We start from the raw sequence: 57,671 nt of genomic DNA, 5'->3' as shown, positions 1-57,671 counted from the left end.
CAAAACGGCGGCAGCATTTTCTTTATCGCCGACCACTATAATGCAGACCGCAATAAAAACCGCTGGGACGGTTCCGAGTCGTTCAACGGCTATCGCCGCGGCGCCTGGGATAATCCAGCAAAAGGAATGAATGCGGAGGAAGCGGCTTCTCCGGCTATGAAAGATGTCAAAAGCTCCGACTGGCTGGGAACTAATTTTGGCGTACGGTTCAGATATAACGCGCTAGGTGATATTACAGCCAATAATATCGTATCAGAAGAACAAGCTTTTGGTATTACCAAAGGGGTTAAGGGCGTAGCTATGCACGCGGGTGCTACCATGGCTATTTTGGACCCGAAAAAAGCAAAAGGGATCGTGTATTTGCCGAACACCAGCACCAAATGGGCGAATGCCGTAGACCAAGGCGTGTATAATGGCGGCGGTATTGCGGAAGGACCGTTTGTCTCTGTTTCCAAAGTTGGAGCAGGTAAAGCAGCTTTCATTGGGGACTCTTCTCCGGTAGAAGATGCGACTCCAAAGTATAAACGTGAAGAGACAGGAGCAACAAAAACAACGTACGACGGCTTTAAAGAAGTAGATGACGGCGTATTGCTCGTTAATCTCGTAAACTGGCTGTCGACCAAAGAAAGCTATACATCCTTTGATCAAGTTGACGGCTTGCAGCTTGACCAGCCAACACAGCTGCTTGCGATTGAAAATCCGCAAACAAGCACAGAGCCTCAATCAGAGCCATGGGCGGCCCCTTCGGCAGGCTACAAATGGTACGATCCGACAACATATAAGGCAGGTTCTTATGGCTATACCGGTGGATCGACAGGAGGAGGAAATCCTGGCGGCGGAACGACGGATCCAGGTGCAGGCGCAGGAATTACGATGACGCATCTGGCTACGCTGACAGCAGGCCAAACCTTCCAAGTGACAGTTAAGGCTACAAGCTTGACTCCTAACAGTACCGTTACCCTCCAACTCGGAACTTATGTAACCGGGGGAACACAAGTGGGTAGAGTACAGAAGGATGATGGAACATGGCCGACCGACTATAACTACCATTCCTTTAACGTAACCGCAGATGCTAAAGGTGAAGCAACGAAGGTGCTGACCGTACAGATCAATTCGACTGCACCGGCCGGATCAGCGAAGATGAGGCTGAGAAAAGATAAAAGCACCGTTTATCAAGAGGACAACGTAACGATTCAATAAACCAGATCAAAAGACGTCTTATCCAGTACTACTGGGTAAGGCGTTTTGTTATTGTGCTTTGGATGACAAACTAAAGCTCATCATTCCCCGAAAAAGGAACGATGAGCTTATTTTACTTAATTTCGTAGCTTAAGCTTCAGTAACACCGGCCATTTTGCTGTTTTCGGAGTACACGCTGCCGCTGTCAGCTGCTGCTGAAGGCTCAGGGAGGCCGAATTGCTTCTCGCTCTTCGCAATGACAACGGTTGCCACACTGTTACCGATCAGATTCGTAATGGCTCTTGCTTCTGACATAAAGCGGTCAACGCCAAGCAATAACGCCATGCCTTCGATTGGAATGACATTGCCGGGAATAGCAGACAATGTAGCTGCCAAAGTAATGAAGCCAGATCCGGTTACACCAGCCGCACCTTTGGAGGTGAGCATCAGAATACCTAATACCGTCAATATTTGAACCCAAGTCAGCTCGATACCGTAAGCTTGTGCAATGAATAAAGCAGCCATAGACAAGTAGATTGACGTACCGTCCAAGTTGAAGGAATATCCGGTAGGTACAACAAGACCGACTACGGATTTGGAGCAGCCGTATTTTTCCAGGCGCTGCATTAAACGAGGAAGCGCCGATTCGGACGACGAAGTACCAAGTACAAGCAGGATCTCTTCTTTAATAAATTTTAACAAATTGAAAATGCTGAAGCCGTATATTTTTGCAATGGTGCCGAGTATGATAACAACGAACAGGAACATCGTAATGTACACAGAGCCCATCATTTTACCTAATGAGAATAGGGAACCAATGCCGAATTTACCGATAGTATAAGCCATCGCGCCGCCAGCAGCGAATGGGGAGAAGCGCATGATAATACCGACGAGACGGAAGAAAACATCATTTACCTTTTCAAAGAATACGGTTACAGTTTTGGCCTTGTCTCCCAATCCAGCCATAGCTAAACCAAATAATACTGAAAAGAACAGGACAGGAAGCATTTCACCTTTGGCTAAAGCTCCGACAGCGCTATCAGGAATGACACTGACAATGAAATCCATAAATCCGTGAGGTGTCTCTGCCGCTTGCTTCGCATACTTGGCGACATCCGCCGCATTTTTGCCTACGTTGCTGATATCCATTCCGGACCCCGGCTTGATAAGGTACATAACAGCGATACCGATAGCCATTGCAAACGTTGTCACAAGCTCGAAATAAATGAGCGCTTTGCCCCCCGATACGACCGATTTTCTTCATATCGCCCATATTGGCAAACCCGATGACGATGGTGAAGAAGACGATTGGAGCGATGATCATTTTGATCAGCTTGACGAAGATATCACCAAGTACTTTAAGTTGAACCCCGAAAGCCGGAAAAAATTGACCGATCAAAATCCCGATGACGATCGCGATCAACACTTGTACGGTCAGATTTTTAAAGTTGATTTTCATAGTACCCCTCTTTTCTGTTCTTAAGTGTGAATAACCCACTCATTATTAAAGATTCAGGCTGCTTAACAGGCTGGTGCTTCCGCTGTGTACCTTTGATTCCTTTCGTTAGTTTGTTCTTGTAGGCCTTATGATATCGCTTACAAAACAAAATGTGAATCATTTGACCATATTGGTACTTTTGGTCATTTTGGTCATACTACATGCATATGATATTAGTAATTGACATACCCTATGGGGGTATATTATAATCGAATTGAGAGGAGCGATCAGTATGCAAACTATAACGCTAAAAGTGGAAGGAATGTCTTGCAACCACTGTGTAAACTCTATAGAAGGCGCATTGAAAGAAATCGGAGCCAGTGGTAATGTCAGCCTGCCGAATAAATCGGTTACGATATCCTTTGATGAGAAGAAGCTGAGCGAAGCGGCGATAAAAGACGCTATTGAAGATCAAGGGTATGACGTTGTTAAATAACGATTTTTATAAAAAACGCAGGTTTGGGGGATAGCTCCTGAACCTGTGTTTTTTTGTTTCGGCGCAAGATATTTTGACTTTACAAATAAAAGCATTTGCGCTATGTTTGTAGTATCATCTCATTATTTAAAACTGAGTTTCATTAGATGAAATTATATGAGGGGTAGTGAGTAGATGGATATTAAAGAACAAGTGAAGGCTCAATTTGGAGCGAATGCTGCTAAGTATGTGGATAGTCCGCGTCATGCATCCGGTAATGACTTGAATATTTTGATGGAATGGGTGAAGTCGGAGCAGGCAGGGAAGGCGCTCGATATTGCAACCGGTGGAGGGCATTGTGCTCTTGCTGTAGCGGCTCATGTGCGTGAGGTGACAACACTGGATATGACTCCCGAGATGCTTCAAGAGGCGGAATCGTTTCTGACCGGAAAAGGCTGCACTAACGTAAATTATGTACAGGGTGACGCTGAAAATCTGCCTTTTGGGGATGAAGAATTCGATCTGGTCGTCTGCCGTATAGCGGCGCATCATTTCCCAGATGTGGAAAGGTTCATCGAGGAATCTTCACGTGTATTGAAAACCGGAGGCTGCTTCATTTTGATGGATAACATAGCACCCGAATCGGATATTCTCGATGCCCTTTATAATGATGTGGAAAAACGAAGAGACCCAAGCCACTTCCGTGCCTGGAAAAAGACGGAGTGGATGAGCAGGGTTGAATTAGCCGGTTTGCGTGTAGAGCAGCTGCTGCAAACAGGAAAGCCATTTGAGTTCGAGTCGTGGTGCACTCGCATGAATGTTCCCGTGCAGGTAAAGCAGCAGCTTGAGGCTGATATGCTCGGTTGGTCCGAAGAGAACCGAAAGCAGCTTAAGGTGCGGACAGAGAACGGCAAGCTGGTGGGCTTTGAAGGTAGCTTCATGATGCTTAAATCGAGAAAGGCTTAGATGACGGTTGTATAAGATTTGTCGAGTATTGCAAGAATAATACAACCTTCTCTTTTAACGTGAAGAGATCACATATTTATTGACAGGGCGGCCGACTCCGTATTGTAAATCAAGACGGACTTTGCCGCTCTTTTCCAAATATTCGAGATATCTACGAGCTGTTACGCGAGCAATACCAACTCCTTCGGCCACTTCTTCCGCAGAGAGAGGGCGAGACTGCTGAATGAGAAATTGAGCAATTTGCCTCATCGTAACGACTTGCAGTCCCTTGGGCAATTCCTCTGCTGCTGATTGCCAAGCTTCATTGTGAGGAGCAGACACACCAGATGCTGTGTTAGAAGCCTCAGTACCCTGCTGCTTTGACCGATGAAGCATACGGTCAAGCTCGCTCTGAGAGACGGGGCCGCTGTTCTCGAGAGCCAGCTTCATGCTACGGTAATGCTCCAAGGCTTGGCGAACCCGTTCAAATTTAAACGGTTTCATGATATAGTCTACGGCACCGTATTGAAGCATTCTTTGGATTGTTTTTTGGTCGTTGGCTGCGCTAATGACCATCACGTCTACTGGCAGCTGCTCCTGCCGGATTTGGGTCAGCGTTTCGATGCCGTCCTGCTGAGGCATGAAGATGTCCATGATGGCCAAATCCGGCTTCAGCTCCCGAATCCGTTCCATCCCTTCCACACCCGAGCCGGCTACTCCTACTACCGTGAAGCCATCGACCTGCTCCACGAATTGCCGGTTCACCTCTTGCACCATAAGGTCATCTTCGATTAACAGCACTTGAATCATTTTTTTCATTTGTTCATCTCCTAAGAGTTTTTCGAAGAAAAACTCACTTCGCTCGACAATCTGAGTTTCGAAGAAAAACTCACTTCATAAGCATAAGCTAAGAGTTTTCCTCAGGAAAACTCGGTTCTTTTTTTACCGGAGTCATAGGAAAAGAGATAAGGAAGCTCGTGCCCTCGCCAGGCACGGAATCGATATGGATCGTACCGCCGCCTTTTTGGACAATCCCCGCAATAAGATACAGACCGATGCCGCGGCCGCTCACGCCCTTCGTTGTGAAGCCTTGCTTGAATATGCTATCCCGGATGGCTGGGTCTATGCCTACTCCATTATCTTCAACAAGGATGGAAAGCACCTCGTTATCTTGCTCGATGCTGACAAAAATTCGCTTCTCCGAACGCTGCAGATGCTGCAGGGCATCAAAAGCATTTTCCAGCAAATTACCGACCAATATAACAAAATCATGATGATCCAACAGCTCGGGAAAATACTCCAGATGACTCTGCCGGTCAATCTCCACAATGATTCCGAGCTCGTTGCCGCGGCTGATTTTGCCAAGAAGCAGACCGGTCAGACTATCATTTTTGAACGTTTGGCTCAAGAAGCGGGTCAGCTCTTCCTTTTGCTCCGTAATTTCGAATAAATAGTTCAGCGCTTTTTCTTTGTTCCCAAGTTGAATTAATCCACCGATTGTGTGCAGTTTGTTCATATATTCATGATTTTGTACCCGCAGTGCGTCGACGAAAGCCCTAACGCCAGTGAGCTCTTCAGCAATGCGGGTGACCTCCGTGCGATCCTGAAAGATGGCTACGGCGCCAACCGTCTGTTCATTGACTTTAATGGGAACCCGGTTGCTCATAATGAGCGTAGTTCCGAAGAGCAGTTCCTGATGGTAAATGGGGTGGTTCAGCTCTAAAATTTCCGGTAGTCTCGTATCAGGCAGCACTTCTCGTATAGGCTTTCCTATGACGTCTCCCTCGATTTTCATAATGCTTTTCGCCTTATCATTGAAAATCGTGATAAGCTCGTCCTTGTCAATGGCTATTACCCCTTCGTGCATTGCGTGGAATGTTGCGGTCCGTTCCACTAGAATACGGGCGATTTCATGGGGCTCAAGCTCGAACATTTGCTTCTTAATATGCTGGGCAAGCTTCCATGACCACCAGATGCCGGACATAAGCGACAGCAGGACGATGACATAGGCTTGTCCGCTTAGGTTTAGCAGCACCTGCCCGATACTTGGCATAATCTGCCCGACCAGCACAACGCCGACCTGCACATGGTCGGCGTTCATCACCGGCACGAAAGCGCGCAGCGCCGTGCCAAGCTCTCCCTTTGCCTTGGACACATACGTGTGCTCGGCAAAGGCAGATCCTTCATCGGCACTCATCGAGACCGTGCCGATCTTGGCTTGAACCGGATGCGACAGCCGTACCCGGTTCATATCCATGACGACGACGTAGGTCACGTCGTTAATGATGCGAATGCGCTCTGCAGCCTCTTGAATGACACCGAGATTATCGCCGCTTGTTACTTCGGGCAGCTGCGCTACGGTTCGTGCCGTAACAAGGAGCCGTCGGCTTATTTCGGTCTCATTTAAGCTAATAATAGTACCTACGAGAATCGTACCGCCGATCATCAGCGAGAACAGCACAATACAGGATGAGAGAATGGCGATTTTGCCATTGATCTTTAGACGATGCAGCATGACGGCGTGAGGCTCCTCCCGACAATGTATACATTACATCATACAATACGAAGGAGGGTTAGATAAACCCGAGGTTTTGTTTCTGTCATTTCCGGTTTCCGGTCTTACCCGATTATTTGCTACCCTGCTGGCCGCCTGAGCTTCCTCCAGCTTTTCCCTCGCTCTTCCCATCAGATTCCCCTTCTTCTTGTGATGAACTGGATTTTTGGCTCGATTGCTGCAGCTTTTTAAGCTGCTCTTTATCTGCCTTTCTAAGCTTCTCTGCTTCTTCGTATTCATGCTGCTTGATTTGCTTATACATATTCATTTGTTCCTTGAGAGCAGAGTCTACCGAATTTTGCTGCTGTGTGCTCTGGGCTTTCTGATTTTTATTGCCAGAACTGCTCTGCTTTTTATTCCCGCAAGCGGATAGCTGGAGAATGATCATCAAGCAGAGCAGGAGAGATAGACTGTTTTTTAGTGCATGGAGAGTAGGCTTTTTCAAATAAAACACCCCTTTCGTTTACTTATTATGTAGGGTGTCCTAAACTTGGAAGTTCATTTATAGCCAAAATATTTTGATTTTTTGTATACATTTGAATACAATAAGAATAGAAACTGTATTTATGACGCTCATCAGGAGGGGTAACAACGTTATGGCGGAAACTTACCGCAAATCCAAAATTGAACATTATCTTGATCGATTGCTCGTTCGCAAGCAGGCGCTGATACGGCAGCTGGAGCTCAATGAGCTGGAGCAGTGCAAGGAATTTATCCGCGGGCAGCTGTCGGCAACGGACATGATTATTTGGGAGCTTGCGGTAGAGTTCGATTTGACCGACCAACTTATCGAAGGGGGAAAAGGGAATGTCAGCGAACGTTGCGCAAAAAAATCAGTCGGAGCCCACACTTCCACAGCACTCCAGGATCACTCGACTCAAACTAATTAGAAGAACCTTTTTCATGCTGCTGGGGGCAGCGTTAGTATCGGTAGGACTAGAAATATTTTTAGTGCCGAATAATATTATTGATGGCGGTGTCGTCGGGATATCCATTATTTTGTCCCATCTAACCGGACTTCCGCTCGGAATCTTTTTACTGCTTGTAAACTTGCCGTTTCTATTTCTCGGCTATAAGCAAATAGGTAAAACCTTTGCCATTTCCACCCTAATTAGTGTTTTAATCATGTCCATTGGGACATCGTTACTGCATCCGGTGCCACCCCTTACCATCGATCCATTGCTAGCCGCGGTGTTCGGAGGTATTATCGTTGGTATGGGAGTCGGGATGGTTATTCGTTCAGGCGGCTCACTTGACGGTACGGAAATTGTAGCTATTCTGCTTAACAAAAAATCCCCGTTTTCCGTTGGCGAAGTTGTTATGTTCTTCAACCTCTTTATTCTCGGAAGCGCAGGCTTCGTATTCGGCTGGGACCACGCTATGTACTCATTAATCGCTTATTACATCGCATATAAAATGATTGACATTACGATTGAAGGCTTTGACGAATCCAAATCGGTTTGGATTATCAGTGACAACTACAAAGCTATCGGAGATGCACTGCTCAGCCGTTTGGGCCGGGGAGTCACCTATTTGAACGGTGAAGGCGGGTTTTCCGGTGGTGAAAAGCGGGTTATATTTTGTATCATCACCCGTTTGGAGGAAGCTAAACTGAAATCGATTGTCGAGGATCACGACCCGAATGCGTTCTTGGCTATCGGCAATATTCATGACGTCAAGGGCGGCCGGTTTAAGAAAAAAGATATTCACTAGGCAGGAGCATCGGTCGCAACGTATTTTTCCGGAAAGCAGGAGTTCGCATCATGAAATCATATTTGGGTATCGCGCTGATGGTTATAGTAGGGATGGCTGCGGCGCTGTTGATAGGGTTTCATCCTATGCTATCGCAAGCTCCCACAAGCTATGATGATGAACAGGAAGGCTTCGATACGCAGATTGTGATCAAATTCAGTCATGTTGTAGCTGAGAATACTCCCAAAGGTTTAGCGGCTCAAGAGTTTGCGCGGCTGGTGAAAGAAAAGACGAATGATCGTGTGAAGGTGGAGGTTTATCCAAACGGGGTGCTTTATTCAGAGGTTGATGAAATTGATGCGCTGCAGCAGGGCAGTGTGCAGATGATCGCACCTTCTTTTCCCAATTTGTCGGAATTGGTTCCGTCTTGGATGGCCTTGGACTTACCGTTTGCTTTTCCTACGAATGAAGCGGTCCAGGAGGCGTTTGAGGGACCTATCGGTTCGACCTTGTTCGGGCAGTTGGAACGGGTTAATATGGTCGGCATGGCTTATTGGGGCAACGGGTTTAAACAGATCACGAGCAATAAAGGACCGATCATTCATCCGATCGACCTTAAGGGACAGCATTTTCGGACGATGCGCAGCAAGCTGTTGGACGCCGAATTTCGTTTGTTTGACATGCGGACGACAGAGATGCCGTTTAATCAGGTGTACCGAAGCTATGAGAACGGCACTGTGGATGGTGGCGAAAATTCGATCTCCAATATTTATACGAAGAAGTTTTATCAGGTTCAAAAGTATATGACCATTAGCAACCATGGTTATCTAGGGTATGCGGTCCTCATGAATCGGACGTTCTGGAAGAAGCTTCCGTACGATGTTCAGCTGCAAATTCAGGAAGCTATGAAGGCTACGACTCAGTGGGCCAATCAGAATGCCATTCTTATGAACCAAAAGCAGCTCGAGGACATCAAGAACGAATCGCGTATACAAATTTATACTCTGACGCCGGCGGAGCGCAAAGAGTGGTTGGATGCATGGGCCCCGATCTATTCCCAGTATGAATCCTACATCGGGACAGATATTATCAAGATGATTCGGCAGCTGCAGCAAAAGTATGGTTCGTGAAGTCGAGAAGGCTTTTAGTTTGATTAGGTTGATAAACGTCAGTCACATAGTGACTGGCGGTTTTTATATTCTATTGAAACTGTTCTGCTGCCACGGCTGTCAGAATATAAACTCGTTCAATGCTTGGCCTTCTTCTCCATTGGGTAAAGTTATAGAAATAGGAAGGGGAGGTGGACAAGCATGAACGAATTCGAAAAGGACGCTGACGGTGCGAAACAAAAGGGGAATCGCGACCATCCCGAACAATACCCGACGGAGAAGGAAAGTATATTTGATAAGTTCAAGAGTGAGCAAACGGTCGATCCCATACCCGTAGAGGATTTAAAGCAGCAAGTCCAGGAAGAGTCGGATAAAGAAGATACGAAGCACAGGTCATCGAGTGAGAATAAGTATAAGTAGCAAGTATTAGACAATAAGTGGGGCTGGTGAAAACCAGTCTCTTTTGTTTGTGCTTGATAATCTTTTGTCTACCATCCGTAATCTTCCCTTTACATAAGCTTTCCTTATGGATGTTATAAGCAGTTCTTGGTTGTATAATACGAACTTATGCGATATAGTACAACTAATTCTATATGAAAATACGTATTATTAAGGAAAGAACAGGGAGAGAGCGAATGCGCAGGTTAGAGGGGAAACGCATAGCCATAACCGGGCCGAGAAAGGCTGCGGAAATGAGCGTTATAGTAGAGAAGATGGGAGGCATTCCGCTCGTTCGTCCGGCGCAAGGTACAGTAGCGCTAGAGCAGGAGAAGGTAGAGGTACAGCTGAAGCGATTGCTTCAAGATGGCTGTGACTGGATTATTTTCACCACTGGAGTGGGGGCGGAATTGCTCTATCAATCAGCTGAGAAGATGGGTGCAGCGGAAGCGTTTGTTGAGTTCTTGCAGCAGAAGAATATCGCAGCTCGTGGCTACAAAACGGTAAAATATTTAAAAACGCTAGGCCTTACGCCGCGGGCCAGAGATGACGACGGTACGACGGACGGGATTGTCAGAGCGCTGCAGCCTTATGATTTGCGAGGACAGCGCGTCGCGCTTCAGCTTTATGGGGACCACGCGCCTCGGCTGGTTAAGTGGTTGGAGGCACAAGGTGCCGAATACTATGAAATACTACCTTATTTGCATGTGCCGCCAGAGCTAGATGTAGTGGATAAGCTGCTGAGTGAAATTGTACAGGGGGAAGTGGACGCAGTAACGTTCACAAGCACTCCGCAGGTACGCTTTCTGATGCGTTACGCCCGTGAGAAAGGCCTTGAGGATTCCATATTGGAAGCATTCAACGATCGTACTGTTGCTGTAGCTGTCGGGAAAGTAACAGCAGAGGCGCTCCGTGATGAAGGTGTAGAGCGGGTCGTCGCTCCCGAGGAAGAACGCATGGGCAGTATGATGGTTACTTTAGCACAATATTACGATCAGCCATAGTATTACGGCGTTTGGTTTGGTCAAAGCTATAGGGTATGGTATACTTTTCCTGAAAAGTTACCATATCTTTTTTTGCATTCTACCGCTAACGCGGTCGTTTATCCTCGTTTTGTAGCAGTGATAAGCGATTTCTTTTTTTGGAGGCCTAATGAATACCATGTCTGTAGTGCAGCTCCGCGATGTAACCAAACGAATAGGTTCGAAGACGATAGTCGATCATTTATCATTCGATGTTTTGCCAGGGGAAGTGTTTGGCTTTCTTGGACCTAATGGCGCTGGTAAAACAACGACCATTCGGATGATTGTCGGCCTGATGTCCCTTTCCGAAGGGGAAGTGCTAGTCAAAGGCCTGAGCATCAGAAAGCAGTTTGAAGAGGCTATGATGCATATAGGCGCCATTGTGGAAAATCCCGAATTTTATAAGTTTATGAGCGGTTATCAGAACTTGCAGCATTTTGCCCGCATGATCCCCGGGATTACAGAAGAAAGGCTGCAGGAAGTCATCTCACTGGTCAAGCTAGAGCATCGCATCAACGATAAAGTGAAAACCTATTCCCTTGGGATGAGGCAGCGATTGGGTGTGGCGCAAGCGATACTTCACCGTCCTTCCGTATTAATACTGGATGAACCGACGAATGGTTTAGATCCTGAAGGTATTCGAGAGCTTAGGGATTATTTGCGCCAGCTTTCGCAGCAGGAAGGCATCGCCGTTATTGTTTCAAGCCATCTGTTATCTGAAATGGAGCTGATGTGCGACCGGGTTGCTATTATCCAGAACGGAAAGCTATTGGACGTCCGATCGTTCAAGGATGCACAATCTGGACCTGGATTTCTGGAGGTCGTTCTGGAGGTGGATCGCGTGAATGCAGCGGCTGAAGCGACTGCCAGGCTATTCGGAGAGGTACAGATTCAGCGGAATGCGGCTAAAGCTCATGATACGGACAGCAAAGCGTTAAGCGGGGAGGAGTCACTCCCTGTGCAGGAGATCGGGACTTTGACGGTCCATTTGGACACGAGAGAGGATATTGCCAAGCTGAATGAGCATTTGGTTGCCTCCGGTATCCGTGTTTACGGAATCCGCACTCAGAACAAATCTCTCGAAGAACAGTTCTTGGAGGTTACAAGGGGGAATCAAATTGTCTAACTTTTTGAGTCTCGTTCAGAACGAGCAGATGAAAATATACAATCGGGTGCGCACATGGATTATGCTGGGGATCATTCTGATTTCTGCATTATCGATGGCGCTTATGTTGAAGTATGTCATTAAAGCCGGAATGACTCACGTATTTTCTTTTATGGCAATGTCGACGAGTATGAGCTGGCTAGTCTTTTTGTTCTCCGTTATTGTGGCGGGAGACATCGTCGCCTCCGAATTTACATGGGGAACGATCAAGCTGCTGCTTATCCGGCCAGCGACAAGGAGTAAGATATTAGCGGCCAAGTACGTGTCTGTGCTGCTCGTATTGACGGCATTCATGCTGTTTTTGCTGATTATTTCTTATTTTATAGGTTTGTTGTTCTTCGGTTTGAGTGGAGCGGTATCTGGTGCGGAATCGTTCCCGAGTATATTGCAATCCTACGGAATCAAGTGGATTGATCTATTGATGTATGTGACGCTGGCCTTCATGATCTCGGCTGCATTCCGCAGCAGCTCGCTCGCTATCGGATTATCGATCTGCTTAATGTTTACAGCGAATACAATCGTGCTTGTCCTTGCCCAGTTTAAATATACATGGGTCAAATATTTTTTGTTCGCCAACACGGATCTGTCGCCTTACCTGCTTGGAGGCAACCCTCCGATTGCAGGCATGACGTTAGGCTTCTCCGTCACTATGCTAGTTCTATACTGGATCTTGTTTTATGTCGTGTCATGGCTCTTGTTTACGAAAAGAGACGTGGCAGGCTGATTTAAAGCAATAAATGAATCAAAGACAGTCATGGCAAATAGCGCCCCCATAAAGTGCGCTCTGCCAGGCTGTTTTTTTGTGCATACATGTCGTTCCTGCTCTGAGGAAAAGAAAGGCTCCCCTGTTCCCACAAGCTGCTGCAAAAGCGATTTTTTTTCAATGTCATTTTTCTTGTTTTTTTTCTCTACTTATATAGTAAGATCTTCTTGAGGAGTACTGCCTTGTTCGTTTAATAGAGCATTCACTCTTTGCTCCAGCAATAAAGGATCGATCGGTTTGGTCAGATAGTCCTTGGCACCAAGCTTCATTCCTTTAAGAACCGTATCCTTACGAGCATCTCCAGTCAGAAGCAGGACAGGGATGGACTGTGTATCCGGATTGGATTTTAATTTGGTTAATGCGTCAAGCCCGTCCATTCCCGGCATATTAATATCCAGTAAAATTAAATCATAGTTAGTGATCCGCGATAGGATGGATAAAAATTCGTTGGCTGTTGAATAGGAAGTTACCTCGTATCGATCTTCGAAAATTTGTTTCACCAACAGGCAGAACGGGGAGCTGTCGTCAACTAATGCGATTTGTTTTGTCATCTATCGTTGTCACTTCCTTATATATATTGAGGAGCTGATGGTATTGTCGAACCCTGATCATGAAAGAATGCAGCGTATATTGTCCAAAACCAAAGAACTGTTCCTTCAGGATGCCTTTTCAAGAACCGAGGCATTGAAGACGGATATGGCCTTATGGGAACAAAAAGCGATGCTGCATCAAGAGCTCGGAGACCGTGTATACGTCTATGCCCATTCGCTAAAAGGACTAGCCTATACGGTAGGCTGCCACGAAGTGCATCGTATCAGTGAGCTGGTGGACTCCTATAGTATACAGCATAGCGGGGCCTGGACTGAACAGTTAATTGAAGAGTTACTGGTCCAGGTGAAGGAGCTGTTCATTGAATTGGAAAGCGAGTGGCGGAACAGGGGCGTGGTGACTGAGGGCACTGCATGATTCTGGACAAAGTCATTTGGGTGTCGGTGCTTACTCTTATCATTCATGCGGTGGAAACTTTGTCCTACAGCATTCGGCTGGCAGGGGTCCGGACAGGCAAGCTGGCGGTCGCCTTATCTTTAACGGGAATGATCGTGCTGCTGTCACGAACCTCCAATCTTGTTCAAGGCCCTATGATGGGGGGGGTTATCGATCAGGCCAAGCGAGATCCGGGCATCTCTCTGGAAGGTCAGATGCACATTATGATAGCCGGAGCCTCACTTGGTACCCTTCTTGCCATTCTCTTATTTCCTACAGCGGTTCGAATAGCGGTCAAGCTGATTGCACGGCTCGAAGTTACGGGTTCATTACCCCGCCTTGTGCTTGATTCCGTCTCCATCCGCAGCCTCAAGTACGCCGGAAGCCAGTTCAAGCTGCCGACTTGGGCCATGATTTCGCGTCTTCGCGTCGGCGGCGTACCTAAGCGGCTGTTGCTGCTGAATATGTTTGTAACCGGATTTTATACTGTCGGGGTTTTATCGGCTTTGTACGCTTCGTTCCTTACACCTGGACATAGCACGGCTGCTTCCATGTCGTCCGGCCTGGTTAACGGGGTTGCCACTATTTTGATGACCTTATTGGTCGATCCACAGGTAGCTCTGCTTACCGATAGGGCAATGAGTGGCAAGGCGAGCATGGCTTCAATCAACAAAATGTATGGTTGGCTTATGTTTTCACGGTTCTGTGGAACATGGCTTGCCCAACTGCTGCTCGTTCCCTGTACGATGCTCATTCAGTGGATGGTCCCGCTGTTTTCTTGACTAAGTCGTAAGTCCTAGCATGCGCTGATCCTGATCTTCAGGAGAGGCGTATTTTTTAACCTTCTTTGGGAAAAATGAGCAGAGATTATTGAGGAAATATATAGATTCATTTCGAAAAAAGGAATATCGGCTTTCATGTCGAATGTATCGAATGTTAGTCATTTTATACTAGAGGAGAAACGCCTATCCCATGATTGAATTTCAAAATGTTTCCAAAGTTTATCCCAATGGTACCGTAGGTTTAAAGAACATTAACCTAAAAATCCAACCGGGTGATTTCGTTGTTATTGTAGGTTTGTCAGGAGCTGGGAAATCGACGTTGTTGCGTTCTATGAACCGCTTGCATGAAATTACCGACGGTCAAATTTTGATAGACGGCAAGTCGATTACGGCAGCCCGTGGAGCGGAGCTTCGTCGTATGCGTCGTGATATCGGGATGATCTTTCAAAGTTTTAACCTTGTCAAACGGGTTTCCGTATTGCGCAATGTGCTCTCAGGGCGGGTAGGGTACCATTCCACCCTAAGAACCATTCTGGGTATGTTTCCAAAAGAAGACATTGAACTCTCACTCAAAGCCTTGGAACGGGTAAATATCCGTGAAAAAGCGTATGCCCGTGCGGATGAGCTTTCCGGTGGACAGCAGCAGCGTGTATCGATTGCCCGTGCGTTGGCACAAGAAGCCAAAATTATTTTGGCTGACGAACCGGTTGCTTCTCTTGACCCACTGACGACCCGTCAAGTTATGGATGACTTAAGACGGATTAATCAGGAGCTCGGCATTACCACTATTGTTAACCTTCACTTTATTGACTTGGCGAGAGAGTATGCAACTCGAATTATCGGCTTACGTGCAGGGGAAGTCGTTTTTGACGGCCCGGTTGAGGAAGCTACTGATGAGAAATTCTCAGAAATCTACGGCCGCGCGATCAAGAAAGACGAGCTGCTGGGGGTGGAAGGCTGATGACGTCATCCGGACGCGGCAAACAGCTTCAAAAGCCTTCGTCTTTGAAGCCTGCCCTTTCTGTCATTTTCGTCCTGCTGCTTTTGTTTGGAAGTGCAATTAGAACGGATGCTTCTCTCGTAGAGCTTATCGAAGGGTTCCCTGAGATGGGCAAGCTGTTTCAGGATATGTACCCGCCGAATTGGAGCTACTTAAGCACGGTGGTAGATCCTATGCTCGAAACGATCCGAATGGCTATCATCGGAACGGTGGTAGGTTCGATTCTGTCCATTCCCGTTTCATTTTTGGCTGCTCGTAATGTGACTCAAATCCCCGTGTTGAGTGCGCTGTCTCGGTTTATTTTGAACCTGGTGCGTACGATTCCTGACCTTATGTATGCAGGCGTATTCGCTGCAATTGTAGGCTATGGGATGCTGGCGGGAACGATTGCCCTTGCCTTTTTCTCTTTCGGGCTCGTGTCCAAGCTGACTTATGAATCGATTGAATCCATTGATCCTGGTCCGCTGGAAGCTATGACGGCTGTCGGCGCGAATAAGCTGCAATGGATTAACTTTGGGGTTATTCCGCAAGTCATGGCTCAATTTGCCGCTTACGTTTTGTATACTTTCGAAGTCAATGTGCGTGCCGCTGCTATCTTGGGTTTTGTCGGGGCAGGCGGTATCGGGCTGATTCTGCAAAGAACATTGGACCGTCTCCGTTATGATCAGGCGGCAACGATCATTTTGGTTACGCTAGTGGTCGTGCTTGTCATTGATTATATAAGTACTAAGTTACGGGAGAAACTGTTATGATGAATACGGAAAAAAAGAACATTGGCGCTCGAATTCGTCTTTGGTCCGTTTGGATCGTTGTCATTATTATTTTGGTTTGGGCATTCAAGGGAATTGAGTTTACGGGGATTAAGGAAACGGCTGGTCAAGTATCGAGGGCGATCTTCAGAGGCATATTCCACCCGGATTGGGGCTATGTGTATTTACCTGAAGGAGAGGACTTGCTCCGTGGTCTGCTAGATACAGTAGCTATTGCTATCTTGGGTACCTTCATTTCAGCAGTGCTCTGTATTCCTTTTGCTTTCTGGGCAGCGACTGCCAAAGGCAAATCGCGCTGGGCAACCGGCACCGGGAAATTTATGCTTAGCTTAATTCGTACGTTTCCTGAAGTTGTTATGGCCATCATCTTTATTAAAGCTGTAGGCCCGGGTTCTTACGCCGGTGCGCTCGCACTAGGGGTCCATTCTATCGGGATGCTCGGTAAGCTGTATTCGGAAGCTATCGAGAATCTGGACAAAGGACCGCAAGAAGCTCTTGTAGCTTGTGGAGCCAACAAGCTTCAGACTTTGTGGTTTGCTGTCATTCCACAGGTGCTTCCAGACTTTTTCTCCTTTGCCTTGTACCGGTTCGAAATTAATATTCGTTCCGCAGCCATCTTGGGGGTTATCGGTGCGGGGGGTATCGGTACGCCGCTTATCTTCGCATTGGAAGCTCGCAGTTGGTCGCGGGTAGGTATTATCCTGCTAGGCGTTATTGTTATGGTTACCGTGATCGATATTATTTCCGGCTATATCCGCAGAAAACTGGTGTAACAGCAGGTTGAATAATAGAAAACAAAGGAGTTAAGTGCTACAAAGCGCTTAACTCCTTTGTTTTTTTCGTCTATTCTTCAGCAGATGGATGGGCAAGTAGAGGCCTCATGACCTTTAACTGTATGAGGATAAACCTCTATCGAGGTCTCTCAAAGATGAGCGACTTTAAAGTTTTGCTTGAGCAAAACTTGCTTCGTAAGCGGGGAAGGTTTATTCGCCAATCCGAATGTTGTTCATACGCGCTTTAGCGCTGTAAAGAACTTAAACATTCTGATGTGGTAAAAAAAGAGGTGTCCCGCAGCCATGTTCATGGCTTTGGGGACACCCTTGTTTGCTGGATTACTTACCGCCCATTTGCTTGTTAGCATCACGAACGACATCGAATTTCTTATCGTCGGAAACTGTGTAACCGCGGTGGGAGTATACTTCATAAATGATTTGTTGACCTTGTGGATCTTTACCGATAGCGATGAAAGCATCAGCAATCTTTTTGCGCCATTCCGGATCCATATCATTACGAACGCTGATAGTATCGTTTGGAATTGGAGCTGTGAAGAACAATACGCGTGTTTTGGAGAATACATCTGGAATATCCTTCATAACCGTTGTACGAGCATCTTGGAAAATAGCTGCTGCATCAACTTCGTTGTTCAGAACAGCCAGAACGCCTTTATCGTGACCTTTTACTACAATACCTTTTACATCTTTATCAGGGTCGATCTTGTTTTTCTTAAGCTCAAGACCTGGGTAGATGTAACCAGCGGAGGAAGTAACGTCCTGCCAAGCTACTTTTTTATCTTTCAAATCTGCAATTGTTTTGATCGGAGAATCGTTTTTCACGATAATCATCGATTTGTAGGAATCAACAAGCTTGGATTTGTCTTCTTGACCCGTAGCATCGTCAACGCCATAACGTTGTGCTTGAAGCAGTAAATCAGCTGCTTTCTTCTCGTCATGAGCTAACACGTAGCCAGTTGGAGGAAGAAAACCGATATCTACTTTTTTGGATGCCATAGCTTCGATAATTGTGTTGTAGTTAGTGGAGATCGAAACTTTAACCGGAATACCGAGCTTGTCTCCCAGCAATTTTTCAAGCGGCTTAGCTTTTGCTTCCAATGTTTCAGCACTTTGGGAAGGAACGAACTGTACAGTTAGTTCTTTAGGAACATAACCTTTAGCTGGTGTTTCTTGTTTCCCTTTGTCTGCTGGTGCTGGTGTTGCTGGTGAAGCTTCTTTCTTAGCACAGCCTGCCGCGATACCTGCGGATAGCAGAAGTGATAAGCTAATTGCTGCTACTCTTTTAAACATTTTTTTTGACCTCCCGTTAATTATGGAATTGAATCCATCATCTACTATAGCATAATATGCCCAGATCTACAGTAAAAAAATTGTTAAGAAAGTACCGTTCGAGCCAAAAAATTGTTAAAATAGGTCGTAATGAAATGAAGTCCCACGCTATGGACAAAGTGAAAACACTTCCATCTTTTAAAAGTAGGGATTTTTTGATATTTACCCTTATTTTTACAATTGAATAAGGCATGATAATAGGAAAAAACTAGATAAACGGAGTTGATTGTATCCCATGTCAAACGAACAAACCTGCATAGTAACTATTTTGGAAACAAGTGATCTTCACGGGGCTTTGCTCCCTATTCAATACGCCAACAATCAGCCTACTTCATTCGGCTTGGCGAAGATTGCCTCATTGATTGAGAAGGAGCGTAAGAGCGGAGGGCATGTCATTTACATAGACAATGGGGACTTGATTCAAGGAACACCGCTTGCCTATCACCATGCCAAGCTGAACGGAGATGCTCCTAATCCGATGATTAGCTGTATGAATGCTATTGGCTGCGATGCCGCGGTTATGGGAAATCATGAGTTTAATTACGGTCTTGAGCTGCTTCAAAAGGCAGTTAGTGAGTCGAAATTTCCTTGGTTGAGCGCAAATATTGTTAATGCTAAGAGTGGTGAACCCTTTTTCGGAAAGCCATACCGGATTATTGAACTTCCTGAGGGCGTTCGTATTGCGGTATTAGGGATTACTACCCATTACATTCCAAATTGGGAAAAGCCAGAGCATATTGCAGGCCTGCACTTTGAGGATGCACTCGAAGCTGCCGATAAATGGGTGGCGAGAATTCGTCATGAAGAACAACCCGATGTCATGGTCGTTTCCTATCATGGTGGGTTCGAACGGAATATGGCAACAGGGGAACCGACAGAGCCTCTTACGGGGGAGAATGAGGGCTATGCCATTTGTCAAAATGTCAAAGGTATTGACGTTCTGCTGACCGGACATCAGCATCGCACGATTGCGGATTGCAAAATCAACGGAGTGACGGTTGTTCAGCCTGGAAGCCAAGGAACGAATTTGGGCAAGGTACAAATTCATTTGGTTAAGCGGGATGGGCAATGGGTCATTACAGATGCTTTATCGGAGCTGCTGTCACCTGAAGGTGTAGAGGCGAATACTACTTTGTTGGAGCTTGTCGCACCTCATGAAGAGCTGACACAAGAATGGCTGGACCGTCCTATCGGCAAGCTGCTTGGCGACATGAGAGTGACCGACCACATGGGTGTGCGCATCAAAGAGCATCCGCTCATCGAGTTTATTAATAAAGTGCAAATAGATTTATCCGGTGCCCCAATCTCCAATACGGCCTTGTTCGATAATATAGCTCCAGGCTTCCCGCCGGATATCACGATGCGAGACATCGTTTCGAACTATATTTATCCGAATACGCTTCAGGTGATTAGAATTAGCGGCCAAGATATTAAGGATGCGCTTGAACGCTCGGCTTCTTATTTTGACTTGTACGATGGGGAGTCAGTCAAGGTGAATCCTGCTTTCAGCGACCCTAAGCCGCAGCATTATAACTATGACATGTGGGAAGGTATTGAGTATAAGCTGAACATTTCTCGTCCTGAAGGACAACGAGTCGTCCTGCTGCAATATCAAGGGCAACCTCTTGATTTGGCTGCTGAATATGATGTCGTTATGAACAATTATCGCGCGGGCGGTGGCGGCAACTATACGATGTTCCAAGGTAAGACGGTGGTACGTGATATTCCGACCGATATGGCTGAACTGCTCGCCACCTATATCATGGAAAGAGGAACGATCGAAGCTTCTTTAAATTCGAACTGGGAAGTTATCTGGGATTAATGGTAAATCGCTAGTCCTTCACCTGTATCCATAACGGGAAGGGTTAGATCTAAAAGGAAAGGAGACGGTTCGATGTTGATTCGCAAGCTATCGCCGGCCGATGCTGAGCCGTATCGAGATATAAGGCTAAGGTCGCTTAAGGAGCACCCGGATGCTTTCTTGGCTGCTTATGAGCTGGAAAGCGGACAGCCGTTGGAAACCTTTCAAAACAAGCTTCAAGCAACCGATACTAAGTTTACACTCGGCTGCTTCACGGATACGGAAGAGCTAGCTGGCGTAGTGACCTTCATTAGGGAAACCAACCCGAAAATCGCACATAAAGCGAATATATATGCCATGTATGTCGCCCCGGAATACCGTAAGCAGAAAGTGGGGTACGCTCTAATAACCGAACTGTTGCAAGCGGCTAAATCATGCGTCGGCTTGGAACGAATCCATCTGACTGTTATCTCCAGCAATATAGGAGCGAAGAGGCTTTATGAATCGGTTGGATTCATAAGCTATGCAACAGAGCGTGATGCGGTAAAGGTAGATGGTGTCTATTTGGATGAAGACTTCATGTCAATTCAGATATAACTTGCTAAACTGCTGAATTAGAGCCTCTTGGTATTCATTGTTGTTTGGGGGCTCCAAATAAATCCAGCATAATGGGTAGGGACTGTAGAGAAGAATCGAGTTCACAGTGGAATACAACGGATTCCACAAAGTGATGTCGAGCGCTCTTCAGTCTCTATTTCAATTTAACGCTTTACTTGATTAATGCATTAGTGTATTATCGAATTATGGTAATGAAGTAATAGGTGAGGAGAGATTAAGTATGAGTCAATTAATTCAAGTTAAAGCACGCAAGGCATTGGACAATATGATGCCTTATTCTCCCGGCAAACCGATTTGGGAGGTGCAAAAAGAGCTTGGGATCGAAAAAGTCGTCAAGCTAGCTTCCAATGAAAATCCACTTGGCGCATCTCCCAAGGCAGTAGAAGCGTTAGTTGCTTATTTACCGGAAATTCATCGCTATCCGGATGCGAGCACAAAAGGACTCAATGAAGTCATTGCTTCAGCGCTCCAGCTTACTCCAGATCAGCTTATAGTAACGAATGGTGCTGATGAGCTGATTAAACTGGTTGCAGAAGCTTTTTTGGAGGAGGGAGACGAAGTTGTCGTACCGCATCCATCCTTCAGCGAATATGAGTTCGGAGCTCACCTGATGGGAGCTGTTCCTGTAGCGGTCCCGCTGGATGAAAGCTATCAATACCATGTGGATGACCTGCTTGTGGCTGTAACAGAGCGTACCAAAATGGTATTCTTGTGTTCCCCGAACAATCCTACAGGCACGTATTTGCCAAAGACGGAATTAAAGCATCTGCTCGATGCTTTGCCCAAAAAGGTTCTGGTGATGTACGACGCTGCCTACAGCCACTATGTATCTGCCGAGGATTATACAGATGGCTTCGAATTTGTGAGGGGAGGGTATCCAATCATCGTTTTGCAAACCTTCTCTAAAATTTACGGTCTTGCTGGTATTCGTGTCGGCTTCGGCGCGGCGCCATCTCCTTTGATCAGCAGTATTTTGCAGGTTAAAGAGCCTTTCAATGTAAACTCGTTGGCCCAAGAAGCTGCGAAAGCTGCTATTACGGATACGGAGCATGTTGAGGCATCCCAACGTGTGAATGCTCTGGGGCGTGAACAATTGTACGAAGCTTTCCGCAGACTAGGGCTATCCTATACGGAAAGTATGACTAATTTTATTCTTGTGAAGCTTGGACCTGATGCCAAAGAGGTTTATACCCGCCTTATGGAGAACGGGGTTATCGTCCGTTACGGGGGAACCTGGGGAATGCCTGAGCATATCCGGGTTACGGTAGGAACAAGCGAAGAAAATGAGTTTTTTATCGAGAAGCTGACTTTGGTGTTATCGTAATAGCTTGAACAGACGTTCTGAGAAAATATAGTATTAGATTGGATAAAGGGTAATCCATTTGATTTTTGAATGAAAATACGGGAAACTCTGGTAAATAAGTGTTAGACTCACCTATGAAATAAAACAGCATCAGCCATGGACTGAAAAATAAAGTCCTAGACTGATGCTGTTTTATTGAACTCCCTCAGTACGATTCAGCTTTCTCACAAATGCTCGCTTATTCGCAATTCAAAAGAGAAGTGTTTCATCTAAAATATGATACCGATAATTATGGCAGATAAAACGCTTACAAGCGTGGCGCCATATAACAGCTTTAATCCAAATCGAGCAACAATATTCCCTTGTTTTTCATTCAATCCTTTCACTGCACCCACGATTGTACCAATGGACCCAAAGTTAGCAAATGAGATTAGAAAAACGGAGACAATGGCTGTAGTACGCCCACTTAAACCGCCTTGAATTTTAACAAAGTCAAGCATAGCAACAAATTCATTCGCAACAAGCTTTGTCGCCATGATACTACCTGCATTAACAGCTTCATGCCATGGTACACCGATAAGAAAGGCAATTGGTGCAAAGACATACCCTAGAACTCCTTGAAACGAGATACCGAATATGCCATTGAAGACCCCGTTAATTAAAGCAATTATCCCAACAAAACCAACTAACATTACCCCAACTACTATGGCTACTTTAAAGCCATCCATAATATATTCGCCCAGCATTTCAAAAAACGTTTGTTTGTCCTCTTCCTGAACATCAATAATATCTTCTTCAGATTTAACTTCATACGGATTAATGATGGATGAAATGATAAAGCCGCCAAATAGGTTTAATATTAATGCAGCCACTACATACCTAGGTTCTAGCATCGTCATATATGAACCAACAATTGACATGGATACCGTCGACATTGCAGACGCACATAATGTATACAAGCGATGCTTTGGCAATAATCCAAGTTGGTTTTTCACCGAAATAAATACTTCATTTTGTCCTACAATTGCTGCTGCAACCGCATTATAAGATTCCAATTTCCCCATGCCATTTACTTTACTTAGTACCAAACCAATATACTTTATAATGAACGGCAGTATTTTGTAATGTTGCAAAATCCCTATTAATGCTGACATAAAAACAATTGGCATCAAAACATAAAGGAAAAATGTATGGGCCCCTTCATTTGCAATCCCACCAAAAACAAAGTCAGTACCTTCATTGGCATATTGAAGTAATTTCGCAAAACTATCGGCAAAACCTTTAATTAAGAATTCGCCTATACTTGTTTTTAGTATAAGCAGTCCAAAAAAAATCTGAATAGCAATCATTACAATGATCGGACGATATTTAATCTTTTTCTTATTGTTACTCGCAAGCCATGCCAGTAATAGTACAATAATCAGACCGGCAACAGAAATTAAATAATGCATCTCTATCCCTCCAAATTATCGGTTAGTTTTCTTGGAATCCTCATACCGAAATACATCTATCCACATTAATCCTTGTTCCAAGATAATCGCCAACAGACTTCCGCAAATTAACCCATTATTTAAAATGGCTATCATGATCGGAGATAAATGGATCGTGGCTGATGGTGGGATAACATTAAACCCACACCCACTAGAAGGGAAACTCCACTAACGACATAAGTTCGTTCTTCACGAATAACCTTCTTCAATTCCTTCAGGGAAGTCCGACCATCTTCACAAAAATGACGAATGTAACGGAATAGCCTATAGGAGCCGGAATCTTTGCTCCCGAAATAGGTACTGAGCCAATCGCCCCTAAACAACCACCAATAAAATGCGTAATCCCAGAAGTAAGCCCAGCGCGCAAATAACGGTTATTATCCATTTGTTTCTGTTCCATAATGGTTTCCATCAACCGAATTGATGCAATAGTGTTGGTTATTAATAACAGTGTTAATAAAAACGCAGTAGTGATTGTCCCACCATCAAATCTCGGTCTTCCAAAAGGGAATATTTCCGGCAACTTAAATAGAGTATCCACTTGTGAAGTCACCTGCATATTGCCACAAATTTTAAATAACAGACAACCTATCAATATACTAACTATTACTGAAAATTGGCGAAGTAAAACAAAACGGCTAGCCCCTAACTAAAAATCACAATCACACTAAGCAAAAACACTTTAACATCTAATAAAGTGTGGCTTGATGTGATCCCCATCATCCCTTTCATAAAGGAACCGCTTAATTGAATGATCAATAAGAGCAAATATATAAAAGTGATGGTTGGTGTAAATAGACGGGCTATTTTATCCATTAGCTTGAATGCTGAAATTAGGATAAATAAAACATCACTAATGATCATTCCTCCACTTAAAGCTTGTAAGGCAGCGATATTAGAGAGTACAATACCCCCACTAAACTCGCGTAAATGGTAAAAATACTCCACCATAACCCTGCCGGACCTTCATGAATAGGGAATTTATGACCAATCAGGCCTTGTAACAATCCAGCTATCCCTAAAGTAAATATTGTGCTCTGGATGAGTCCAGAAGTCTCAATGGGTGTTAAGTTATATAAATAATTAGCCATCAATGACTGTGTTAAGAGCTATTTCGACCATTTCATAAAAGGATTGTTCACTTTCTTTATGAGTTAAGTGTTCCTGTGTTAACAATTGACTGCCTACTGTCAAAATCGATAGTGCTTTTACATCATATTTAGCGGCTAAAGTATATAGGGCTGTGCTTTCCATTTCTACCGCTAATACACCGAAATCCATAAACTTGTGAAGTCGATCTAAGTTTTCACGGTAGAATTCATCAGAATTATAGATATTGCCAACAAAGATATTCAAATTTTTACCTTGTGCTTGTTGATATGCTTTCATTAACAATGTGAAATCTGCCGTAGGTGCATAATTACAGCCATAGAAGATCTTCTCCGTCAAATTACTATCTGAAGACACTGCTTGGGCTAATATAATATCGCGGATATTAATTTCTTCCTGCATCGCGCCACAAGTACCGATGCGAATCAATCTCTTGACTTCATAATCGACAATCAGTTCCGTTGCATAGATACTCATCGTTGGATTTCCCATCCCTGTCCCCTGAACCGACACCGGCACACCCTTGTATAATCCAGTATACCCATACATGCCTCTTACTTCGTTATAACAATAGGCTTCATCTAAAAAGTGTTCTGCTACAAATTTTGCACGCAAAGGATCTCCTGGAAGCAAAACACGGTCCGCTATTTCTCCTTTTTTTGCGCCTAAATGCCTACTCATATCTCTTCCTCCAACTTTTAATGTTAAACTCAGGCTTACAGAAATCGCTTCCATCTTCGTCATGAAAATCAATTCCGAAACTACCTTGAGCATAAGGTTTTTTGTCATAACTAACTAGACCAAAAACTTACGTAGGATACGGAAAATAATTGGTCAAATTATAAAAGCAATTCTTGACGAATATTGTCTATATCTCTTTTAGATGGGATCGTAGAGATAATAACAACAGGCACTGTGTCTAATACAACCGGGATATTACTAATGACAAGATCAATATTATGTTGCTGCATCATTTCGTCGGTTAGCCCTTTCATTATGGAAGTATTAATGATCAACTGATCCCCAATTTCCTTCTTTATCAAATCAGCTATGTAATGACGGATTGAAAATTCTTCCCCGATTACTAAGAAAGCCCTCTTCCTTTTATAACGTAAACTTGAACGAACAATTAAGGTTAGCTTTGTTAAATGAAAATTATTATACAAGACGGAAGGGTAAGCTTTATTCCACGTTTGCATGCAGGTTTGCAATTCTTGATAAATCTGCTGGCACTCCTTTTGAACATATGCCGTTAAATTACTTTTTGAAATCATCATCCATTCAGGAATTGCATTATCGATTAATAGCTTGTCAAAGAACCCGTATATCTCCAATATAAATCGTTCTTCCTTACCCAAGTTGGGGTATACCTTTGCCAATAGCGTTAGAAGCAGATTACCCATTTGGAATTCTTCTTTATTTTTGTGTAATTCGATTTCTTTAATCGGTGTTATTTCTGATCCTTCATAATAATGATATTGGCTGAGACTAACCAGTGATTGCATAAAGAATATTTCACTTTTGGAAAATTCAATGGAGAGCTTTTCTTCAAGACTCTTCGCAAGGGTTTTCACTGGTAAATAAAAAAAACCCTTTCCCCAAGGGTAACTATTTTCGTTGATTTTTACACATTTTCCTTTAGCAACTCTTTCTATAACAATTGCCAACAAAAAGGATAATCTCCTTTTGGAATTGATAAAATAAACAATATTTTTCTCATTCTCTATATTTGTGATTAACTGATTTATATAAGTAAAATCGACATTCTCAAAGGGCCATCCTGTAAACTCATACGCATCACAATATAACTTCCAATAAAAATATCGAATATTCATTTCATTCCCTTTGATCATAGGTGTAGAATAAGTAATGCTTAACTTATACGCTTTTAGATCATTATTATTTAAGTGCACAATCAGTTTCTTCAAAGACGAGGTACTCATAAACATGGCTCCGGAAAGCTCCTCCACGGACAGTCGACCAACATTCGTAAACAATAAATTCATCAGCCTATAAAAGATGGTTTGTCTGAACATAGAAGAAATCACTTCACTAATCGTCTTACTTCGCCCATCACGTCGAAGAAATATTCCCTTTCCTCTAGAAACTTCAATGGTTACAGTAGGTGGTAATTGCTTGCTGATTTCCTCAACCATCTTACGTATTGTTTTATCTGAGATACCTAAACTTTTTTCAACTTCGGATAAAGTGAACCATCTTTGTTCCATATCAAGCAGCGTTAATAGTTGGCTAGCTAATTTAAATCCCTTATCCATTTTCCCACCCTATTTCAATTTAATTTGAATGTTTATAGTATGCCCTTTTTGACGTGCTTTTACAGTGATTCGAACAAGCCTCGAACAAAAAGTCGATTCCCCAGAAGGAAGAGTAGGCTTTTTGATCTGTTTGAATACTATTATCCATAATTTCGTTCTACTTATGATAAGGTTCCCCGCATCATAAGTAGAACGAAATTAAAGGCACTCAGTTGAGTGCCTTCTTTGCATAGCTTTATATGTTACTGCTTGCTACCGTCTAGCATCGAAGCTCTATTTTCTGGCTCGAGCCGCCCGTAGTCCATGTTATCCAAGATTTAAACGGCAAGGTTTGGCCAATGGCTTATTAACAAGAAAGCCATTATTCCCGTTAAACTCAGTTGCGGCTGTTAAGGTGGGGCTTCTCTCTTACAAGCTCTGTTCGGTCACTCCCGTTACCGGATCGAAGGTCAGCATCTTGGTCCCGATCTTATCGATGAAGAATCGATCATGGCTTACCGTAATGACCGCGCCGGGAAAATGAATCAGAGCTTGCTCCATAACCTGTATGCTCGTGAGGTCCAGATGGTTGGTCGGCTCGTCCAAGATAATAACAGCCGCACCCGAGAGAAGACACTTAGCCAGCGCCACCCGAGCTTTCTGCCCGCCAGAAAGATTGCCGATCGCCTTGCTCAGATCCGCCTCCGAGAATTGCAGCATAGCTAGGAATTTGTTCACCTTTTTGCGCGGAGCATCCAGTCCCAATCCATACGTATTCACCGCGTGGCTGACGGTATCCTTAGGATCAAGTTCCTCCCACATCCGGTTGAAATAGGCGTAGTTAACTCCCTTCTCCCAGACAACCTCCCCGGAATCCGGCTTCTCCTGCCCGGTAAGCACCTTAATGAGCGTGGACTTCCCGCTTCCGTTCGGTCCCACGATGACCAAGCGATCTTCCTTCTGAATATCAAAGCTAACGTTCTCGAAGATCTGCCTGCCCTCGTATGTCTGCCCGATCTTCTTCACTTCGCATAGCTTGTCGGGAAAGCGCAACCTCTCGTAGATGTCGGTAATCAGTACGTTAACTGGATGAGGCTCTATCCGCTTCTTGTTATCCGCCAGCTTCCGCGAGAGACGGTCTTTGGAACCAGAATTCTGGTTCTTGCGATCGTCGATCGCCTCGGATTCCATGAGAAGCAGCTCTTCCTCCCACTCAAACTGGCGGTCCAGCTCCTTCTTGCGCATCTTCTTCTTACGGACGTAATCTGTGTAGTTGCCTTCGTATTCCTGAAAATGATAGTTCTCGATCTCGATCGTGCGCGTGACGACCTTGTCGATAAATTGCCGGTCATGCGACACCAGAATCATGGCTCCCTTGAATCGGTACAGCCACTGCTCCAGCCATGCGATCCCTTCCATATCCAAGTAATTCGTAGGCTCGTCGAGCAGAACGACATCGGGCAGCTCGATTAGCATCTTGGCGAGCGCCGCGCGGTTACGCCATCCCCCAGACAACTCATCAATTGGCTGATTGCGAGATCTGTCATTGAACCCTAGCTTCGTAAGCACCGTATTAATCTCGACGGAAACGTTCCAGCCATCGAGATGATCCATCTGTTCGAATAACTCCGCTTGCCTTGCTAGCAGCGCATTCATCTCTCTATCGTCGGTAACCACACCAAGTTTATCTCCGACCTCTTGCAACTCTCGTTCAATAAGGGCAACCTGCTTGAAGCATGCTTCTAGTTCTTGTTGAACGGACAAGCCTCCGCTGAGTTCCGAGAATTGCGAGAAATACCCGATTCTCACCTGAGGATCTATTTCTACTCTGCCGGACGTCGGCTCTTCCTTACCCATGATGAGCTTAAATACCGTCGACTTGCCGGCGCCGTTCCGTCCGATTAAGCCGATACGTTCCCCTTGCATAATTCGAAAATAAATGTCGCGAAAGATCATGGACTCTTCATACTTCTTCGTGACGTTCTCCAACCGTATTACGCTCATGGTTATCACCCTTCTGCTTCCAACACTCTAACGTGATTATACCACCCTCGCCTCACGGATACTTCCCCCCTAAGTGAACCACTTACCACGGCAAGAGCTATCAAGAAATCAATGCAGTAAATAGACACTGAGATTCTATCCATCAGTGTCTTTTTTGTTGGTACTTTTCCACCAACATCATGAGAGGGTTGTAATTTAAAGCAACTTAATCAGCGCTTCTAGCTCATCAACTAATACTTTTGCAAGTTCAAAATCAGTATCTTTTAAAGCCAATTCTATTTTCATTTCAACTGATTTTTTCCTTTGTTCCGTTTCTAAATAGTCTTTATCAAAATGACTAGCATAAATCATCTGTCTAAATTTTCGCATACTCATTTTTCTAATCGTCTTATCGTCAATGATTAATACATAGTCCATACCATTTACAACAGAATAGAAATCATGAGATATCATGAGAATCGCACCTTTATAGTCTTCAATGGCTTTTTCCAGCGCAATTTGTGTATAGGTGTCTAAATGACTTGTCGGTTCATCAAGAAGCAATACGTTTGCTTTACTGACAGAAACTTTAGCCAATTGAAGCATATTTTTTTCTCCACCAGATAAAGATTCTATCTTTTGATTAACGATTTCTCCTTCAAAGCCATAGTTTGAAATATACGATCTAACCTCATCATAAGTGTTAAACCCAGCATCGATGAATTCTTCTAATATTGTATTAGAATCATTTAGCATTTCACCTTGAAGCTGTGATAAATAAGCCACTTTAGCATCCGCATTTATTTTAATTGAATCATGATTATTGTTAAAGATTTCTCGAAGTAAAGTCGTTTTTCCGGTACCGTTTGGACCAATAATGGCCACTTTATCCGTAGATTTTATTTCAAAGTTAACATTGTCTAAAAGCAACTCATCAAAGGCAACACTATAATTACTGACATGTATAACAGTGGTATCTTCAATTTCATTATCCATACCGAAACTGATAGTCGGCTGCTTAATATCAACAAATGGCGCTTTAATTCTACGTGCTTCCAATCTCTCTTGAAAACTAACTCTAGCTTTTAACGCTCTACCTCTAGAGGCTTCTGCATTATAAGTTGCAATAGTTCTTAGATTATTGATGATTTTCTCGTTTCTCTCAATTTCTTCTTCCTCAGCGACTGTGAGTTCTTGTAACTCAATTTTTGTCTGTAGTAATGAGAAATTATAATCAATATATCGCCCATCAAACTCTTGGATCTCCATGTTTTCGAGGTGTATAATTTTGTTAAAGCAATGATTCAATAAATATCGGTTGTGCGTAACAACTAGCAATATGCCTTTGTGAGCGTTAATAAGATTTTTAAGTGCATTTAGATTTTCAAAGTCTAAAAATACATCTGGTTCGTCCATAATCATTAAGTCTGGGCTATTAAGCATTTCCTTCATCACTTGAATGAGTTTGAATTCCCCACCACTCAGATCGGATACCCTAACATCTTTTAGCCTCATGAGGTTTGCTAGATTTAGTTTCTTATTAATGTTACTTTCAAAATCTCCCCCACCCATTGCATCAAAAACATCTAAAGCTAATTGATACTTTTCTAGGAGAGGATCAATGTCTGATGATGTTTCCATTTCAGCACAAATAGATTGTATCTCATTTTGTACCTTAATAAATTCTTCTCCGATATATTCAAAAACAGTTGTTTCTTTAGTTCTGTCTAGTTGAGAGAACTGACTTACATACCCAATTTTGCAGGCTGGGTCTATCTCTAACTTGCCCTCGAACAAATATCTTTCTAGATCCATCAGTATATCTATCAGTGTACTTTTACCACTGCCACTTGTTCCAATAAAAGCGCAATGTTGTGCCTCTTCAAGCGTAAATGAAATGTTTGTATATAGTACTTTTTGCGGAAATGAGAAGGATAAGTTTTCAATTTTTATCATAGTGTTACCTTTCTTATAACTAAAATGGTGACTATTATTGGATGTATTGAAGAGCATAGATTATAAGTTTACCGTCATTAGAGTAACACTGTTGACATCCAATCTCAATCTATTTGTATCCTGTCCCTTGGGGGGTCAAAGTTCCTTAATCAAATAATGATAAGGCGAGAATACCTCCTGACGAATAGCCTAACTTTTCCACTTCATTACTTCACAAAATAGAACCAGCTTATCACATATATTTTACTACGCCTTGCTCTAACCAAATTTCGCCTTATTTGTGATACGGTTCCCAGCATATGATCTTAAACTATGCTGTCCGCTAAGTGAACACCATTGACAGTAACTGTCAGTAATGATGCTTATAATAAAATATAAATCTTGAGTCTTTAAGGAGGAAAATCAATGTCTACTTTCAAAATGGAGCATAAAAACCCGGAGGGTTTATTCGTATCAAAAGCATTTAGTCAAGCGATTACCATAAGTGGAAAGGCAAAAACAATTTATATAGGAGGACAAAATGCTACTAATTCAGCAGGTGAGCTGATTGGGGCTGGTGACTTGGAATTGCAAACAAAGCAGGTGCTTAATAATATCGCAACTAATTTAGCTTCTGAAAATGCAAGTTTCGCCAATCTGGTTAAACTCAATATCTACTTAGTTAGCGGGAGTGACCCGCGAATTGGTTACAAAGCATTTCAAGAGGTGGCTGGTATATTAGAAAATCCACCTCTGGTCACCGTTCTATTTGTTTCGGAATTTGCGCGTCCATCTTGCCTTCTTGAAATAGATGGAATTGCTGTCATTGAAGATAAGGACTAAAACTTCACCGACCGGCCGGAAATATAACCATATGTATACACTGCTAGTGTTTATAACACAGGTAGGTCCTTAAAGTGCGCAAAAGTTTTGTATTGGCTAATAGAGGGGCAGCCGCCTAATAGAAGCGGCCAATAATTCCGGTGAGCATCAAAGGCAGTCAGAATCATTGGATGACCCGCCCGTTCAATGAAAGAGAAGAACTGCAGCGCTGCAAGCTCTTTCTCTATTGTATCGTTAGCTTAATAGTTTTTTTGAAGGACTATCTCATTTAAATAACTTGACCGCTCAAGACTCTATTTCTTTTGATAGGGGAATCTAAAATTGTATTAGTAATGAGTTCATAGGTTTTAATGATCTTTTACTCTAATTCTTATTTTTTCATTGAACAGCAGGTGAACCGTGTGGCTGTAACACTGCAATGAAGAAGTAACTTTATTCCGTTGAAGTATTCAAGTATTCCTTCTAATATAGTATGATTTAAACAGGAATCCATTTATTTGAAAATGATGCGATGATCATAGAGGGGGAACTAACGAATGAGTATGCTGTTATGGCCGAACGGAACACCCAATGCTTTGGGAGAAGAGCTGGAAGACAAGCCGACGCTCGTTCCTTATCTTGTTGAAGGAAGAGAGCCTACTGCTGCGGTTATTGTGTGTCCCGGCGGTGGCTATGCCAGAAGGGCAAATCATGAGGGAGAGCCGGTAGCGCAGTGGTTGAACTCGCTCGGAATCTCCGCGTTTGTTGTGCATTATCGAGTTGCTCCTTACCGTCATCCTAACCCGCTTATGGATGCGCAGAGAGCGATCCGTACAGTTAGAAGCAGAGCTAGTGAGTGGAATATCGATCCGAATCGAGTAGGGATCTTGGGCTTCTCAGCAGGAGGCCATGTGGCAGGGGCTGCAGGGACGCACTATGATGGAGGTCGTCCAGATGCTGAGGATCTGATTGAACGTGAAAGCAGTCGTCCGGATTTGCTTGTTCTGTGCTATGCGGTAATCAGCTTCGTTACCTATGCTCATAGAGGTTCTTTGAACAATTTACTGGGAGAGTCGCCGGACCCGTCCTTAGTAGAGCTTATGTCTCACGAATTGCAGGTGACGGAAGACACGCCTCCGACCTTTTTGTGGCATACGGCAGATGACGCCTCCGTTCCGGTTGAAAATAGCCTGTTGTTCGCTTCGGCGCTCAGCCGCAACCGCGTTCCGTTCGAGCTTCATGTCTTCGAAAGCGGCCGGCATGGCCTGGGGCTGGCTGCAGAGCAGCACGGAGTCAGAGCATGGACGGATGTATGCGCAGCATGGCTTCAGCAGCGCGGATTTTAAATGAATGACCGCGAGTCCAAGAGCGGGTTCATGCAGGAGGCTGCGGCTGGTTATGAGAAACCGTGTGCCGGAGATCACGACAACATATTAGCCCGCTATGAGCTATATCCACTTGGAGAACAGGCTGTTGTGATCCGTTGGGATGGGGAGATCAGCGAAGCTATGCTGGAGGTTGTGGCAGCAACGGTCCGCTGTTTGGAGCAAGATATCTGCCAAGCGGTTGTCGAGTTTGTCAGAGCTTATCGAACAGTGACAGTGTATTATGATCCTGTGGATATGTATCTAAACGGTTCTACTTACATCCATAAAGGTAGGGCTTTTTCATTGCTATCTGGCGTGCAAGTGAGAAGCATGGAAGGCATGGCGACGAAGGAGCTCAGGGAAGAAGATTCTCCCTATGCCATGATATGCTCGTGGATACGAGGCCGTCTAAAGGGATTGCAGAATTCTTTACGCTTCAGGAATGCAGTGGAGCATCTGGAAATGCGTATCGTACCGGTATGTTTCGACTTGGAGTTTGGTCCTGATCTGTCTGAGCTCGCAAGCAAGGCGAAATTATCGGTGCAAGAGGTGGTTGGGCTTATTTGTTCTGCAACCTATCTTGTACATATGGTTGGATTTACGAACGGCTTTCCTTACATGGGCGGCTTTCCCGACTGTCTGGCGATGCCGAGGCGTAGTCAACCGAGACTTCTTGTGCCTGAAGGTACGGTAGCCGTTGCCGGAACGCAAGCAGGGATTTATCCGATAGCCTCTCCTGGCGGCTGGCAGCAGATCGGACGAACGCCGCTCAACCTACTTGTCGGCAACGAGCGCGGCATGGCTGCGCTCGAAATGACCCTCACTGGCGCGACGCTCGAGTTCCGCGAGGACGCGCTCGTGGCTCTTTGCGGCGCGGCTATGGACGCCCGCGCCGAAGACGGGCCGCCGCTGCCAGGCTGGCGGCCGGTGCTTGTGCGCAGCGGCACCGTGCTGCGCCTTGGTCGCGCGCTGCGCGGGGCGCGCGCGTGCCTTGCCGTGGCGGGCGGCATCGCCGTGCCCGCCGTGCTGGGCAGCCGCAGCACGCACGTGCCGTCGCGGCTCGGCGGCTTCGCCGGGCGTGCGCTGCAGCCGGGGGATCGGCTGCAGGCTGGCGCGCCCACGGCGGCCGCCCTCGCGCTCGAGGCCCGCTTGGCCGCGGCTGCGCCCGGGACGCCGATCGCCCCCGCTGCGTGGGCGATCGCGCCAAGCGCACGTCCGCCGTATGCGGAGCAGCCGGTGGTCCGCGTAACCCGCGGGCGTGAGGCGGAAGCGATGACAGGCGAGAGCCTGCATCACTTCCTCACCACGCCCTACAGCGTAACCCTCCAGTCGGACCGCATGGGCTACCGACTGGAAGGCGAGCGGCTCGAGGAAACCGAGCCGCAAGAAATGATCTCAGAAGCCGTGACGATAGGCACGGTTCAAGTACCTCCCGGCGGCCAGCCGATCGTGCTGATGGCCGATGCCCAGACAACGGGCGGCTACCCGCGCATCGCCCAAGTCGCAGCTGTCGATTTACCTCTGCTTGCACAGCTGAAGCCGGGAGGAGCCGTCCGCTTCCGTGAAATATCGCTACAGGAGGCACAAGCGCTGTACGTACAGCAGCAGCTTCTCTTGAAGCAGTTGGAGAAGATGGTGCGGATAAGATCTGCCGAATCAAGGTAAAGGCTATATTTAGCTCATCGGCTATGATAATATAGGAATTAATTATGGCCCACCCCAAGACAGTGCAAAGTTGCCATTACATAGGAGAAATTCATTATAACCATTCTTTCGCTTGAGACAGCCTTGCAAATATGAGTAAATAGTATTGTAGCAGGCCAGCTAACACTCAAAGGAAGGAGTGATCGAAGCGATGATTACAAAACCTGAGGTGGTCTCTGCGTAAGCAGAGGCTCCATAACAAAGGGGAGGCCTACAAGCCTCCCTCTATTTTTCCAAAATAGCGAATAGACATGAAGAGCTTGAATAAGTTATAATCAATTAGGAAGTAAATGGAATCATGAAAATAAACGAGAGGAGTGGCGTTCGATGTCTGAATTCACAACAACTAATAAAGGGTTTTGGCTGAATTGAATAAGCATTTTCCCATCACCGTCACCTGACGTCATTGACATGAACCATGACATATAATATGGCTCCCAGGCACGATACGGCAGATCGTGTTTTTTTGTTTTCATGTATTGACCCTGACGTTTACAACAACTCGGCAAATGCTTACAAAGTAAGGTTTGCAGAGCAAAACTCTGTAGATGCTTACGATGTAAGTTGTGCAGAGCAAAACTCTTAGGAGGTGTAAAGATGAAAATGCTTATCTCTTTCACGGCGGCGCTTGCAACTAAAGCACGGAAGGAGGATTTCATCAATGGGGTACAAAAACGGAAAAGATATTCTTCCCCCTAGTCTGCTGAAACAACTGCAGGACTACATCCAGGGCGAGATTATCTATATCCCGAAAAAAGAACAGACGCGCGCGGGCTGGGGAGAAAACAACGGAACACGTCTTACGATCCAGCGGCGTAACCATGAAATATACCGGCTCTATGAAAACGGTTCTACCGTACTTGAGCTCATCCAAAAATACCATCTGTCCGAAGACAGCATACGCAAAATTATCGTTAAAACCCGCGTTGCCGTTGCCCGTCAGCTCTAGCTGAACAGGGCGCGGCTGCACAAAGGGTTCCATATATACGAAAAAAAGCCGGTAGGAATTCCTAAGGCTTTTTTTCATTCCAGCAATTGAAAGCCCCGCTGTACGCCTTATCGGCATTCGCATTTTTTCGACGAAAAGGAGAGGAATACCTATGCAAGAAATCATTATTGATCTGAATTGCGATATGGGAGAAAGCTTCGGCGCATACCGATTAGGTATGGATGAAATGCTGCTGCCCTTCATTACATCGGCGAATATTGCTTGCGGATTTCATGCAGGCGATGCGGCAGTTATGCGAAGAACAGTTCGAGCTTGCAAGTCGCATAACGTCGCCATCGGAGCACATCCCGGACTGCCGGACTTAAGCGGTTTTGGCCGTCGAGCGATGCAAATTACGCCCGATGAAGCCTATGAAATGGTCATCTATCAAATCGGCGCATTAATGGGTTTTGTCCAATCAGAAGGTACGACGCTTCGTCATGTTAAGCCTCATGGTGCTTTATACAATATGGCAGCCTCCAATCGGGAACTGGCTGAGGCGATTGCCGAGGCGGTGTATCGCGTCGATTCAGAGCTCATTTTATTCGGGCTTGCAGGCAGCGAGCTTACTCAAGCGGGGCTTCGCAGAGGGCTGCTCGTTGCAGAGGAAGCCTTCGCCGATCGTAATTACCGTATGGATGGAACATTAACCCCGCGTTCCGAGGCTAATGCGGTCCTGAACGATTCGGTTGAGGCGGCGGAGCAAGCAGCTCTTTTGGTAAAGGATGGAATCGCATGGACAAGTGACGGGGGCAGTATCCGTATAACAGCCGACACACTGTGCATTCACGGAGACAGCCCTCATGCCCTGGAGTTTGCTAAGGCGATAAGGCACCGATTGGAGCGGGAAGGTGTGGACGTCAAAGCGCCGGATCTTAGACCATTTTCAAGCCGCTGATTAAAATGATGGCGGCCATAATCGTCCGCAGCGGTTTAGCCGGCAGTTTAGCCGATAAGCCGCTGCCCAGAAGAACACCCGGTACGGAACCGGCAAGGAGATTGAAAGCCAGGTGATAATCGATATTCCCGAAACCAGCGTGCATAATGCCCGCTGCAGATACTAACAGAAAGGCATGCGCTATATCCGTTCCGACCAGCTCAGCTGCACCCATACGGAAGAAAAACATCATGGCAAGTGCGAACAGGGACCCTGACCCGATGGATGTCAACCCGACGATGAATCCGAGCGCGATTCCGATTGCGATCGTCATTCCGCGCTTTTCTTCTTCGGATTTCTCCTGCCAGCGGTTTGTATTCAGGCGTCCGATCCATTGCTTAGCAATGCTGAGAATAGCGACTACGATAAGAACGATGCCTAATGTATGCTTGATGATGGTATCTTGAATGATGTGCAGAGGCGGATACAGCTCAAGCAGAAGTATAGCTATCACGGCACTTGGAATACTTCCGAAGGCTAGGTATTTGGTAACTTTGAAATTGATCGTTTTTTGACGGTAGTGCTGAATACTTCCGAACAGCTTAGTAATCGAGTTATAGAACAAATCGGTCGCTACGGCAACCGTGGGTTGAATCCCCAATAATACAAGAAGTGGCGTTAATAGTGCCGCTCCCCCTACACCTGTCAAACCGACCAAAAGGCCAACGAACAGCCCCATTAATGCAATACTCCAGTCCATGATTTCCACCCCATGCATTCGTATGCTTTGAAAGTTATTAGCTTTATTATAATTCCAAGTAAGATTATCGGCAATATGTGATTTTTGAAAAAAGGAATTTTTTTCTTTCGTAAGCTAACTTACTATATGAGGGCGAATATCCCTAGGTGAATGGTACGCATACAAAAAAACGCCAGCTCTCCTGAGGAAAGCGGCGTTAAATCAATAGAACTATAGGCAGAGCATATTATTGTTCCGACTGACCGGACGCTTTGCGCAATTCATTGGCAAGACGGTGGAATTCGTCCTGCGCTTCTTCGGAGTCCGTGCAGCTGTAGGCAGCGGATAAGAACAAAATGATTTTGTTCGCGTCTTCTTGACTTAGCATCGGATCATCTCCTTCTTTGCAGGTTAACTTTTATGAATATAATATAATACAGGGTATGCGGCAGGTTATGAACGGAAACGGCTAATGGACAAGATGATGAATCAGCTTAAGCGTTCTTTTTAGGTATGAGAGAATATATAGCGTATTGGATGTGAAATGGCTGTGATTCAGGTGTTTGTTTATGGAACGCTGCTTGAAGGCGAGGCTAACCATACTGTGGCAGCTCCTTATGTCCTACAGCTGGAAGCGGGATGTGTTAGAGGGACACTGTATGATTATGGGGCTTACCCTGCTTTGGTGCTGAAAGGAGACAGTATCGTTGAAGGGGAATGGCTGCAAGTAACGGAGGAAGGTCTTCTTCAGATGGATTTGTTAGAGGATTACAATGGACCTGGACAGCATAATGATTACGAAAGAGTGTGGATATGCGACGCTCTACGGCCGGAAAAAGAGGGTTGGGTCTATGTATGGGACGATGGGAGGGGGTGTCCACTTATTCCGGGCGGTTCATGGCGCACCCATCGTCAAAAAGCGAAATAGACTTTATGTTTTTCTAGAATTAAAACTCCGGCTCCAGTCATCTGCTTCTGATTTGCTAATGATTTCGGCAATTCGGACAACGACCGCTTTTGCCTCTTCTTCTCCCATCGTTTCCTTCAACTGATCGTACGTTAAATTGTTATGAAGCAATTTGCGTGTGACATTGGTTTCGGTGTACCAAGCTTCGGTTACGGCAAAAAGTCCCTCTTTGGTCAGCCACACCTCGTGGTAACAGCGATCCTCCTCATTGTGAAGCTTCATTGTCATGTAGTATGCTGAAATAGGAATTCGTGGATCGGATATGCGTTGGTTAAAGACAGAGCCGGAAGATATCGGTTGGCCAAAGGAGACGTATCTAGTCAGTTTTTTTATTAATAAATCAACATGATCCAATGACTATCTCTCCTTTCAATAGTTCTAAAATCCCAATAATTCTAAATTTTTTATAAAATATTGATGTTTCCTTATTGTAACATAGTTCCAATGGGGGGTTAAACTAATTTTTAAGTGTGAGCGTGTAGGAGTTTGTATTTTTACACCGAATCGCGTTGGAAAATGATATAATGATAAACAAATTGTTGAGGGAATAGAGGAGAAACTGGATGTCCAATTACCGTATTTTATTAGCGGATGATGAATTAGCGCTTCGTTTTTTATTAACGGAGACTTTAGCTGATGAAGGCTACGAAATTACGGAAGCCGAGGATGGAAAAGAAGCGTTAATCCATATACAGAGCACGCGTTATGACCTAATCATTCTCGATTACATGATGCCGGAGCTTACAGGTGTAGAAGTATGCGAGTGGCTGCGTACTCAAAACAATCCAAATCAAGAGACTCCAGTTATCCTATTGACAGCCAAAGCTTTGGAGAAAGACCGCGAACGGGCGAAAAAGGCTGGGGTGAGCACCTATATCGTGAAGCCATTCAGTCCGCTTCAATTGGTGGATATAGTGAAGCAATTGATTGAGGGTGGGCAGTAACGTGCTACATATTATTTATTTTGAAATGACTGGAAGTGAAAGGTTTGCGTCAATTATCGCCTGAGGAACGCTTGCAAAAGGAAGCAAGACTGATGAAGGAAGGGCGTAAGCGTTATGTGAGTGAGCTCCGTAAACAGCTGAAGGAGCTGCATGATTATTGTGAGGTCAACGAGTCCGGGCGAACGCTCGAGACAGCCAAACATATTTATAGAATGGTTCATACTATCAAAGGCAGTGCGCCCATATTCGAATTTATACGTATTGGACTGGTTGCTGAGAAGCTTGTCCATGTATGGGAGTGGACACAAGTCTCGGAAAATGGAGGGGATGCTGAGCGTATCGCGACGCAATTCCAACAATCTGTACAGGCTGGGGCACAGTGGAAGCAGCAGCTGTTAATGGAGTTCGATCTTTATTGTCAGGAGATGGACCTGGACGAACAGCAGGAGCAGTTCGGGAAGCTTTCGCTTGCACCATCCGGTGGGAGATTGCTCATAATTGACGATGATGAGGCTCTTCGTTCCTATCTGGTGCGGCGATTAAAGCTGGAAGGCTATGAGGTAGATCATGCTGCTGATGTAGGATCAGCTCAGAAGCTTCTTCGGGAGCATAATTATGATCTGATTACTTTGGATTTAATGATGCATCCGCAGTCCGGTTACGAATTGTTCGAATTCGTCAAAGAAGATCCAACCTTAAAATGGGTACCTCTGGTTGTGTTGTCAGGTAGAGATGATATTCATGATAAGGTACGCTGTTTTTATTTGGGCGCGGATGATTTTGTCACTAAGCCATTTCAGTATGAGGAATTGAGTGCACGTATCTACAGTCTGCTTAAACGGACCAAAAACTTCGAACAGATGGCGTTCCGGGATCCTCTGACCGGCATTTATAATCGTCGGTTTTTCGATCATCAAATTCATGTGGAGCTTCAGCGCATAAGCCGTTATCCGGCACCGATCTCGCTTGTTTTCATCGATATTGACCGCTTCAAATCTATTAACGATACGCATGGACATCACGTAGGTGATTTGGTGCTGCAAGGGTTGGCTCATGTACTGCAAAAAAATCTTCGATCAACCGACTTGATTGCCCGTTTTGGGGGAGAAGAGTTTGTTGTCGTGCTTCCGGGCAGTACGGCGCAGGATGCGCAAAAATCGATAGAATTTATTCTGCAGCAGATTCGTTCGGAGCCTGTTGCTCAGAATGAGGGACAAGCCTTCCACATTACTTTCTCCGCGGGTGTATCCGCATGGTGTGAAGGGATGACGATTGAGGAGTGGATTCAACGGTCTGATGATGCGATGTATGCTGCCAAGCAGGGCGGAAGAGATCGTGTGATGATTTACGTCGATGAAATGGGGGATTCGAGTGGCTCCTTATCTGAAGGAGCCGATGAGCACCAGCGTCTGACCGTACTCATCGCCGATGACGACCGGATACTCCGATCTATTCTGGTATCCAAGCTGCAGCATCTTCCTGTTACCTTCCTTGAAGCATCGGACGGGGAAGAAGCTTACAGCATTCTTACGCAACAGTCTGTTGATTTGTGTATTTTGGACGGTGTTATGCCGCGTTTGGGTGGGTTCGAACTGCTGGAAAAATTCGAGCAGGAAGGTTCAAAGCCAATGGATTTGTCCATATTGATGCTATCGGGACGAAACCGAGAGGATGAACCAGCGAAAGGCCATGCGGTAGGTATTGATGTGTTCATGCACAAGCCGTTTTCGATGGTGGAGCTTGAAATGAAAGTGAAGCAGCTGCTTGAAATTCAATAAGAATAATATCAATATGAATAATATCAATATGAAAAGCCCCTTGCTTCCGCTGTGGAAGAAGGGGCTCATTTCTTATTACAGGTCGTCCCAGTTCATGTTGGACGATTTGCTGTAGTTGGTCACTTTCTGCTCGAAGAAGTCCGTTTTTATGCCGTTCATGTTACTGAACGTTTCAACCCATTTCATCGGATGGTCTACAACTTCTGGGAACAAAATTTCGAGACCAAGGTTTCTCAAGCGCTCATTGGATAAGTACTTGATGTATTGATCAATGATTTCGTTGCTGAGGCCGTTAATGTTGTTGTTAGTAATATATTGGCCCCATTCGATTTCATGCTGAACAGCGGTTCTCATCATTTGGCGCAGCTCTTCGACGAGCTCGTCGGTGAAAACTTCCGGATTTTCCTTGCGGATTTCCCGGAAAATATTTTGGAACAACGCCAGATGGGTAAGCTCATCGCGTTGAATGTACTTAATTTCGGATACAGTGCCTAGCATTTTACCTTGACGTCCGAGTGCGTAGAAGAAGCTGAAGCCGCTATAGAAGTAAATGCCTTCCAAAATATAGTTGGCCATAATGGTTTTCATCAGGTTCGGCGTAGACGGTTCCTCGATAAAGTTTTCATACAAGTCGGTGATGAACCGGTTGCGGCGCAATAAGTGCTTGTCTTCACGCCATTGGTTGTAAATATCGTCACGCGCTTCGGCTGAAACCACGCTATCCAGAATGTACGAATAGCTCTGGCTGTGAACGGCTTCTTGGAACGTTTGTACCGTTAGGCACAGATTAACCTCGGATGCCGTAATGTATTCGTTAATGTTAGGCAGGTTCGCTGTTTGCAGTGAGTCTAGGAAAATAAGGAAGCTGATGATTTTATCATAGCTTTGGCGCTCCTGCGGCGACAAGAATTTGTAGTCTTTAGCGTCTTGAGCCAAAGGAATTTCTTCTGGAATCCAGAAATTGTTCATCATCGTACGATACATTTTCGTAGCCCAATCGTACTTTACATTGTTAAGCTCAATCAGGTTCGTCGTATTACCACCGATCATGCGGCGTTTACCCCAGTCACGATCACCGTGCTCGTTAAACAATTTTTTCTTCTGTAATTGGTCCAAAGAAGAGCTACCCCCTAAATCCCCCTGCAAGGGGGACCCCATGGGGCTCTGCCCCCTGGACCCCCTCGGCTATGGGAGTTACTTTTTGTTGGTTTTGAGCGCGTCCGTACCCCTGCAACCGGCTCTGGCTTGTTAGCCATTAGCCGGTTGCAGGGGTACACGCTTTACGTTGGTGCGATGGTTCGTTTGGTGCTAGGTTGGTGGAACTGGGCGCTTACGTAAGTGCTTGCTCATTCGCTGGCGCTAATGAACAGGGCACCTACACGCTTAACGTCTTGAAGGTTCAGGCAGGAGGGAAGGGCGAGGCAGTTCGCTACGCTGCTGCCAAACACGGAACCCAAAAGCGGAACCTCAAAACCGAAAGCCGAGGCAGTTCGTTTCGCTACTGCCAAACCTCAGAGCCAAAACCAAGTAGTAATCTAGACAATGCTTATAATGCTTACAATATTATGCCATTATGCCGAGCAGCTTACGCAATCTTCCACTTCAAGGCTTTTATTACGAACGTAGTAAACAGTTTTCAAGCCGTTTTCCCAAGCGGCCATGTACAGCTCCAGGAATTCTTTCGCAGAAAGCTCAGGAGTGATGTATAGGTTGAACGATTGCGCTTGATCAATATGACGTTGACGAACGCCAGCGGCTTTAACGCTCCAATGTTGGTCAATACGGTGAGCTTCTTTATAGAACCACATCGTTTCGGCGTTCAAATTAGGAGCGGTTTGCGGGATAACCGCGTTTTTCTTCTCTTCCACGAAGAACTTATTGAAGATCGGGTCGATACCTGCGGTAGAACCAGCGATCAACGAAGTGGAAGCGGTTGGAGCGATAGCGAACATCCAAGCGTTACGTACGCCATTCTTAGCAACCTGTTCTTTCAATTCGAGCCATTCCGGGCTGTTATAGCCGCGGTCTTCGAAGTAAGCGCCGGTTTGCCATTCGCTGCCTTCAAATACTTTGTAGGCGCCTTTTTCCTTGGCGATTTCCATTGAAGCTTTGATCGCGTAGAAGTTCATCCACTCGTACACTTCATCGGCTTTTGCAAGATGCTCATCGGATTCCCATTGGATTTTCAGCTGAGCCAGCATTTGATGATAGCCGCTGGAGCCGAGACCGACAGCACGGTATTTTTTATTCGTAATTTCGGCTTGCGGGATAGGGTAGTGGTTCAAATCGATAACATTATCCATCATACGCATTTGCGTAGTTACGACACGCTCGATATCTTCTTTCGTATACACGCGACCCAAGTTAAGGGAAGACAGGTTGCACACGACGAAGTCGCCACTCTTCACTTGATTCGTAATAATGCCGTCTTCATGGTAGCTTTGAACCAGCTCGGTTGGGCTCATGTTCTGGCAAATTTCAGTACACAGGTTGGAGCAATATACCATACCTGCATGTTTGTTAGGGTTAGCTCGGTTGACGGTATCGCGGAAGAACAAGAAAGGTGTTCCTGTTTCGAACGAGCTCGTCATAATGCGCTTCATGATGTCGATAGCAGGAATTTCTTCTTTAGAAATTTTATCGTCATTTACGCACTCCCAATAGCGGCGTTCCCATTCCTCGCCCCAGCTGTCTTCGATCGAGTAGCCTTTTGTTTTACGAACCTCATGAGGGTCGAACAAGTACCAAGTGCCTCTCTCTTTAACAGTTTTCATGAACAAATCGGGGATACAAACGCCAGGGAAAATGTCGTGAGCTTTCATACGATCATCGCCGTTGTTTGTTTTCAAGTTAAGGAAATCGAGAATATCTTTATGCCATACGTCCAGATACACGGCTACCGCACCGGAGCGCACGCCTAATTGATCTACCGCGACAGCTGTATTATTGTAGTTTTTGATCCACGGCACTACGCCGCCTGCAACGCCCTTGTAACCGCGAATGTTGGAGCCGCGGCTGCGCACCTTGCCGACATAGATTCCCATGCCGCCGCCATGCTTGGATACTTGAGCAAAGCTTTGGTCTACGTTATAAATACCCCACAGGTTGTCCGGCACCGTATCGATAAAGCAGCTGGACAGCTGATGCAGCGGTTTACGAGCGTTAGCCAGCGTCGGTGTGGCTACGGTCATTTCCAGGTTGCTGAGCACATCGTAGAATTGTTTAGCCCATTTAAGCTTGTCTGCTTCCTTCATAGCTAAATGCATGGCTACACCCATGAACAGCTCCTGAGGCAGCTCCAGTACTTCTTTGTCCACTCCGCGAATCAGATAACGGTCGGCCAATGTTTTGAGACCAATATAGTTTAAGAGGTAATCGCGCTCCGGTTTGATATAAGCGCCCAGCTCGTGAATTTCTTCTTTGGAATAGTGCTCGACTATGTATTTTCCATACAGTCCCATATCGGTTAAGTAAGTGATGAGGGAATACAGGTCGCCGTAGCCAAAATGACCATATTTACGGTTCAAACGGGCTTCCTTGTACAAATCGTAGGTGAGAAGCTTTGCAGCAACATACTGCCAGTTCGGTTGTTCGACGCTTGTTTTTTCCACAGCTACTTGTATGAGCAAACGTTGAATCTCTTTAGTAGAAATCCCGTTGCGGAACAGCGGCAGCAATGCGGTTTCCAGCTCAAGCTGATCGCATTCCGGGTACGTTTCGCAGGCGAAATCGATAACCTTCTTCATTTTGGAAAAAACAAGTTCTTCCTTAGTTCCGTCTCTCTTTACGATAATCATCTAAAAACCTACTCCTTTTTGAGTAAAGATAGGAAAAATGCGCATTGAAAAAGCATGCAGCCTGCTTAAGAATAAGCGGGCGCATGCCAGCAGCTAAGTAAGCCTAATTGGCAATGCATTGATGTGGCGCGGGTTCTCACGGTATTTCTACCAAACTATGAAAACCGCTGAAAGTGAAATGTGTCGATTATGAGAGATATTCCCACAATATATAGTTGTGTTTAAAGCTGTAAATAGAATTTACCTCAATATATGGTGTCTGTCAATTGTATAATTTTCGACAAAAGCCAAGGGTAGACAGGCAGTTTACTAGCTTGAAAACGGGCATATTCCCCTTGATAAGGGCTATTTTGAGCTTAAATCAGGTTACAGAAAGTGATTGGAAAGTGATTTTTTCGACAAAAAATAGGAGCTTAGACCTACGCTAGGTTCTCAATTAAATTTGATGCTAGTTCAGTATAAACAAGATAGCAATGAGAATCAATCTCAACTGGTAGTGGTTCGTTAAAAAAATATGGAAAGTAGGAGGGAATTTCCAAATAGTTAATCGAATATATGTTCGCATAGTTAACTGTTATCAATAACAAGGAGGTTTTATCAAATGGTATCCTTTTCGAAAAAAGAACTGGCCCGAGCTTACGATGCCGATGCTGTACGCCGCTCGCAATCGTCCATGGCGGACTGGAAAGCTGAGGAGAGACAATATTTTGTAGATCGCATTCGTGAGCAGGGAGGCAAAACTGTATTGGAAATAGGGGCAGGGACAGGCAGAGACAGCCAATACTTTCGGGAGTGCGGCTTAGAGGTGAGCTGTATTGATTTATCCGAAGAGATGGTACGTCATTGCAAGGAGAAGGGATTGAATGCGTCGGTAATGGATTTCTATCAGCTTGATTTTGCTGATCAATCGTACGATGCTGTGTATGCCTTGAACTGCCTCTTGCATGTACCGAAGGGTGAGTTGGGTCTGGTGCTTGCTGAAATCAGCAGAGTGGTAAAGGCTGACGGTCTGTTCTATATGGGCGTCTATGGGGGCCGTGACTCCGAAGGGATTTGGGAGGATGATACTTATGAGCCGAAACGGTTCTTTTCATTCTATACGGATGAAGCTGTTCAAGAAGCGGTCCAGCCCTATTTCAAGCTTGACTACTTTCGCGTAGTTCCTCAGCAGCCCGACGAGCCCCACTTCCAATCTCTTTTATTAATTAATAAATAATAGAAGCCCTGCAGTGTAGCTGCAGGGCTTGCTTGAGGAGAATCTTGAATTTATTGAAAATGCTTAAGGTGATAGGTGAGGTATCTCCTGGATGTGCGTTAGCGTCCGCCTTTGTTATCGGGAAATTACCGCTGAAAAGCGAATAATTCGAAAATATCCCGATAACAACAGCGGCTGGAAGGAGGTACCTTACCGGTCCACCAAAGTGATTTTCCCGATTCCTTAGGCTTCTCAACACGCTCAGAAGCCCTGTAACGTCAGCTGTAAGGCTTCATCGGCTCAGCCGAACTGTGCATGATGCAGCTTAGCATAAGCTCCTCCTACGGCGAGGAGCTCTTCATGACGGCCTTGCTCGGCAATACCCTCCTCATTGACGACGATGATCCTGTCCGCATGGCGGATCGTCGCGAGCCTATGGGCGATGACGAGCGTCGTGCGGTTCGCCGACAGCTCGGAGAGAGCCTGCTGGATGACGGCTTCGGTCTCGGTATCGAGAGCGGAGGTAGCTTCATCCAGGATGAGGATCGGCGGATTTTTGAGAAACATCCGTGCGATCGCAAGCCGCTGCTTCTGTCCGCCGGACAGCTTCACGCCGCGTTCACCTACCGGTGTGTCCAATCCAAGCGGCAGCGAGTCGATAACCGCCTCCAGATGCGCTCTGCGGGCAGCAGCGATGATCTCGGCTTCGGTCGCGCCTAGCTTGCCGTAGGCGATGTTGTCGCGGAGTGTGCCCGCGAACAGGAATACGTCCTGCTGCACTATGCCGATTTGTGCGCGCAAGGAGCGCTGCGTCATCTGGCGGATGTCGATGCCGTCGATGGATATCGTGCCGCTCTCGATTTCATAGAAGCGGGGAATAAGGCTGCACAGCGTCGTCTTGCCGGCTCCGGAAGGGCCGACGAAGGCGACCGTTTCACCTGCACGGATACGCAGGTCGACGTTCTGCAGCACATGAGCGTGATTTTCATAGCCGAAGGTGACGCCTTTGAATTCAATATCTCCGCGCAGTTTCTTTACGTCTAGCGCATTTGGCGCATCAGCCACATCTGGCTCCACATCCATAATTTCCAGAAACCGTTTGAAACCTGCCATCCCTTTGGGGTATTGTTCGAGCAGTGCGGTTATTTTTTCAATCGGCTTGAAGAAGATGTTCACGAACAGAAGGAAGCCGACCAGTTCTCCATAAGACATGCCGCGGTATATGACCAACCAGGCTCCACACAGAAGCACTAGCAAGGTGATAAGCCTCATGAGTAAATACATCCCGGAAGAGCTGTAAGCGATGATCCAATAGGATTGCAGCTTGGCAAATCGATATTTTTTATTGTTCTCTGCAAATTTCTTGATCTCATGATGCTCATTCGTAAACGACTGCACGACGCGAATACCGGCAACACTGTCTTCGACCTGTGCGTTCACATCGGCAATATTCGTATACATTTGATTGGCAGCTTTGACCAGCTTCCCATTGCACAGCACGATAAGCCATATCAATAAAGGTAAAGCGATGAAAGTAATGCAGGCTAGCTGCCAATTCAAGTAAAGCATAATGGAAAATGCGCCGATAAAGGTCATGACGGCAATGAATAAATCCTCGGGCCCGTGATGCGCTACTTCGCCGATTTCGAACAGATCGTTCGTCATTCTGGACATCAAATGTCCGGTTTTATGATTATCGAAAAAGCGAAACGATAATTTTTGCACATGCTGAAACAGCTTTTGACGCATATCGAACTCAATTTGAATCCCAAGCTTATGTCCCCAGTACGTGACGACAAATTGCAGTCCGCTGCTTACTAAATACATAGCAAGCAGTCCTGCCCCCGCCCAGAGGATCCACGGCCAGTTACGATCCGGCAGCAGTGTATCCACGATCCACTTAACAGCCAGCGGAAAGCAAAGCTCAAGCAGTGCTACGAATAAGGAAGCTGTAAAATCAACAGCAAATAGTTTCCAATGAGGCCGATAGAAGGCTATAAAACGTCGTATCACTAAAGATTCATTCCTTTCCTTCAACAATCTATTTCCGTATTTTAATAGGGAAAGGGCTTTGCGGCAAGAGAAGAGATTGTCTTAATTATTTTTTCCGTCTGCAAGAGTATGACATTACGGTGAAAAGTTTGGTTAGCCCCATCCGAGTATGCTACATTAGAACTAAGAATGCGGTTACGGAAAGTTAGCGATGCCGCAGGCATCCATGTAAAGGGGAGAACAAGGTTGACTGAAAAAGACGCGCTTGTTCGATTTGGCATCTCAATGCCTCAATCATTAATTGAACAGTTCGATGCTCTGCTGGCCGAGCAGGGGTATGACAACCGATCGGAAGCAATAAGGGATTTGGTACGAAAAGCGCTGCTAGCACCCTCCCAAATCCATCCTGAACAGATGGCGGCTGGAACTATAGTAATGGTCTACGATCATCATGTCAGCGATCTGCCGATCGTATTGACAGAACTTCAGCACGAATACCACCATGAGATCAACTCAACGATGCATATTCACTTGAATCACCATCAATGTCTGGAAGTTATTGTAGTTCGTGGTGTTGTGAGTAGGTTACGTGAACTCCAGCAGCGTATTCAGGTGCTCAAGGGCGTATTTTATGCGGAACTATCAGTAACCCATATGGATAGCCCGGATCATAGCTCTCGCCCGCATAAGCATGAACACAATCATCCACATTCTCATGGAGAACACGGACACTAGAGTCAGCTTCTTATAAGAAACTACATTAATATAGCGTCGGATAGATGGGAGGACTTTTAATGGACAAGATCTATTACACCTTGGCTGAAGCCAATGCAATACTACCGATAGTGAAGCGGGAGCTGGAGAAGCTTCAAGAGATTAAACGGCAGTTTCGTCTGAAATATGAGGAGCTGCATCAGCTTAAAAGCTACCATCGCAATCATGGAATTGCAGTACAAGGCGATCCCTACTTTACATTAGAATGCGAAATGGATTTCATGCAGGTGGAGGGTAATGCTGTTCTTCAAAGCTTTGAGCTTAAAGGGGTCCAATTAAAAGATGTTGACACCGGTCTCCTTGATTTCCCGGCACTTATGGACGGCAGGGAAGTGCTGCTGTGCTGGAGACAAGGTGAGGAACGTGTAGAACACTACCACGGGCTATATGACGGATTTGCAGGAAGAAAGAAGCTAACGGGTGAATAGCCTGTAGCACGGTCAAGGAGGATTTTCTCATTATGAGCAGCACTAAGACGGTCGGCTTGCGCCGACATACTGTAAAAAAACGGCAAAGTCGTTGGCTAGCGTTACTTCTTTGCTGTGTAAGTTTCATCTTTTATTTCATCGCTTTGCCGAACCCTGTGTCGGCTCACGCAAGCCTCATCGATTCAGCACCGGCTGCTAATGCTGAGATGGATCAAGCGCCGGATAGCGTTATTCTAACATTTAATGAAAGATTGGAAGACGGTATCTACTACATACGGGTGTTTGATAGCAGCAAGAAGCAAGTAACGACCAATAAAGCTCAAATGAATACCAACCGGACAGCAGTTGAACTGCAGCTGCCCAAGCTCGGTCAAGGAAGCTATTTGGTTACTTACCATGTGATCTCGGCGGACGGTCACCCCGTGGAGGGGACGTATTTGTTTGCCGTCGGCCAAAGCTTAAGTAACCAGCCTGCTGATGCATTACCTTCTATGGAACATATGCATTCTCATGGATTATCCACACAGCTGGGATTCATGGAGATTATTCAATATATATCGCGGATGATCTATTATGCCCTGATGCTTGCGTTTACAGGCTGGGTAGTGTGGCTCCGATTCTACGGAAGTCGCAGCGAATGCGTGACCGTCTTGCTCCAAGAATGGGGTACGCAGCTTCAGCGAGGATATTTGCTCGCCTTCTTGTTCTTTATGTTTACTCACATCTTCGCACTTATCGGGGATGGGGGACCGGATGCTTTCGCAGTTATTTTTACTAAGACGGCAATCGGCTACATCTGGCTAACCTCATTAATTTTATCGCTGTTAGGCTTTGTTGTGCTGCACCGTCGCCCGTGGCTTGATCTGGTATGGGTTGCACTAATATGGCTGACCAAAGGCTTGAACGGCCATTCTGCTGCATTTCAGCCGTTAAAGCAGACTTTGCTGCTCGACTTCATTCACTTGGCAGCTGCAGCCCTATGGGTGGGCGGATTGCTGATGCTGTTAGTCTTATGGCGCCGCAATAAAGAGGAAGGAATGAGTTTTTTTCCTCGATTCTCTTCGACTGCGTTAGCCTCCATTTTGCTGCTGGTGGCATCAGGAATATTGTCCGTTTTGATCTTTTTACCGGATATTGCTTATATCGTGGAAACCCAGTGGGGTATTCTTTTGCTTGCTAAGAGCGCACTTGTTTTACTGGTTGTGTGTACGGCAGCTTTGCTTCGCTGGGTATTTCGGAAACGCGGTGAAGCTAAGGTTGGGGTTCTGCTTAAAATCGACGTAGTGTTAGCGCTTCTCATCGTGCTTATCGTTGGGGTGTTCACTTATTTAACCCCTTTGCCTGCGAATGAGCCACTGAATTGGCATGTGATGGGTGAGAAGATTCATATGACCGCACAGATTACGCCGAACGCACCAGGTGTGAACGATTTTACAGTGAAGGTGTGGCTGCCAGAATCGTTAGGCAAACCGAAGCAGATGATCTTGAAGCTCCATGACGCCAATGCCAAAGATATAGCGCCTATTGAGGTTCCGCTCCAATATACAGAGGATGTTAGTGTGGAGGACAGCTTTGGAGACTTGAAGAAACATACGTACAAAGCTAAAGGAGCCTACCTTCCTTATCCAGGTTATTGGGATATCGAAGTTCGAGTCATGGACAGTAATGACGATGAAACCGTATATGATAAACAAATTCGACTATATTAACTGATAAAAAGATGAAAACCCAATCGTTTACTACTAAGCAGCCGATTGGGTTTTTGTTTATGGTGCATTAGTATGGAAAGCTGCTGAAGCACAACTTTTAACCGTTAGCCGAATGGAGCTCGGCTGTCTGGTTCTGAGGCTCGGGTTCTTTGACAGAACGATAAGTTAAATAAAAGCCAACACGAATGGCAGCAATAACGATGAAGCAGCCCCATAACGGAAGAAAAGAAATCAGAGCCCCGGCAAATAAAGCACCGATTGCATTTCCTGCGTTCATAACAAGCTGAAAGTCGGAAAAATACGCCATTTCCTTACGATGCTTAGCGGCTTCCTTCATCATAATCGTCTGAGAAGCCACTTCATGTACAGCGAGGCAGAAACCAACCCAGCCTTGAATAAGGAGCAGCAGCCAGAAGGAGTGAATGAAGCCGTATGGCAGCACGGCAAGAGCCATTCCTATAATGGCAGTACCATAGACCTTCATCATACCGAACTTCTCCATGCAGCGTCGGGCTACCGGCAGCAGCAGAGTAGAGACAATCCCCGCAATGACAACGAAATACGCGATTTGAGAATTCGTCAGCTTAAGCACATTAACATGGTATATAACGAACAATGGAGGAACCATCGCAATGCCTACATTGTTGAGCCCCATCCACCAAGTTTTTCGGTCGCATTCTTGAAAAGGCTTCATCCAGGTCAGCCGAATACGCTGCTTCTCCTTTGGAGCCAATTCCGCGATCAAAGACATGCCTGCAAAGGTAGCCAAGCACCCGATCAGCATGGATATCACATAATTTTTGGGGAACATCCAGTCGAAGGCATCAAGGTATTGGCCGATTCCGAAGCTTCCGAAGGTCACAATGATGATGCCGATAATTTTATTATTGCTGAAAATTTTCGGGAATTCGTTCGGAGCTATCCATCTGCGCATGATAGCCGGTTGCTGTGCCCCCGTTACCATTACTGCAACGGCGTTGATGCACCAGAAAAACAGCAGAAAAGGAATCGGATGGGGCAGCAGCGCAGCGAATGCCATGCACAAAAAGGCCAACTGCCGTATGTAGCCGCTGACAAGAAAGACACCTCTGGTTACCGGGAGCTGTCGGGTTAGAAAGGCTAACGACAACGCGCAGAACAGAGGTGGCAGTGAATTGGATAATGCAATTTCAAAATTGCTTGCGCCCAAGCGGGCGATAAGTACTTGAAGAAATGTGAAAAAGCTGACGCTTTTCATATTTTGCAAAGCGGCGTCCATGTAGATTCGTGTCGTAAGCTTCATCGGTTTCAAGACCTTTCTTTTCTAGCTGTGAATAGCTTAAATGCTTTCATGCTGCGTTCACGAACTAGCATACCTTAAACCCGCGGCTGAATAACATGGACGGTACTGTCTAAAAACATGGATTATATCGCTTTAATCTTTCCAGCTTTGTTTATGCAAATCCGAAACGTATTGAGCTGCCGCTGCATTAGAAATAACCTGCTCAGGACTTTTGCAGCCTGGAATAACGGCGGTTACGGCAGGATGCTTCAAGCACCACGCTAGCGCCCAAGTAGCCATGTCCATCCCAGCAGGTACTTCGTTCTCACGAATGCGGGCAGTTTCCTCCAGACGAAGAATCGTCTGTTCACGGTCGTGGCGGTTACGTACATCATTGTCCGGGAACACAGCGCCCGGCTTATATTTGCCGCTCAAATAGCCGCTTGCCAAAGGTACACGTGCCAATACACCCAAATCCTGTTCTTCGCAGGACGGGAATACGCGTTCTTCCGGTTTGCGGTCCAAACGGTTGTAGACGACTTGAATAGCTTGCGAGTTTACTTTGGTGGAAGCAGCGGTCTGATGCAGATTATCGTTGCTGCCGATCGAGGTACCCAAGTGACGGATTTTGCCTGCTTGAACCTGTTTGTCCAACAAAGTCCACAGCTCGTCTTGGTCGAAGGCTTCGTCAGTACCTGAGTGGAATTGATAAAGATCGATATAATCGGTTTGGAGTGCTTTGAGTGAAGCTTCCAATTGTTCCAACACATCCTGTGGAGACCAATGCTGTGTACGTTCTTGATGTCCGTGGAAATGATGGCCGAATTTCGTAGCGATGACCCAATCCTCGCGGCGGTTGCGTGACACATAGCTTCCAATGAGCGATTCGGAGGTATGATCTCCATAGCATTCAGCTGTATCGATCAAGTTAATGCCTGAAGCTTTGGCTTGATCCAGAATGGCATCTGCTTCTGCTTGTGTAAAAGCTTTGCCCCACTCTCCTCCGAACTGCCACGTACCGATGCCAATGACAGATACCTTCAAATTTGTTTTGCCTAATCTGCGGTATTTCATGCGGATCCCTCCTGAATATGGATGACTGTCTCTTTTATTTAACGACAACGGCGCGGAGAAGTCAAAAAAGAGGTTAAGCTTGAAATGACCTTTTAATATCGAATAAAATAATGCAAGCAGATTCAAAATAATAGTAACGCAAGTTAGGAGGAACATGGTATGACTCGAAAAAGGCTCGTGTTGTCCGCATTATCGCTAGTGGTAGCAGTCACTGCATTAACCGCATGCAACAAAAATACGGTCAGCTCCAACGATCCGGGTGCGAAAGCAGCAACGCTGCAAGGTGAATCGGAGCACTGGAAGGTTAAGGTGAACTATACGCCTCAAAAATCCAAGCTGCAGGAAATGGTGACAGTTGAATATAAAGTAGAAGAAAGAGTTGCTGAAGCTGCTGTCACCGTAGTCCATGCGGACGGGACATCTCTTGTGAATTCGGTTGTGGAGCCTTCATTACTAGCGCCGAGCCAGCCCATCACCTTGGACAAAAAAGGGGAGGTAGCAAGCTGGAAAGGTACCGATCAAGTTCAGATTGAATGGAAGGTAGGAGATCAAAAAACGAAGGAGTATATTACGGTAGTTAATAAGGCCGCCACAGCAGCTCCATAGCCATTCCTAAAAAAATTTATGTTACATTAATATTTCTTTTGCCGAAATGATGTATTGTGAACAGAAGAAACGGCAAAAGGAGCTGAAATAATGCAACGGGTGAAACGATGGATCAAGGATTGGGTTCCAACGTTGGCAATCGCTGTGATTGTCAGCTTTTCATTCAATACGTATGTTGCTCAAGGAATGAAAGTGCCGACCGGTTCGATGCTCCCCACTATCCAACTGGACGATAAAATATTGGTCGAAAAAATGGTCAAGCTGACCGACTTTCAATTCGGAGATGTTGTTGTGTTCTATCCTCCGTTGCCAGATGAGGCTGATCAGCGTTTTGTAAAGCGATTAATCGGCCTTCCAGGCGATACAATAGAGATTAAGGATGGAAGCTTGATTCGGAATGGGGAGAAGGTAGACGAGCCTTATTTAAAGGAGAAAATGAACTACACCTACGGACCGATTACGGTGCCCGAGGATAAATATTTCTTCTTGGGAGACAACCGCAATGACAGTCTAGATTCCCATTTATGGCCGACAACGCCTTTTGTAGATAAAAGCAAGCTGGTCGGTAAAGTGATGTTCCGGTACTTTCCATTCAATCATATCGGCACTCTAGATTGATCATAATAATATTAATGAATAACAGAGTACCTTCTATCGTTTATGGATAGGAGGTATTTTTTGGTATAATTAACTTTAAGTTATTTATTGACGCAACAAATAGGTTTCAGAAGTGTTATGAAAGTTAAGGGGAGTGAAGTCTATGAACAAGGATAATATTACGATTCAGGCGATGAAATACGGTAACCGTCTCCATTACGAATGGAATACGACACTGCTCGAAAAGACCGATTCTCACATATTTGTGCTGAGTGAACCGGGAAGGCAATTGCAGCATTATACGAGAGGTAAAACCTTTATTTGCGAGCATTGGACTATTGAATTTTTTCCCTTTGATTCTTGGTATACTGTAAGCGCGGATATAGTGAACGGCAAGATCACTCAGTATTATTGCAACATTAATCAACCAGCCGTTTGTAACGGGAATACGGTATCATATATCGACCTGGATCTGGATTTTGTACAAAGAAACAACATATGGAAGGTCGTCGATGAAGACGAATTCGCGGTTAATGCAGTCGAGCTATCTTATCCTCCTGATTTGGTGGAAAGAGCGAGATTGGAACTAGAGAACCTTCAGCAGCGTGTGGCGAATGGGCAGTTTCCTTTTGATGGGACGATTGAGCGGTTTATTGCGGCTATACCTGAAAGAATGAAATGATTCGCTAAGAAGAGGATGGGGGTTGGAAAAATGAAAGTTTCCGCTGTAGTTTTGGATTTGGACGGAACGTTATTAGATTCCCGGAAAAAAGTCAGTTCTCGCAATATGAGGGCGATTTTAAATTGTCATCACCACGGAATTCCTATCATCATAGCTACAGCCCGTCCTCCAAGATCCGTTAAAGATTTTCTCCCTGAACAGTTACAAGCAATAGGAATCATGAGTTATTACAATGGGGCTTTAGTGATTAGCGAGACATTGAATCTAAGAGAGCATTATTCAATAGATTCATCTATTAATACTGAACTAATTGATTATTTCATTTCAAGTGAGAGTGATCCTTATCTTTCAGTTGAGGTAGAAGACAGTTGGTTTAGTAATAGAGAATTGGATTACACTGAATTAATGCAGATTAAGACTAAACCGCAGATTATCAGGATTGAAGAAATGCGTCAACTTGCGGCCTCTAAACTATTAATAACGAACTATAGCGATGCTGGGAAATTAATAGAGCGGTTCATACAGAAAGTGAATATTGTGATTACAGATTCCGGAGCACTAATCCAAATCTCCTCTAAAAAGGCGTCCAAAGAAAACGCTGTTGCCCAAATATGCGAACGGTTGGATTGTTCATTGGACGAAATAATGGTATTTGGAGATGACTATAATGATTTGGGATTATTCCATGTATGCGGCTATCCTATTGCCATGGGTAATGCCATTGAGGAATTGAAGGATATTGCTTATGAAGTCACAGAAACAAATGACCATGACGGCGTAGCTGTTATGTTGGAACGAGTATGTAGATGAGTTCGAAGTAGCTGTAATTTATTTATGTAGGCGTTGCATTATGTTAAAGGGTTATCATAGACAAGTCCACTTAAACTGTATATAATTGGTTATATAAAGTCTATGAGCCTTTCTCTTATGCGGGTGTAGTTCAATGGCAGAACTCCAGCTTCCCAAGCTGGTGGCGTGGGTTCGATTCCCATCACCCGCTTAGTAATTAATCTTTACCAGAACCCTTGTGGCGCAAGGGTTTTTCTTTTTGTCTGTTTTCGATAAACTCAAACTCTCATTTCCTGATGGCGCAGACGTGGGGCAAATTCGTAGCTTTTTTTTGTATAAATGCTCTAGTCGGTCTGCGGAGTCACGGCTGATTAACCAGGATTCATCCACCATTTGACACAGGGCACAAAGCCTTTACTTTCATACTTTCCTCTGTCTTAATTCACTCTCAGTAGTCCATCCTCGTCGATGCCCTTTCACAATGCCTGACCCCCTAGTGGAGCACTTAGATAATATACCCCCTACCAATAAATTGACGATAGGGGGCTTTATTCAAATCAACCGTTTATCAGTTAACGGTATAATAGAAATCGTAAGGGGAGTTGTTGACAGAACCGGTTGCTGTATAGATTCGGAAAGAGATTTTTTCACCCGGCCTGAGATTCGATAAAGTAAACGAATCGGTTTTTCCGGGTCCATTGTCGTTAACGCTCAGCTTGATTCGGTTTCCGTTTTGGTACCAGTATGGATCCAGGTTATAGTTTTGCCCGCTAGGAGAAGTCATAGCGGCAGTAATGCTTACGCTGCTAGAAGTGTTATTGGTATAAACGAACCAATCTTCGTCATAGGCTGTTTCGAGTTTCCACGTATAGTGCACATTAGCGGCAGCAGCAACCGCGCTTGATTCACTGTCACCAAGTCCGGTGATAGCAAATGCAGATTGAGCAGAGACGAGTAAGCTTAATGCAATCGCAGCGGTTGTGAAAGACTTTTTAAATTTAAGGATCATTATTAAAATTCACTCCTAGTCTATGATTGTGAACTGGCCAGTAATCACGTTCAATAATATACCTAAAATGTATAATATTGTAAATGTATATTATACTTTGTTGTAATATATTACAAAAATAATTGGATTAAGTAATAGAATATTGTTGGTTCCATCCGTCGGCTAATTAACGTAAGGTCCATTAACGAATGTATTTCGGCTAAATTTATGTCTGAGGAAGTCGGGGATGGGTAATTCATGTAATGCCGCGGGAATGTAATCCAAATATTAAGTACGCGAGCTTTACATCGAGCATATTAGCAATATCACAAACCGAATGATCGCAGAACTGTTTGGTGAAATAGAGAAGGTTGTCTCGGTTTGGAAGCAGCGCAACGGTTGGAACGTTACACAACAATCAAGCCCAAAATTTTACAACAAAACAAACGTTGGCGTCCAGCCCGATAACAAAAATACAAAAGGCGACCGCGGGGGCCACGGTGGACCTTCGAGCAATGATAAAGTAGTGAAGCACGTTTTCTTCAGCCGCATTACCGGATGACGAGGGGACCAAGGCCTTCTTTTACCGAGATCCATATACCAAGGAATCGATCGATATCTTAAAAATCATGAATTGTATGAATAATCAATATATAGGTATG

At 45.3% G+C, this 57,671-nt stretch carries 55 protein-coding genes, 1 tRNA gene and 3 pseudogenes (1 of these 59 cut by a window edge); 36 read left to right on the top strand and 23 right to left on the bottom strand.

What is annotated here, in order from left to right:
• Positions 1-1,200, top strand: partial view of a DNA-binding protein gene (locus tag QMA13_RS29285; RefSeq protein WP_481858045.1) — the 3' portion only. It extends 390 nt beyond the left edge of the window; 1,200 of the gene's 1,590 nt are visible here — the last part of the coding sequence; its start codon lies beyond the left edge, outside the window; the stop codon is at positions 1,198-1,200.
• A gap of 129 nt (positions 1,201-1,329) precedes the next feature.
• Here the strand turns inward: QMA13_RS29285 and QMA13_RS29280 are convergent.
• Positions 1,330-2,638 (bottom strand): annotated as a pseudogene (locus tag QMA13_RS29280) (dicarboxylate/amino acid:cation symporter).
• 271 nt (positions 2,639-2,909) lie between these two features.
• Between QMA13_RS29280 and QMA13_RS29275 the strand changes: the two are divergent.
• Both QMA13_RS29275 and QMA13_RS29270 read left to right on the top strand, forming a co-directional pair.
• Positions 2,910-3,113, top strand: coding sequence for a copper ion binding protein (locus QMA13_RS29275; RefSeq protein ID WP_282937181.1), 204 nt, complete (start codon positions 2,910-2,912; stop codon positions 3,111-3,113).
• Between the two features lie 174 nt (positions 3,114-3,287).
• Entirely contained in the window at positions 3,288-4,058 is a 771-nt protein-coding gene (locus tag QMA13_RS29270) for a class I SAM-dependent methyltransferase (RefSeq protein WP_282937180.1), read from the top strand.
• A 54-nt stretch (positions 4,059-4,112) separates the two neighbouring features.
• Here the strand turns inward: QMA13_RS29270 and QMA13_RS29265 are convergent, their stop codons facing one another.
• The 3 genes from QMA13_RS29265 to QMA13_RS29255 form a co-directional block, all read right to left on the bottom strand.
• A complete protein-coding gene (locus QMA13_RS29265) occupies positions 4,113-4,847 on the bottom strand; it encodes a response regulator (protein ID WP_282943632.1) in 735 nt (244 codons plus the stop codon).
• Positions 4,848-4,944: 97 nt separating this feature from the next.
• On the bottom strand, positions 4,945-6,552 hold the full coding sequence (locus QMA13_RS29260; RefSeq protein WP_282937179.1) for an ATP-binding protein: 1,608 nt from the start codon (positions 6,550-6,552) through the stop codon (positions 4,945-4,947).
• Between the two features lie 112 nt (positions 6,553-6,664).
• Positions 6,665-7,036: a hypothetical protein gene (locus tag QMA13_RS29255; RefSeq protein WP_282937178.1), complete on the bottom strand. Its 372-nt coding sequence runs from the start codon at positions 7,034-7,036 to the stop codon at positions 6,665-6,667.
• A 151-nt stretch (positions 7,037-7,187) separates the two neighbouring features.
• On the opposite strand from QMA13_RS29255, the gene QMA13_RS29250 reads away from it, so the two are divergent.
• The 7 genes from QMA13_RS29250 (at position 7,188) to QMA13_RS29220 (ending at position 12,741) form a co-directional block, all read left to right on the top strand.
• Positions 7,188-7,481, top strand: coding sequence for a hypothetical protein (locus tag QMA13_RS29250; protein ID WP_282937177.1), 294 nt, complete (start codon positions 7,188-7,190; stop codon positions 7,479-7,481).
• A gap of 13 nt (positions 7,482-7,494) precedes the next feature.
• Positions 7,495-8,304: a YitT family protein gene (locus tag QMA13_RS29245; RefSeq protein WP_481858255.1), complete on the top strand. Its 810-nt coding sequence runs from the start codon at positions 7,495-7,497 to the stop codon at positions 8,302-8,304.
• A gap of 50 nt (positions 8,305-8,354) precedes the next feature.
• On the top strand, positions 8,355-9,413 hold the full coding sequence (locus QMA13_RS29240; protein WP_282937175.1) for a DctP family TRAP transporter solute-binding subunit: 1,059 nt from the start codon (positions 8,355-8,357) through the stop codon (positions 9,411-9,413).
• A gap of 180 nt (positions 9,414-9,593) precedes the next feature.
• On the top strand, positions 9,594-9,812 hold the full coding sequence (locus QMA13_RS29235) for a hypothetical protein (RefSeq protein ID WP_282937174.1): 219 nt from the start codon (positions 9,594-9,596) through the stop codon (positions 9,810-9,812).
• 215 nt (positions 9,813-10,027) lie between these two features.
• Complete coding sequence (locus QMA13_RS29230) at positions 10,028-10,834, top strand: uroporphyrinogen-III synthase (RefSeq protein WP_282937173.1); 807 nt, start codon at positions 10,028-10,030, stop codon at positions 10,832-10,834.
• 148 nt (positions 10,835-10,982) lie between these two features.
• Complete coding sequence (locus QMA13_RS29225; RefSeq protein ID WP_282937172.1) at positions 10,983-11,978, top strand: ABC transporter ATP-binding protein; 996 nt, start codon at positions 10,983-10,985, stop codon at positions 11,976-11,978.
• Entirely contained in the window at positions 11,971-12,741 is a 771-nt protein-coding gene (locus tag QMA13_RS29220; RefSeq protein ID WP_282937171.1) for an ABC transporter permease, read from the top strand. The genes QMA13_RS29225 and QMA13_RS29220 overlap by 8 nt, the downstream gene beginning before the upstream one ends.
• 188 nt (positions 12,742-12,929) lie before the next feature.
• On the opposite strand, the gene QMA13_RS29215 is transcribed toward QMA13_RS29220, so the two are convergent.
• Positions 12,930-13,331, bottom strand: coding sequence for a response regulator (locus QMA13_RS29215; RefSeq protein ID WP_282937170.1), 402 nt, complete (start codon positions 13,329-13,331; stop codon positions 12,930-12,932).
• Positions 13,332-13,374: 43 nt separating this feature from the next.
• Here QMA13_RS29215 and QMA13_RS29210 point away from each other — a divergent pair, with 43 nt between their 5' ends.
• The 5 genes from QMA13_RS29210 (at position 13,375) to phnE (QMA13_RS29190) (ending at position 17,089) form a co-directional block, all read left to right on the top strand.
• The gene (locus QMA13_RS29210; protein WP_282937169.1) at positions 13,375-13,746 is read left to right on the top strand and encodes a hypothetical protein; all 372 of its coding nucleotides are present in this window, start codon (positions 13,375-13,377) and stop codon (positions 13,744-13,746) included.
• Positions 13,747-13,748: 2 nt separating this feature from the next.
• Complete coding sequence (locus QMA13_RS29205) at positions 13,749-14,546, top strand: lipid II flippase Amj family protein (RefSeq protein WP_282943631.1); 798 nt, start codon at positions 13,749-13,751, stop codon at positions 14,544-14,546.
• A 190-nt stretch (positions 14,547-14,736) separates the two neighbouring features.
• Positions 14,737-15,507 carry a phosphonate ABC transporter ATP-binding protein gene (gene phnC, locus QMA13_RS29200; protein WP_282937168.1) on the top strand — a complete coding sequence of 257 codons (771 nt, stop codon included), beginning with the start codon at positions 14,737-14,739 and terminating at the stop codon, positions 15,505-15,507.
• Positions 15,507-16,298: a phosphonate ABC transporter, permease protein PhnE gene (gene phnE / locus QMA13_RS29195; protein ID WP_282937167.1), complete on the top strand. Its 792-nt coding sequence runs from the start codon at positions 15,507-15,509 to the stop codon at positions 16,296-16,298. The genes phnC and phnE (QMA13_RS29195) overlap by 1 nt, the downstream gene beginning before the upstream one ends.
• The gene (phnE, locus tag QMA13_RS29190) at positions 16,298-17,089 is read left to right on the top strand and encodes a phosphonate ABC transporter, permease protein PhnE (protein WP_282943630.1); all 792 of its coding nucleotides are present in this window, start codon (positions 16,298-16,300) and stop codon (positions 17,087-17,089) included. The genes phnE (QMA13_RS29195) and phnE (QMA13_RS29190) overlap by 1 nt, the downstream gene beginning before the upstream one ends.
• Positions 17,090-17,428: 339 nt before the next feature.
• Here phnE (QMA13_RS29190) and QMA13_RS29185 read toward each other — a convergent pair whose 3' ends face one another.
• Positions 17,429-18,397 (bottom strand): phosphate/phosphite/phosphonate ABC transporter substrate-binding protein, encoded by a 969-nt coding sequence (locus tag QMA13_RS29185; protein ID WP_282937166.1) that lies wholly within the window; start codon positions 18,395-18,397, stop codon positions 17,429-17,431.
• Between the two features lie 274 nt (positions 18,398-18,671).
• Here QMA13_RS29185 and QMA13_RS29180 point away from each other — a divergent pair, with 274 nt between their 5' ends.
• From QMA13_RS29180 to hisC, 3 genes are all read left to right on the top strand, one after another.
• Positions 18,672-20,258 (top strand): bifunctional metallophosphatase/5'-nucleotidase, encoded by a 1,587-nt coding sequence (locus tag QMA13_RS29180; protein ID WP_282937165.1) that lies wholly within the window; start codon positions 18,672-18,674, stop codon positions 20,256-20,258.
• Positions 20,259-20,330: 72 nt separating this feature from the next.
• Complete coding sequence (locus QMA13_RS29175; protein WP_282937164.1) at positions 20,331-20,834, top strand: GNAT family N-acetyltransferase; 504 nt, start codon at positions 20,331-20,333, stop codon at positions 20,832-20,834.
• A gap of 241 nt (positions 20,835-21,075) precedes the next feature.
• Positions 21,076-22,179: a histidinol-phosphate transaminase gene (hisC, locus tag QMA13_RS29170; RefSeq protein ID WP_282937163.1), complete on the top strand. Its 1,104-nt coding sequence runs from the start codon at positions 21,076-21,078 to the stop codon at positions 22,177-22,179.
• 248 nt (positions 22,180-22,427) lie between these two features.
• On the opposite strand, the gene QMA13_RS29165 is transcribed toward hisC, so the two are convergent.
• From QMA13_RS29165 to QMA13_RS29135, 7 genes and pseudogenes are all read right to left on the bottom strand, one after another.
• A complete protein-coding gene (locus QMA13_RS29165; RefSeq protein ID WP_282937162.1) occupies positions 22,428-23,609 on the bottom strand; it encodes a NupC/NupG family nucleoside CNT transporter in 1,182 nt (393 codons plus the stop codon).
• A 253-nt stretch (positions 23,610-23,862) separates the two neighbouring features.
• Positions 23,863-24,279: pseudogene (locus QMA13_RS29160) on the bottom strand (purine/pyrimidine permease); the annotation flags it as partial.
• Positions 24,280-24,293: 14 nt separating this feature from the next.
• A pseudogene (locus QMA13_RS29155) lies at positions 24,294-24,739 on the bottom strand (purine/pyrimidine permease).
• Positions 24,732-25,439 carry a purine-nucleoside phosphorylase gene (gene deoD, locus QMA13_RS29150; RefSeq protein WP_282943628.1) on the bottom strand — a complete coding sequence of 236 codons (708 nt, stop codon included), beginning with the start codon at positions 25,437-25,439 and terminating at the stop codon, positions 24,732-24,734. Before deoD ends, QMA13_RS29155 begins: the two are co-directional and overlap by 8 nt.
• Before the next feature lie 158 nt (positions 25,440-25,597).
• Complete coding sequence (locus tag QMA13_RS29145; RefSeq protein WP_282937160.1) at positions 25,598-27,034, bottom strand: AcpB/EbpR/MafR family transcriptional regulator; 1,437 nt, start codon at positions 27,032-27,034, stop codon at positions 25,598-25,600.
• Positions 27,035-27,442: 408 nt separating this feature from the next.
• Positions 27,443-29,017, bottom strand: a complete 1,575-nt coding sequence (locus QMA13_RS29140; RefSeq protein ID WP_282937159.1) for an ABC-F family ATP-binding cassette domain-containing protein — start codon at positions 29,015-29,017, stop codon at positions 27,443-27,445.
• Between the two features lie 195 nt (positions 29,018-29,212).
• Positions 29,213-30,952, bottom strand: coding sequence for an ABC-F family ATP-binding cassette domain-containing protein (locus QMA13_RS29135; protein WP_282937158.1), 1,740 nt, complete (start codon positions 30,950-30,952; stop codon positions 29,213-29,215).
• A 405-nt stretch (positions 30,953-31,357) separates the two neighbouring features.
• Between QMA13_RS29135 and QMA13_RS29130 the strand changes: the two genes are divergently transcribed.
• The 3 genes from QMA13_RS29130 to pxpB all read left to right on the top strand — a co-directional run bounded on the left by QMA13_RS29130 (position 31,358) and on the right by pxpB (position 34,785).
• A complete protein-coding gene (locus QMA13_RS29130; protein WP_282937157.1) occupies positions 31,358-31,774 on the top strand; it encodes a RidA family protein in 417 nt (138 codons plus the stop codon).
• Between the two features lie 536 nt (positions 31,775-32,310).
• Positions 32,311-33,099 (top strand): alpha/beta hydrolase, encoded by a 789-nt coding sequence (locus QMA13_RS29125; RefSeq protein WP_282937156.1) that lies wholly within the window; start codon positions 32,311-32,313, stop codon positions 33,097-33,099.
• On the top strand, positions 33,100-34,785 hold the full coding sequence (pxpB, locus tag QMA13_RS29120) for a 5-oxoprolinase subunit PxpB (RefSeq protein ID WP_282937155.1): 1,686 nt from the start codon (positions 33,100-33,102) through the stop codon (positions 34,783-34,785). It begins immediately after the preceding gene.
• 335 nt (positions 34,786-35,120) lie between these two features.
• Here pxpB and QMA13_RS29115 read toward each other — a convergent pair whose 3' ends face one another.
• Positions 35,121-35,483: a hypothetical protein gene (locus tag QMA13_RS29115; RefSeq protein ID WP_282937154.1), complete on the bottom strand. Its 363-nt coding sequence runs from the start codon at positions 35,481-35,483 to the stop codon at positions 35,121-35,123.
• 2 nt (positions 35,484-35,485) lie between these two features.
• Between QMA13_RS29115 and QMA13_RS29110 the strand changes: the two genes are divergently transcribed.
• Both QMA13_RS29110 and QMA13_RS29105 read left to right on the top strand, forming a co-directional pair.
• On the top strand, positions 35,486-35,773 hold the full coding sequence (locus QMA13_RS29110) for a CD3324 family protein (protein ID WP_282937153.1): 288 nt from the start codon (positions 35,486-35,488) through the stop codon (positions 35,771-35,773).
• Positions 35,774-35,924: 151 nt separating this feature from the next.
• Positions 35,925-36,710, top strand: coding sequence for a LamB/YcsF family protein (locus QMA13_RS29105; protein WP_282937152.1), 786 nt, complete (start codon positions 35,925-35,927; stop codon positions 36,708-36,710).
• Here QMA13_RS29105 and QMA13_RS29100 read toward each other — a convergent pair.
• Entirely contained in the window at positions 36,688-37,449 is a 762-nt protein-coding gene (locus tag QMA13_RS29100) for a sulfite exporter TauE/SafE family protein (protein ID WP_282937151.1), read from the bottom strand. The two genes, QMA13_RS29105 and QMA13_RS29100, sit on opposite strands and share 23 nt — an antisense overlap.
• Before the next feature lie 226 nt (positions 37,450-37,675).
• Positions 37,676-37,816, bottom strand: a complete 141-nt coding sequence (locus QMA13_RS29095) for an N-acetylmuramoyl-L-alanine amidase (protein WP_282937150.1) — start codon at positions 37,814-37,816, stop codon at positions 37,676-37,678.
• Between the two features lie 162 nt (positions 37,817-37,978).
• Here QMA13_RS29095 and QMA13_RS29090 point away from each other — a divergent pair, with 162 nt between their 5' ends.
• Positions 37,979-38,356 (top strand): gamma-glutamylcyclotransferase family protein, encoded by a 378-nt coding sequence (locus QMA13_RS29090; protein ID WP_282943626.1) that lies wholly within the window; start codon positions 37,979-37,981, stop codon positions 38,354-38,356.
• 3 nt (positions 38,357-38,359) lie between these two features.
• Here the strand turns inward: QMA13_RS29090 and QMA13_RS29085 are convergent, their stop codons facing one another.
• Positions 38,360-38,749 carry a hypothetical protein gene (locus tag QMA13_RS29085; RefSeq protein ID WP_282937149.1) on the bottom strand — a complete coding sequence of 130 codons (390 nt, stop codon included), beginning with the start codon at positions 38,747-38,749 and terminating at the stop codon, positions 38,360-38,362.
• A gap of 209 nt (positions 38,750-38,958) precedes the next feature.
• Between QMA13_RS29085 and QMA13_RS29080 the strand changes: the two genes are divergently transcribed.
• Both QMA13_RS29080 and QMA13_RS29075 read left to right on the top strand, forming a co-directional pair.
• Positions 38,959-39,339 carry a response regulator gene (locus tag QMA13_RS29080; protein ID WP_282937148.1) on the top strand — a complete coding sequence of 127 codons (381 nt, stop codon included), beginning with the start codon at positions 38,959-38,961 and terminating at the stop codon, positions 39,337-39,339.
• A gap of 44 nt (positions 39,340-39,383) precedes the next feature.
• Positions 39,384-41,117: a GGDEF domain-containing response regulator gene (locus QMA13_RS29075; RefSeq protein WP_282937147.1), complete on the top strand. Its 1,734-nt coding sequence runs from the start codon at positions 39,384-39,386 to the stop codon at positions 41,115-41,117.
• A gap of 75 nt (positions 41,118-41,192) precedes the next feature.
• Here QMA13_RS29075 and QMA13_RS29070 read toward each other — a convergent pair whose 3' ends face one another.
• Positions 41,193-42,233: a ribonucleotide-diphosphate reductase subunit beta gene (locus QMA13_RS29070; RefSeq protein ID WP_028551070.1), complete on the bottom strand. Its 1,041-nt coding sequence runs from the start codon at positions 42,231-42,233 to the stop codon at positions 41,193-41,195.
• 455 nt (positions 42,234-42,688) lie between these two features.
• The gene (locus QMA13_RS29065; protein WP_282937146.1) at positions 42,689-44,914 is read right to left on the bottom strand and encodes a ribonucleoside-diphosphate reductase subunit alpha; all 2,226 of its coding nucleotides are present in this window, start codon (positions 44,912-44,914) and stop codon (positions 42,689-42,691) included.
• Between the two features lie 601 nt (positions 44,915-45,515).
• On the opposite strand from QMA13_RS29065, the gene QMA13_RS29060 reads away from it, so the two are divergent.
• Entirely contained in the window at positions 45,516-46,130 is a 615-nt protein-coding gene (locus tag QMA13_RS29060) for a class I SAM-dependent methyltransferase (protein WP_282937145.1), read from the top strand.
• A 279-nt stretch (positions 46,131-46,409) separates the two neighbouring features.
• Here QMA13_RS29060 and QMA13_RS29055 read toward each other — a convergent pair whose 3' ends face one another.
• On the bottom strand, positions 46,410-48,122 hold the full coding sequence (locus tag QMA13_RS29055) for an ABC transporter ATP-binding protein (RefSeq protein WP_282937144.1): 1,713 nt from the start codon (positions 48,120-48,122) through the stop codon (positions 46,410-46,412).
• 225 nt (positions 48,123-48,347) lie between these two features.
• Here QMA13_RS29055 and nikR point away from each other — a divergent pair, with 225 nt between their 5' ends.
• Genes nikR through QMA13_RS29040 form a run of 3 tightly spaced genes read left to right on the top strand, consistent with a single transcriptional unit; the run spans position 48,348 to position 51,012 of the window.
• Positions 48,348-48,836: a nickel-responsive transcriptional regulator NikR gene (gene nikR / locus QMA13_RS29050; RefSeq protein ID WP_282937143.1), complete on the top strand. Its 489-nt coding sequence runs from the start codon at positions 48,348-48,350 to the stop codon at positions 48,834-48,836.
• A gap of 59 nt (positions 48,837-48,895) precedes the next feature.
• Positions 48,896-49,303, top strand: a complete 408-nt coding sequence (locus QMA13_RS29045) for a DUF2203 domain-containing protein (protein WP_282937142.1) — start codon at positions 48,896-48,898, stop codon at positions 49,301-49,303.
• A gap of 32 nt (positions 49,304-49,335) precedes the next feature.
• A complete protein-coding gene (locus tag QMA13_RS29040; RefSeq protein WP_282937141.1) occupies positions 49,336-51,012 on the top strand; it encodes a copper resistance CopC/CopD family protein in 1,677 nt (558 codons plus the stop codon).
• A 97-nt stretch (positions 51,013-51,109) separates the two neighbouring features.
• On the opposite strand, the gene QMA13_RS29035 is transcribed toward QMA13_RS29040, so the two are convergent.
• Together QMA13_RS29035 and QMA13_RS29030 are read right to left on the bottom strand one after the other, a co-directional pair.
• Positions 51,110-52,294: an MFS transporter gene (locus QMA13_RS29035; RefSeq protein WP_282943624.1), complete on the bottom strand. Its 1,185-nt coding sequence runs from the start codon at positions 52,292-52,294 to the stop codon at positions 51,110-51,112.
• A gap of 132 nt (positions 52,295-52,426) precedes the next feature.
• Positions 52,427-53,347 (bottom strand): aldo/keto reductase, encoded by a 921-nt coding sequence (locus QMA13_RS29030; RefSeq protein WP_282937140.1) that lies wholly within the window; start codon positions 53,345-53,347, stop codon positions 52,427-52,429.
• 159 nt (positions 53,348-53,506) lie between these two features.
• Here QMA13_RS29030 and QMA13_RS29025 point away from each other — a divergent pair, with 159 nt between their 5' ends.
• From QMA13_RS29025 to QMA13_RS29005, 5 genes are all read left to right on the top strand, one after another.
• Positions 53,507-53,953, top strand: a complete 447-nt coding sequence (locus QMA13_RS29025; protein ID WP_282937139.1) for a hypothetical protein — start codon at positions 53,507-53,509, stop codon at positions 53,951-53,953.
• A gap of 90 nt (positions 53,954-54,043) precedes the next feature.
• Entirely contained in the window at positions 54,044-54,571 is a 528-nt protein-coding gene (gene lepB, locus QMA13_RS29020; RefSeq protein ID WP_282937138.1) for a signal peptidase I, read from the top strand.
• Between the two features lie 142 nt (positions 54,572-54,713).
• Positions 54,714-55,232: a DUF402 domain-containing protein gene (locus tag QMA13_RS29015; RefSeq protein ID WP_282937137.1), complete on the top strand. Its 519-nt coding sequence runs from the start codon at positions 54,714-54,716 to the stop codon at positions 55,230-55,232.
• Between the two features lie 30 nt (positions 55,233-55,262).
• Positions 55,263-56,042: an HAD family hydrolase gene (locus tag QMA13_RS29010; RefSeq protein ID WP_282937136.1), complete on the top strand. Its 780-nt coding sequence runs from the start codon at positions 55,263-55,265 to the stop codon at positions 56,040-56,042.
• A gap of 119 nt (positions 56,043-56,161) precedes the next feature.
• Positions 56,162-56,232, top strand: a tRNA-Gly gene (locus tag QMA13_RS29005).
• Between the two features lie 357 nt (positions 56,233-56,589).
• On the opposite strand, the gene QMA13_RS29000 is transcribed toward QMA13_RS29005, so the two are convergent.
• Positions 56,590-57,030 (bottom strand): fibronectin type III domain-containing protein, encoded by a 441-nt coding sequence (locus tag QMA13_RS29000; protein WP_282937135.1) that lies wholly within the window; start codon positions 57,028-57,030, stop codon positions 56,590-56,592.
• 316 nt (positions 57,031-57,346) lie between these two features.
• Between QMA13_RS29000 and QMA13_RS28995 the strand changes: the two genes are divergently transcribed.
• Complete coding sequence (locus tag QMA13_RS28995; RefSeq protein ID WP_282937134.1) at positions 57,347-57,571, top strand: hypothetical protein; 225 nt, start codon at positions 57,347-57,349, stop codon at positions 57,569-57,571.
• The last annotated feature ends 100 nt before the right edge of the window (positions 57,572-57,671 follow it).

This window comes from Paenibacillus sp. RC67 (genome assembly GCF_030020805.1).
Lineage (GTDB): Bacteria > Bacillota > Bacilli > Paenibacillales > NBRC-103111 > Paenibacillus_S.
This window is presented reverse-complemented; position numbering and strand designations above follow the sequence as displayed.

Excerpts from the sequence above, each read along its gene's own strand:
- QMA13_RS29180 (WP_282937165.1), top strand. The coding sequence starts at position 18,672 with ATGTCAAACGAACAAACCTGCATAGTAACTATTTTGGAAACAAGTGAT.
- QMA13_RS29215 (WP_282937170.1), bottom strand. The coding sequence starts at position 13,331 with ATGACAAAACAAATCGCATTAGTTGACGACAGCTCCCCGTTCTGCCTG.
- QMA13_RS29100 (WP_282937151.1), bottom strand. The coding sequence starts at position 37,449 with ATGGACTGGAGTATTGCATTAATGGGGCTGTTCGTTGGCCTTTTGGTC.
- QMA13_RS29125 (WP_282937156.1), top strand. The coding sequence starts at position 32,311 with ATGAGTATGCTGTTATGGCCGAACGGAACACCCAATGCTTTGGGAGAA.
- QMA13_RS29035 (WP_282943624.1), bottom strand. The coding sequence starts at position 52,294 with ATGAAGCTTACGACACGAATCTACATGGACGCCGCTTTGCAAAATATG.
- QMA13_RS29010 (WP_282937136.1), top strand. The coding sequence starts at position 55,263 with ATGAAAGTTTCCGCTGTAGTTTTGGATTTGGACGGAACGTTATTAGAT.
- QMA13_RS29165 (WP_282937162.1), bottom strand. The coding sequence starts at position 23,609 with ATGCATTATTTAATTTCTGTTGCCGGTCTGATTATTGTACTATTACTG.
- QMA13_RS29185 (WP_282937166.1), bottom strand. The coding sequence starts at position 18,397 with ATGTTTAAAAGAGTAGCAGCAATTAGCTTATCACTTCTGCTATCCGCA.
- QMA13_RS29080 (WP_282937148.1), top strand. The coding sequence starts at position 38,959 with ATGTCCAATTACCGTATTTTATTAGCGGATGATGAATTAGCGCTTCGT.
- QMA13_RS29265 (WP_282943632.1), bottom strand. The coding sequence starts at position 4,847 with ATGATTCAAGTGCTGTTAATCGAAGATGACCTTATGGTGCAAGAGGTG.
- lepB (WP_282937138.1), top strand. The coding sequence starts at position 54,044 with ATGCAACGGGTGAAACGATGGATCAAGGATTGGGTTCCAACGTTGGCA.
- QMA13_RS29275 (WP_282937181.1), top strand. The coding sequence starts at position 2,910 with ATGCAAACTATAACGCTAAAAGTGGAAGGAATGTCTTGCAACCACTGT.
- phnC (WP_282937168.1), top strand. The coding sequence starts at position 14,737 with ATGATTGAATTTCAAAATGTTTCCAAAGTTTATCCCAATGGTACCGTA.
- hisC (WP_282937163.1), top strand. The coding sequence starts at position 21,076 with ATGAGTCAATTAATTCAAGTTAAAGCACGCAAGGCATTGGACAATATG.
- QMA13_RS29065 (WP_282937146.1), bottom strand. The coding sequence starts at position 44,914 with ATGATTATCGTAAAGAGAGACGGAACTAAGGAAGAACTTGTTTTTTCC.
- pxpB (WP_282937155.1), top strand. The coding sequence starts at position 33,100 with ATGAATGACCGCGAGTCCAAGAGCGGGTTCATGCAGGAGGCTGCGGCT.
- phnE (WP_282943630.1), top strand. The coding sequence starts at position 16,298 with ATGAATACGGAAAAAAAGAACATTGGCGCTCGAATTCGTCTTTGGTCC.
- QMA13_RS29135 (WP_282937158.1), bottom strand. The coding sequence starts at position 30,952 with ATGATAAAAATTGAAAACTTATCCTTCTCATTTCCGCAAAAAGTACTA.
- QMA13_RS29235 (WP_282937174.1), top strand. The coding sequence starts at position 9,594 with ATGAACGAATTCGAAAAGGACGCTGACGGTGCGAAACAAAAGGGGAAT.
- QMA13_RS29110 (WP_282937153.1), top strand. The coding sequence starts at position 35,486 with ATGGGGTACAAAAACGGAAAAGATATTCTTCCCCCTAGTCTGCTGAAA.
- QMA13_RS29175 (WP_282937164.1), top strand. The coding sequence starts at position 20,331 with ATGTTGATTCGCAAGCTATCGCCGGCCGATGCTGAGCCGTATCGAGAT.
- QMA13_RS29130 (WP_282937157.1), top strand. The coding sequence starts at position 31,358 with ATGTCTACTTTCAAAATGGAGCATAAAAACCCGGAGGGTTTATTCGTA.
- QMA13_RS29040 (WP_282937141.1), top strand. The coding sequence starts at position 49,336 with ATGAGCAGCACTAAGACGGTCGGCTTGCGCCGACATACTGTAAAAAAA.
- QMA13_RS29140 (WP_282937159.1), bottom strand. The coding sequence starts at position 29,017 with ATGAGCGTAATACGGTTGGAGAACGTCACGAAGAAGTATGAAGAGTCC.
- QMA13_RS29240 (WP_282937175.1), top strand. The coding sequence starts at position 8,355 with ATGAAATCATATTTGGGTATCGCGCTGATGGTTATAGTAGGGATGGCT.
- deoD (WP_282943628.1), bottom strand. The coding sequence starts at position 25,439 with ATGAGTAGGCATTTAGGCGCAAAAAAAGGAGAAATAGCGGACCGTGTT.
- QMA13_RS29115 (WP_282937154.1), bottom strand. The coding sequence starts at position 35,483 with ATGAAATCCTCCTTCCGTGCTTTAGTTGCAAGCGCCGCCGTGAAAGAG.
- QMA13_RS29250 (WP_282937177.1), top strand. The coding sequence starts at position 7,188 with ATGGCGGAAACTTACCGCAAATCCAAAATTGAACATTATCTTGATCGA.
- QMA13_RS29145 (WP_282937160.1), bottom strand. The coding sequence starts at position 27,034 with ATGGATAAGGGATTTAAATTAGCTAGCCAACTATTAACGCTGCTTGAT.
- QMA13_RS29260 (WP_282937179.1), bottom strand. The coding sequence starts at position 6,552 with ATGCTGCATCGTCTAAAGATCAATGGCAAAATCGCCATTCTCTCATCC.
- QMA13_RS29105 (WP_282937152.1), top strand. The coding sequence starts at position 35,925 with ATGCAAGAAATCATTATTGATCTGAATTGCGATATGGGAGAAAGCTTC.
- QMA13_RS28995 (WP_282937134.1), top strand. The coding sequence starts at position 57,347 with ATGATCGCAGAACTGTTTGGTGAAATAGAGAAGGTTGTCTCGGTTTGG.
- QMA13_RS29045 (WP_282937142.1), top strand. The coding sequence starts at position 48,896 with ATGGACAAGATCTATTACACCTTGGCTGAAGCCAATGCAATACTACCG.
- QMA13_RS29025 (WP_282937139.1), top strand. The coding sequence starts at position 53,507 with ATGACTCGAAAAAGGCTCGTGTTGTCCGCATTATCGCTAGTGGTAGCA.
- QMA13_RS29095 (WP_282937150.1), bottom strand. The coding sequence starts at position 37,816 with ATGCTAAGTCAAGAAGACGCGAACAAAATCATTTTGTTCTTATCCGCT.
- QMA13_RS29060 (WP_282937145.1), top strand. The coding sequence starts at position 45,516 with ATGGTATCCTTTTCGAAAAAAGAACTGGCCCGAGCTTACGATGCCGAT.
- QMA13_RS29245 (WP_481858255.1), top strand. The coding sequence starts at position 7,495 with ATGCTGCTGGGGGCAGCGTTAGTATCGGTAGGACTAGAAATATTTTTA.
- QMA13_RS29000 (WP_282937135.1), bottom strand. The coding sequence starts at position 57,030 with ATGATCCTTAAATTTAAAAAGTCTTTCACAACCGCTGCGATTGCATTA.
- QMA13_RS29030 (WP_282937140.1), bottom strand. The coding sequence starts at position 53,347 with ATGAAATACCGCAGATTAGGCAAAACAAATTTGAAGGTATCTGTCATT.
- QMA13_RS29230 (WP_282937173.1), top strand. The coding sequence starts at position 10,028 with ATGCGCAGGTTAGAGGGGAAACGCATAGCCATAACCGGGCCGAGAAAG.
- QMA13_RS29225 (WP_282937172.1), top strand. The coding sequence starts at position 10,983 with ATGAATACCATGTCTGTAGTGCAGCTCCGCGATGTAACCAAACGAATA.
- phnE (WP_282937167.1), top strand. The coding sequence starts at position 15,507 with ATGACGTCATCCGGACGCGGCAAACAGCTTCAAAAGCCTTCGTCTTTG.
- QMA13_RS29270 (WP_282937180.1), top strand. The coding sequence starts at position 3,288 with ATGGATATTAAAGAACAAGTGAAGGCTCAATTTGGAGCGAATGCTGCT.
- QMA13_RS29015 (WP_282937137.1), top strand. The coding sequence starts at position 54,714 with ATGAACAAGGATAATATTACGATTCAGGCGATGAAATACGGTAACCGT.